This window comes from Streptomyces longispororuber, assembly GCF_024448165.1.
Lineage (GTDB): Bacteria > Actinomycetota > Actinomycetes > Streptomycetales > Streptomycetaceae > Streptomyces > Streptomyces longispororuber_A.
The window spans coordinates 1-54,808 of the sequence record NZ_JAMOLN010000017.1; the positions used below are offsets into that span (position 1 = coordinate 1).

Consider the following 54,808-nt stretch of genomic DNA (forward strand, 5'->3'; position numbering starts at 1 on the left):
ATGCGGGCCAGTCCGTCGACAGCGACCGCGGCGCGACGACGGCGGGGCACGACGGCGCGGCGGTGCAGGACGTGGTAGCCGTCGTCGGCGATGGCGTCGAGGATGCCCGAGTAGAGGACGAAGGCACTGCGGATGCAGGGGCGGGACACCGGGGCCAGCATGTCGATCCCCGGGGCGGCCTGCCGGTAGACGTCCCGGGTCAGTGCTTCGAACGCTCTGAGCGCCTGCGTGATGCGCTGGTCCTGACGGCCGGAGTCGCGGCTCCACCGGAGTCGGTCGCGGTCCACTCCGTGGGCGGCGAGCAGGTCGGCGGGGAGGTAGACGCGTCCGCGGTCGAGGTCTTCGCCGACGTCGCGCAGGAAGTTGGTGAGCTGGAAGGCCACGCCGAGGTCCGCCGCGTGCGGTTCCGCCTCGGGGCGCGGCACGGTGGTGCCCAGGACCGGGAGCATCTGCAGTCCGATCACGGCCGCCGAACCGTGCATGTAGCCCCTGAGGTCGGCGTAGGTGGGGTAGTCGGTGACCGTGAGGTCGTCGCGCATCGCCTTCATGAAGTCGTGGAAGTGGCGGGGGTCGATCGCGTAGCGCTGCGCCGTGTCGGCCAGGGCCTGCACGACGGGTTCGCTGCTGCGGCCCGTGCGCAGGCCGCTGTGCAGGCAGGCCGCCAACTCCTCCAGCGCCGCGGCGCGTTCGTGCGGGGAGCTCCGGTCGTCGAGGGAGTCGACGATGTCGTCGGCCCAGCGGGCGAAGCCGTACAGCGCGTGCACGGCGGGCCTACGGTGGGCGGGCAGCAGCCGGGTGGCCAGGAAGTAGGTCTTGCCGTGGCGGGCGTTGAGCCGGCGGCAGTGGGTGTAGGCGCGGCGCAGGGTCGGGTCGCCGATGCCTGCGGCGTCCAGTTCTCGGGCGGTCACGAGGGCGTTCCTCCAAGGGTCTTGAGCCTGCGGCGGGCCCGGGAGGGCGGGGGAGCGAGGGAGCCGGTGATGCGGGCGGCGGCGAGCTTGCCGGAGAGCAGCACGGTGGGTACGCCGACGCCGGGGGTGGTTCCGCAGCCGGCGAGTACCGCGTTGGCGGTGCCGCGTACGAGGTTGCGGGGGCGGAACGGTCCGGTCTGGGCGAAGGTGTGCGCGGCGGAGAACGGGGTGCCTGCGGCGTGTTCCTGGGCATGCCAGTCGGCGGGGGTGACGAGGCAGTGTTCGTCCAGCGAGTCGCTGATGCCGTCCAGGCCGCGCCGTTCCAGTTCGGCGAGGAGTTCGCCGCGGTAGCGGGGCGCCAGGTCGCCCCACTGGGCCGCACTGGGGCCGATGTCGGTGTTGGGGCAGGGCGCCAGGATGTAGTGCAGGTGCCGTCCTGGGGGTGCCAGGGTCGGGTCCGTGGCGGTGGGCCGGGTGATGAGCAGGGACGGGTCGCTCATCAGGCGTCCCTGGTGCGTGAGCTCGTCGAACGTCTCGTGCCAGGCCGAGCCGAACGAGATGGTGTGGTGGGCCAGTTGGGGCCATGTGCGGTCCGTGCCCGCGTGCAGGATCACCGCCGACGGGGCGTGCCGGATGGACGCCGGGCGGCGCGGGGCGCGGCCGAGCAGACGGTAGGTGACGGGCAGGTCGGGGGTGAGGACGACGGCGTCGCAGGGGATGCGTTCGTCGCTGGTGACCACGGCGGTGATGCGGTCGCCGCGGCGTTCGAGGCGTTGCACGGTGCGGCCGAAGCGCAGGTCGGCACCGGCTGCTCGTGCGGCGTCGGCCATGGCCTGGGGGAGGGCGTGCATGCCGCCCCGGGGGAAGTACACCCCGGCGACGGTGTCCATGTAGGCGATGACGGCGTACGCGGCCAGGGCGCGGGCCGGTGCCACCCCGGCGTACAGGGCCTGGAAGGAGAAGACGCGGCGCAGCCGTTCGTCCTTGATGAACCGGCCGATCTGGGCGTCCATCCGGCCGAAGCCGCCGAGCGCGGCCAGGCGTGCCAGGTCAGGGGTGAGCAGTTGCAGCGGTGAGTCGAAGTTGGCGTCGATGAAGTGCTTCATCTGCGCCTGGTAGAGACGCTGCAGCCAGTGCCGCAGCCGCTCGTAGCCGGCGGCGGCCTGCGGGCCGGCGAACTCCTCGACGGCCTGCCGCATGGCCTGCGCGTCCGTGTGGACGTCGAGGGTGCTGCCGTCGGCGAACGAGGCCCGGTAGGCGGGGTGCAGGGCGATGAGCTCGACCCGGTCGGCAAGGCGTTCGCCGACCGCGGCGAAGGCGTCGTCTGCGAGCTCGGGCATGGTCATCACGGTGGGGCCGGTGTCGATCCGGTAGCCGCCTCGGGTGAGACGCCCCGCACGGCCTCCCGGCCGGTCGTCGCGTTCCACGAGGGTGACGGAGCGTCCGGCGCCCAGCAGATGGAGGGCGGCGGCGAGGCCGGACAGTCCCGCGCCCACGACGACCACGTGGTCGGTCCTTCCGCCGACGGTCTTCACTTTGCCGCTCCCTGGACGGCGATGGGCCGGTTCCCGGCAGACGCGCCGAGAGGCAGGGGCGGGGCTGCTCCGGCCACCTGTTGCAGGAGCAGGCGCAGCCGGGCGTGGGCGACGGGGTCGAGCGGGGCCGTGCTGAGATGGCGCATGCTCTGCGCGACGAGGCGGCGGACCTTCGCCTGGACGGTCTGCCGGGCGCCGGTGCGTTCGAGGACGTGCCGGACCTCGTCCAGGTCGGTGTCGTCGAGGTCCGGCCGGCCCAGGCAACGGCCCAGGACCTGCAGAGCGTGGCGGTCGCCGTCTCGTTCGGCCTGGGCGTGGGCCAGAGCGACCAGGTAGGTGGGCTTCCCGGCGCGCAGATCGCCCGCGGCCGGCTTGCCGCTGCGCTCGGCGGACCCGAAGACGTCGTCGAGGTCGTCGCGCAGCTGGAAGGCCAGGCCCGCGGCGCGACCGGCCGAGCACAGTGCCCGCAGGGTGGCCTCGTCCGCGTCGCCGAGGATCGCGCCCAGCTGCAGCGGGCGCTCCACGGTGTACAGGGCGGTCTTGAGACACGCGGCGCGGATCGCGTGGCTCAGGGAGCGCGTCTGCGTGTGTTCGCCCTGCACGTCCAGGTACTGCCCGGCGACCATCTCCATGCGCATCTGCGACCAGGTCTCGCGGATCCGCGTCAGCTGGTGGCCCGGCAGGTCGAGGGCGGCCGCCTCGTCGTCGGCCCAGGCCAGTGCGAGATCGCCGGCGAGGATGGCGGCGGATTCACCGAATCGGGTGCGGTGTCCGTGCGCGGAATCGGCGTACTGCGATGCGAGGGAGACGTGCATGGCCGGGCGGCCGCGCCGACTGGCCGCCTCGTCCATGAGGTCGTCGTGCACGAGGGCGCAGGTCTGGATCAGTTCCAGCGCCGCGCCCAGGCGCAGGGCCGCGTCGATGTGCCGCTCGTCCGGCAGACCGCACGCGCGCAGCCCCCACCAGAGGAACTGCGGGCGGATCCGCCGCCCGCCGCGCACCGTGAAGTCCGCGACGCGTTGGGCGATGTCGGCACCGAAGGCCGCGTCGACGGCACTGGCCTGCGCGGCACGCCCGGCGAGCAGAGGGGCCAGGCGACGCTGCACTGCCAGCGCCACGTCGGCGTCGATCTGCCGCACTCGCGCGGACAGCGGCGGACGACTCTGCCCGGCCCGGACGGCGTCGCCGGCTCGGTCCGCCCGGTCGGGACCGCGGTCCGCCCCGTGTGGTGGCGCAGCCGTCGCGGTGACGCCAGCTGCCTGGTGGGCGGGCATGTCGGCTCCTTGGATGGGATGGTGACGGGGATGCTTTGTAGGCGTTTCCCTGCCTCCCACGTGATCGGATGCGCTGGATTGCAGCAACCGGAGCACCTTTTCGGATCTCTTCCTGCTGCTCGCGGGAACCTGATTCATCAGCCGGATCGCGCATCCGTGCCGGATGCGGCGGCAGAAGAGCAGCGGAGTACAGAGGCAACCCTGGGGTGGTGTCCATGCGGTGCGACGTTGTGATCATTGGTGCGGGAGCCGCCGGTCTGTCACTGGCGGAGCGCCTGTGCACCGCGCCGGCGGGGCACGGCCTGTCCATCCGCCTCATAGACGCCCCCGCAGGCCCGTTGCGGCCCAAGGACCGCACGTGGTGCTTCTGGGAGCAGGGAGCGGGCCGCTACGACGACGCGGTCACCGCCTCCTGGAACCGGATGCGGGTGCGTGGTCCCGGCGGGCATCTGGTGGACGCGAGCACCGGTGCGCTGCGGTACAAGATGATCCGCTCTCCTGACTTCGAGGACGTGATCGAGCGGCGTCTCGCCAAGCACGACGCGTTGGTCCGTACGGAGGGGACCGTCGAGAGCATCGAGGGCGGCCCGCGCGTCGTGGTCCGTACCCCCGACGGCCGTCACGAGAGCTGGAGCGCGCGCTGGGTGTTCGACTCACGGCCGCTGGGCAGTCTGCCGCGGGCCCGCACGACCCTGCTCCAGCACTTCAGGGGCTGGTTCGTCCGCACCGACCAGGCGGTCTTCGACCCGTACTCCGTCGAGCTGATGGACTTCCGCACCCCGCAGCCGGAGAACGGGCTGGCCTTCACCTACGTACTGCCGACGAGCGCCCGCACAGCCCTGGTGGAGTACACGCAGTTCTCCGCGTCCGTGCTGCCCGCCGACAGCTACGACCGCGCCCTTCGGGCCTATCTGCACGACGTTCTCGCGGTGCGGGACTTCCGCATCGACGCGCGCGAGGAGGGCGTCATCCCCATGACCGACGCCCGCTTCGCCCGGCAGAGCGGTCAGGGCGTGTTCCGGATCGGCGCGGCCGGAGGTGCCACTCGCCCGTCCACGGGATACACCTTCGCCGCCATCCAGCGTCAGACCGCGGCGATCTGCGACGCTCTGCTGAAAGGACGTACTCCGGTGCCGCCGGCCCCTCACTCGCGGCGGTCGATGGCCATGGACGCCGTCGTGCTGCACGGCCTGGCACGGGGCCGCATCGACGGCGCCGCCTTCTTCACCCAGCTGTTCTCACGCGTCCCCGCGCCGCGCCTGCTGCGCTTCCTCGACGGCGACACCACGCTCTGCGAAGACCTCTCGATCGGGCTGAACAGCCCCATCCTGTCCCTGCTGCGCAGCGCGGCGGAGCTCCCTGCCCTCCCGCTGCAACCCCACCCCGCATCCTGATCCGACCAGGCACCCGGCGAGGAGATCCATGCCCACCCTGCGCGACGCGACCCTCGCGTCAGCCTTCGACCACGCCGCGCGCAGCTACGACGCCCTGGTCACAGCCAATCCCGGCTATCACGCACACCTGCGGCGCTCGGCGCGCCGACTGGGCCTTGCCTCGAACGGGCAAGGGCTGCGCGTCCTGGACCTCGGCTGCGGAACGGGCGCCTCGACCGCCGCGCTGCTGTCCGTGCTGCCCCGGGCGGAGATCACCGCCGTGGACGCATCGGCGGGCATGCTGGCCCAGGCGGCCGGCAAGCACTGGCCCACGGGCGTCACCTTCGCCCACACCTCGGCCGAAGAACTGGCCACGGCCGGGATCAACGGCCCCTTCGACGCGGTGTTCGCCGCCTACCTGTTCCGCAACACCGCCGACCCCGACCGGATCCTCACGTCCGTACGCGGCATGCTGAAACCCGGCGGCCGGCTGGCGGTTCACGAGTACACCCTCAGCGGCAGACGACGCCATCGCGCCCTGTGGTCAGCGGTCTGCGCCGGACTGCTGCCGGTCACCACCGCACTGGGGGACGGTGCCCTGTACCGGCATCTGTGGCGCAGCGTCGTCGAGTTCGACACCGCCGACCACTTCGCCCGCCGCCTGTCGTCCACAGGATTCGACCGGGTGAGGATCCTTCCGTTGCCCGGCTGGCAGACCGGCATCACCCACACCATCGTCGGCCAGGTGCCGCAGGAACGGACACACTGATGAACCGCCGACTGAACCGCCGACGCAGCACGCCACCAGGAGCCCTCGACCGGCTGGCGACGCTCATTCCCGCCACACCCGGAGCGTCCGAGGCCACCGGGACGCCACCGTCCACGGCGGTCGTCGGAGGCGGCATCGCCGGGCTCGCGGCCGCCGTGGCCCTCGCCGAACGCGGCGTGAAAGTCTCCCTGTTCGAGCGCGAGGCCACCCTCGGCGGACGGGTGGCGGGGTGGAGCACCCAGCTCGCCGACGGCTCGTCCGTCACGATGAGCCGCGGTTTCCACGCCTTCTTCCGCCAGTACTACAACCTGCGCTCGCTGCTGCGCCGCACCGATCCCCGCCTCGAACGGCTGACCCCGCTGCCCGACTACCCGTTGTGGCACGCGAACGGCATGCGGGACAGCTTCCGCCACGTCCCCAGGACGCCACCGTGGAGCGCCCTCGGCTTCGCCGTACGAAGCCCCACCTTCTCCCTCGGCGATCTGCCCCGGATGAACGCCCGAGCGGCCCTTGCTCTGCTGGACGTGCGGGTACCCGAGGTGTACGACCGGCTGGACTCCTTCAGCGCGCACGACTTCCTGGACGCGATCCGCTTCCCGGAAGCGGCCCACCACTTGGCGTTCGAGGTGTTCTCCCGCAGCTTCTTCGCCGATCCGCGGCGCCTGTCCGCCGCCGAGATGGTCCTGATGTTCCACATCTACTTCCTGGGCTCCGCCGAGGGCCTCCTGTTCGACGTGCCCAACGACCCCTTCCCGACCGCCTTGTGGGACCCGCTCGCCCTCTACCTCGAAAAACTGAGCGCCGACATCCACGTGTCCCAGCCGGTCGACCACATCACCTCCTCGCCCGACGGCGGCTTCACCCTCACCGCCGGAACGGACTCCGAGCACTACGACGCGTGTGTCCTCGCCCTGGACACCACCGGCCTTCAACAACTCCTCGCAGGCAGCCCCGGCCTGGCCGCCCCGTCCTGGTACGACCGCATCGCCCGCCTGAAGACCGCACCCCCTTTCCTGGTGTCCCGCCTGTGGCTGGACCGGCCGGTCGGCGCCGGTCGGGCCGGCTTCCTCGGTACGAGCGGCTACGGCGGCCTGGACAACGTCAGCGTCCTGGAGCGCTGGGAGCACGAGGCGCACAACTGGTCGCGGCGCACCGGCGGTTCGGTCGTCGAACTGCACGCCTACGCCGTCGCGGACAAGGCCGACCCCACCATCGAGCAGGACGGTCTCATCGACCAGTTGCATCGGGTGTATCCGGAGATCAGGACGGCCCGCATCATCGACGCGCGCCACGAGTGGCGCCAGGACTGCCCCCTGTTCTCCGTGTCGGGCTACCAGGACCGCCCCACCGTGCGCACCAGCAACCCCCGCCTGATGATCGCCGGTGATCTGGTCCGCACCGGACTTCCGGTCGCGCTGATGGAACGGGCGGCCACCAGCGGCACCCTCGCGGCCAACGCACTGCTGGAGCAGTGGCGGTTGCGGGGGCACGAGCTGTGGACCGTTCCCGTGCGCGGACGCGGCCCGGTGGAGCGGCAGTTGGCACGGTGGACGAGGACGCCATAGGACCGCCAGATCTTCCCTCGGTAGGCTGCACGGCGTGATCGATTCATACGCGAGTGCCGATGATGTTGCCGTCGCGATAGCCGGGGCGCGGGCCGGTGCGGACGTGGTCCGCACCATGTACGGCCAGCGCCTCCATCGCATCGACAAGGGTGCCGGGGACTTTGCCACCGCCGCCGACGTGGATGCCGAGAAGGCGATCCTCGGCATCATCCGTGCCGCGCGGCCCGATGACGCGGTGCTCGGCGAGGAAGGCGGGCAGCACGGCGATGCCGACGCTGTGCGCCAGTGGCTGGTGGATCCTCTGTGCGGCACGCTGAACTACGCCGCCGGCAGCATGCTGGTGGCCGTCAACGTGGCGCTGCGCGACGGGGCGGCGGCGGTGGCCGACCCGTTCAGCGGCGAGGTGTTCTTCACCGACGGGGAGACGTCCTGGGGGCGGCGCGAGGAGGCCGACGACGTACTGCTGACGCCCACGCCCGCCACCGGTTTGGTGGACGTGAATCTGGATCCGCCGTTCGCCGGTGCGCCGGGATTCCGGACCGTGGATCTGCTGGCCCACCCTGAGTTCGGCGAACGGTTCCGGCCGCGCGTCGTATCCACGACGCTTGCGCTTGCCTGGGTCGCGGCCGGCAAGCGTGCGGCGTACGTCACCCATGGCGGTGACCTTTCCCAGAGCGTGCACTTCGCGGCCGGCATCGCTTTGTGCCGGGCTGCCGGATGCACCGTCACCGGGATCGACGGTGCCCCGATCGGTGAGACGGGCCGCGGGCTGGTGGCCGCCGCAGACGACGAGACCCACGGGCTGCTGATGTCGATGATCCGCAGCCGAAGCTAGTGCAGCGACCGCAGCCACCACGCCCCAGCAGTCGGAGCGGACGTCACCGTGCATCCAGCCGTCCGGACGACTGTCCCGGCGTACCTCTACGGCCAGGGCACTAGCGGGACAGACGGAGTGTCCCTGGGGCGAGCAGGTTGATGGCCTCGCGCAGCCCTTGCGGTTGCGCCGCTCCCTCGACCGTGACGCCCCGCCAACCGGGCCCCGCGAGAAGCAGAGCGGCCTGCTGGCGAGCGCCGGCGGCCCCCCAGGCCATCCGCGTGAGATGAACCGCGAGCGGCGTGTTCGCCAGGGACCGTGTCTGCGACCAGAGCATCACGGAGACCGGGCCCGTACGGCGCACGGCCGCAATGAGTGCCTCGGAGGGCAGGGCGGCGCCCAGCATGCGCACGGGCTGCCCGCACTGCAGCAGGGCCGCGTGGACCGCCTCGATGGGCAAGGTGTGCTGCTCGCCCGGGACGCACGCCAACAGCACGGGCGGGCCGCCGCGGCGGGTCTTGGTGGTGTCCAGCAGAAGCCGTGCGCTGCGCAAAGCGGTGGAGACGTGCCAGGACAGGAAGTGCTCGACCTCGACGTAGCGGTCTCCGGCGGACTCCCACTTGCGGCCGACCGCGTGCAGGGTCGGCATCATGAGCTCCTCCCACGCCGCGATCACTCCGTGTTCCTGGATGAAGGAGTTCAATTGCTCCTCCAGGACGTCGGACTGCAGGCGCAGCGCGGCCCTGGCGAGGCCGCGCCACTGGGGACGTGCGGCGTTGGTCGGCGGGCCGGCAGGAGCGGGGCCGACCGTCTGTCCGTCGGCGGGCCGGAGTGCTCCGGAAGGTGAGGCGGGCACGGCGGTGCCCGGCCCCGTGTGCTGGTTGGCGGCAGCGGCGCGCGCCTTGGCCGCGCGCGCTGCTTCCGAGGGAGGGACTCCCGAGGCCGTCAGCCGGCACATGTCCTCGACCAGTGCGACGTCGTGGGGAGACCAGCGCCGGTGGCGGCCTTGCTCATGCCGCGCCGGACCCAGGCCGTATCGCTGGCACCAGGAGCGGAGCGTTGTCGGTGAGAGGCCGAGGCGGCGGGCCAGCACCCCCGAAGTGATACCGGCGTCCAACGGATCGGAGCTCACCAGCAGCGGTTCAGGAACTCCGTCGGCATGCATGCCTCAAGAATACCGATGCGGAAGCGATGCGGGGCAAGTGAGCGAGTCGCCGTGGCCACGATCGATACGCATCCGCATCCGATACGCCAAGGCGGGCGGAACGCCCGGTGACGGGGCCCTACCCGTTTCGCTTCGCCCCGCAAGCCAGGCCGTCAGAGGTGACCGATGCCAGGCCAGTCCCAGATCCGCCATCCATCGTCCGCAGACCTCGCGCTCATCGCCCTCGGAGACGGCGCACCGCATGCCACCAAGCGGCACCTGAGCCGCTGCGCGACCTGCTCGACGACCCTCCAGGAGTTCTTCCGAGTCCTGGAAGCCGGCCGGGCCGGCCCGGCCCGGCCGGCGCCGCCTCCCGCCGACGTCTGGGAGGAGATCCGCAGACGCCTGTAGGGGGAGACGCCCGGCTCTGACACTGCACCCATCGCTGCACCCATTGCTGCACCAATCGACGCAGTTTCGATGCAGTTCGTTTCCGAGGGTTGTAGTCGCCATATTGAAGATCACCTCATCGGCGACGAAAGGGCACGGCCCATGCGCGCGCAGAGCAACATCCGGACGCAGGACAACGACCGCCTGTGGGTGCCCCTCGAAGAGTCACTGGCCGACGAGCAGATCGCCGAAGGAGTACAGCACGGCGACGAGGCCTGCCTGGAGGCCGCGTACCGCCGCTGGGGCAATCTCGTCCACACCTTGGCGTATCGGTCACTGGGTGACACTCGCGAGGCCGAGGACGTCACGCAGCAGGTGTTCTTGGCCGTCTGGCGCGGCCGCACGGGATACCACCGGGAACGGGGCGCCTTCGCCGGATGGATCGTCGGCATCACCCGCCGCAAAGTCGCCGATGCCCTCACCGCACGAACCCGCCGGGCAGACCTGGTGTCGGCCGCAGAGCGCACACTGAGCGTGCGACCGCACTCCACGGACGACATGGCGCGCAAGGTCCTGGACCAGGTGGTGGTCTGGCACGAGCTTGAGCAGTTGCCCACAGCTCAACGGCGGGTTCTGGAGCTGGCCTTCTACGGCGACCTCACCCACACGCAGATCGCCGCGGTGACCGGATGGCCCCTGGGCACTGTGAAGAGCCATTCCCGGCGAGGGCTGAACCGACTGCGCCTGCGACTTGGCGAAGCAGGCACGGACTGAAGGTCGGTGGCTCCTGGCACCGGCCGGGCACATCACTGCCCGCTTTCCATCCCTCTGGCGATTTCCGGAGTGGACGCTGTGGCGGCGGGAGTGTGCGGCAGCGCCCGGCGTGCCCGTTCTTCCTTCTCGGCTTCTTGCGGGTGCCGCCGCTGCCAGTAGGGGTTGTCGTGAGGCAGTCGGCTCGATACCCGGCCGTACATGCCGAAGGTAAGAATCACCAGGCCCATGGCGAAGCTGAAGATCACGTTGGACATACCGAAATCGAGCACATTTGCACCCTTGTCAAGGATGAAGATGTGGACGAATCCACTCAGCAGGAACAGCGCGCCAACGACCATGTTCAGCGTCGAGGCGAAGTTCCCTCCGATGATTCCACCGCCGATCAGGGCGAGCCCGACGATGACGGAAATCAGGCTCAGGGTGCCGTTCGTGCTCATGCCTGCGATGTTGCTGCCGTCCGTGTTGAACGGGCTCAGCGCGTCAGCGAATCCAAGGCAGCCGAATACCAAGAGAACGATGCCGCAGAAAGCCGCGCCCCAGCGGTACACGGCAGCCAGTCTGTGGTCGAGCGGAAGTTCGTCTTTGAGTTCCATGATGAGGGCGCCCTTCTGTTCGCTCGTCTTGCCTCTTGAGTCGTACTTCAGCGCGAGAGGCCCGGACGGTTGCATAGGCGAACAGAGACGCTTGAGCCGGCAGAGCCTTTCCCGCTTCTGGCGCAGTGGGGTTGCCGAGTGGGCGATCTTGCTCAGCGCGATGAGTACCAGGAGGCAGCCCACCGGGCAGGCGTATTACGCCGTGATCGCGGGGCCTGGATGTTGACCGGGCCAGCGGTGATCATGTCTGCTCCTGGATGTTCGGCGGGTGCTCTGCCGCAACCGCGGCATCGGCGGCGGGAGCACCTGCGTGGATGAGGTCACTTGCCGAAAGCAGGACTCATGCAGGCTTCCATCGCGATCGGGCAGTTCCCCATCACCTGGGATATCCAGCACAATCTAGCCACGATCAGTTCTCTCCTCGCGGACGCCCGGCCCGACGAGATCGTCGTACTTCCCGAAGGGGCCCTGTCCGGATACGGCACCGACCTCGCAGCCCTCGAACATCTCCAGCCCTCGGCCCTGGCGCACGCCCTGGACAGCCTCGCAGAGCTGGCTCAGCGCAGAGCCGTCCATCTGTTCTGCGGCACCCTGCTCCTTGAGCACGGCGTCTGGAGCAATGCTGCTCTCTACTTCGCCCCGGACGGCACCCGCTGGACCTACCGGAAGGTCAACCTGGCGATGAACGAGCGCGGCCGACTCGTTGCCGGCTCCGAGCTCCCGACGCTCCCGATCCACCTGGCAGGCGGACCCATCACGCTCGGCGTTCAGATCTGCCGGGAGATCCGCTTCCCCGAACAATGGCAGCATCTGGCCGACCGCGGGGCCCAGGCATTCATCTACCTCACCCATGCGGCCAACCCCTCCGAGCCTGCCGGAGTCTGGCGCAGTCACCTCATCAGCCGCGCTGCCGAGAACCAACGGTACGTTCTGGCAGCCAACGTGGCGGACCCGCGCCAGCACTGCCCCAGCATGGTCATCTCACCAAGAGGAGAGATCCTCGCGGAGGCGACCGCCGGCCAGACCGCAGTCATCAGAACCACCATTGACCTGACCGAGTCCGCCAACTGGTACCTCAGTCAGCGACGGCGGGACCTGCTGAAGTTGAGCTACTCCGCACCATGAGTCCGATAGCAACCGGGCGCCGGCCGTCGGCGGTTGATGAAGCGGCACCGTTGGCGCCGGCAGCAGCACACTTGACGAGCGCCGCACCCCACGACTACGGGTCGGAAAGGCCAGTCACGACTCCCGTCGCGTGCGCTGTGCCCGGCGTGAGGGACCGCCCGAGTCCTGAGCCGGCTCAGAGGGGCGAGACTCGGGCGGTCGCCGGTGCGCGGTCGGTCAGCGGTCGTCGCTGAGCGCGCGGCGGCGAAGGTGGATGAGGACACCGCCGATCACGGCCAGGGAACCGGATCCGGCCAGGAGGACCGCTCGGTCTGTGCCGGAGGAGTCCGTGGCGGAGTGAGCCGTGGCGTGCCCAGCGGTGTGTGCGGTGGAGTGTGCAGGGGAGTGCGCGGTGGTGTGCGCGCTCGTGTGTGCCTGTCCGGCGTCGTTCGCCGTCACGGCGCGGGCGGACCCGCCGTTGCCGGTCAGTCCGGTGACCTCGCCGTTGCCTCCGTCGAAGACGAGGTCGGAGCAGGAGAAGAAGTTCTCCTGGCTGTCCGAGCGGATCCACTGGATGAACATGATGTGCCGTCCTGTACGGTCCGGCAGTTGCAGGTCCCAGTAGTAGTGGCCGGCTTCGGTACCCGGTCCGCCCTCGTGCGGCGGGTTCTGGACGGTCTGTACCTTCTCCAGGTCGGCCCAGCCCAGCGGTTGCTCCGGGTCGAAGCCGTCCTTGGTGACGTACACCTCGAACCGGCCGGGATGGTGGGCCCAGTTGCTGTAGTCGACCTCGATGGTGGTGCTCGCGGTGAGGTGGGTGACCGGCCAGTCGGTCCGGGCGGCGTTGTACGGCGAGAAGTCGTACGGGCTGCGGTCGCCCGCGCTGCACAGCGTGCCGTCGTCGACGTATCCCTCTCCGCGGCCGCCGGCGTTCGAGTCGAGCACCGCGAACCAGTTGTACAGCGGTGTGGTGCCCGCCTCCTGGACAGCCGCCCTGCAGGCGGGGTTGGCCGGCATCTGGGTGGAGGAGTTGGCGAGCAGGTCCTTGTAGCACAGGTAGGTGCGCGATCCGGGCACCATGGCCACGCCGTGCGCGGCGGCGGTGCCGGGGACGGCCAGCACGGCTGCCGCGGCGATACCGGTGGCGGCGGCCAGTGAGGCCAGTCTCGCGGCGAGCGCCGATGGGCGTCCGCGGTGGTGGAGGCGCGGTCTGGCGGACGGGCGGGGAACGGTCATGGGAACGTCTCCTTCTGGGAGTCTCCGATGAGCGGCTCGCTCTGTCGTCGCCACCGAGCGGGAAAAGGTTGCCTCGCTTGTGCGAATGGCCGGATTCAGATCCAGATCCGCGAGGGCTCGGTTCGATGGAAGCCAGGTGCAGGACGCGGTCCCGGTTTCAGTGCTGTGGAACCGGGACCGCGGGCTGCCGCTCCGCTATCTGAGGCCGAAGGCGTCAGTGACCGTCTGCGTGACGGTGTCGCCGGCGTCGTTGGCGCGGTGGGTGACGTTCGCCTTCTTCCACGTGGTGCCGGCGTCCCACGGAGTAGGAGAGTTCGGCTGACGTGGGGCGGTTCCCGGTCGCGAGGGTGAACTGCAGGTCCTTGCCACCGGACAGCTTGCCGTAGCCGTCGGTGGGGATGTCGTAGCGAGGGGCGGGCAGATCGGGGTCGGTGCTCGCGTCGGCCTTGGAGGCCCAGGTGGGCTGGTTCTCCCGCCTGGCCTCGGTCTCCAGGCGGTAGTTCGCCGATTCGGCCACGGTGGGCAGTCCGACGATCTCGAACGCGGGCCCGCCGCCGACGAGTTCGTCGTTGCGGTACCACTTGGTGTTCACGACGTCGGCGCCGTTGTCGGGTCCTGCGAAGTGGGAACCGGAGCTGTCCCCCCAGGTGCGCGCGTTGATGCGGAGCACGGTGGGGCTGAGCCGGATGACAACGCCGTCGCCCTGCGCGTCTTGATGGCCCAGGACGGTGCTGTCGCCCGGTCCCTTCGCCAAGGGTTCAAGGCCGCGCTACACGACGCCGGCATCCAACTCCCCGAAGAATCCGGTACGGAGATAGGGAAGGACGGGCCGACAGACACCGCGTCGACGAGCTCGTGGGTGATCTACCCGAACTTCCTCCCTCGTGGCCGCACCTGTTGCGTCGAGCGGGCGACCACCAGGGAGCGGTGAAAGTCGGGAGCGGCGGACGGCATCTGCCTCGACGGACGCGTGAGCCAGAGGATCGTGGCGCAGATCGCGGGTACGGCGCCCGCCATCAACAGCGCTGTGCGGGGCCCGAATGTCTGGTTGATGGCGCCGAGCAGGGGGCCGCCGAGGGCACCGCTGCCGACGAATACGAGGACGTACACGCCCATGAGCCGCCCGCGGAACGCTTCGGGTGCACCGATCTGCACAGCTGTGTTGGTGGCGGTGTTGAGCAGGGTCGTCGTGGCACCCATCGGAGCCAGGAAGACAGCCAGGGCCCATGGACCGGTGGCGAGCGATGCCCCCATGTAGAGCACGGCGAGTGCCCCGCCGATGCCGAACAGGGCGCGTTGCGTGGTGCGCGGCCGATACGCGGCTATGAGCGCGCCCACAAGTGCTCCAGCTGCTGTGGCCGCACTGAGCAGCCCGTATCCGCCGGCATCGGCGTGCAGGACGGACTTCGCGTAGGAGGCGAGCGTCACCGGAAGGCTGATGGTGAACAGCCCGAACGCACCCACCAGGAGAATGGGCCACAGCAGGGTGCGGTTCTCGGTGAGGTGACGGAGCGCTTCCCGCAGGCGGCGGTCGGACGTCGGGGGCATGCTCGACCGGTGCAGTTCGTGGGGGCGGATCAGGAGGAGTGAGCCCAGTGGTGCGAGGTAGGTGAGTGCGTTGATGGCGAAGGCGTAGCCCGTGCCGACGTTCGCCATGAGGGCGCCGCTGAGCGCGGGTCCGATGAGGGCGCCGAACTGCCAGGCGGAGGCGTTGAGCCCGATGGCGTTGCGCAGGTTGTGTGGTCCGACGAGCTCGTTGACGAAGGCTTGCCGGGCCGGTTCGTCGATGGCGGTCGCGGTACCGAGCGTGCAGGCGATGACGTAGACGTGCCATACGGTCACCTGACCGCTGAGGGTGAGGGCGGCGAGGGCGGCAGCGGTGAGGCCCATCGTCGACTGGGTGATGAGCAGCACGCGGCGTTTGGGCCAGCGGTCCGCGATCCAGCCTCCGGTGAGACCGAACAGGAGCGTGGGCAGGAACTGCAGCGCCGTGGTGATGCCCACGGCGGTGGCACTGTCGGTGAGGGTCAGTACGAGCCAGTCCTGTGCGATCCGCTGCACCCAGGTACCGGTGTTGACGAGGAGCCGGCCTGCGAAGAATAGGCGGTAGTTCCGCTCCCGCAGCGAGCTGAACAGATGGACGCGGCGCGGGGGGTGAGATCGAGGTGTCATGGAGGGGGCGGAGGGCAGCGGGTCGTCGGGACCGGACTGGCGGTTCACGGGTCAGTCACCTCATGAAGTCGGTGTGCCTCCATCGTTACGGCCCGGGAGTCATTCCGAAATGGAATCCAAGCTATTACAGTGATTACGTTCCTCAATGGATGGGACGGACGGGACGGGTCGCATGTACAGCGTTGAGCATCTGCGCACCTTCCTCGCGGTGGCGCAACTTCTGAGTTTCACCCGGGCCGCGACACAGCTGGGCCTTGCGCAGCCCACTGTCAGCCAGCACGTCCGCAAGCTCGAAGACGCCGCAGGACGACCCCTGTTGGTACGCGACACGCGCAGCGTCGCGCTGACCGACGACGGCGAGGCGATGGCGGACTTCGCCCGGACGATCATCTCCGCCCACGAGCGAGCGGTCGACTACTTCACCGGTTCCGGGCTCAGCGGACGACTGCGCTTCGGCGTCACGGACGACATCGCCCTCACTCAAGTCCCCACCGTCCTGCGCGACTTCCGCAAGCTTCACCCAGGCATCGACCTGGCGCTGACGGTTGCCCAGGGACCGGCGTTGCAGCGCCGCATCGAGTCGGGGCACCTCGACATCGCGCTCGTCAAGGCCGAGCCGGGGGAGGGGCGGGGGCGCCTGGTCCGCCGTGACCGGCTCATCTGGGCGTCCGTCCCCGGCATCGAGGTGACACCGGACCGACCCGTCCCGCTGATCGTCTACCAGGCCCCGAGCCTCAGCCGTGCACTCGCCGCCCGTGCACTCGACGCCGTCGGCCGACGCTATCGGGTCACGTGCACCGTGCAGGGGGTCAATGGCGTCCTCGCGGCGGTGCGCGCCGGACTCGGCATCGCCATCTTCACGCACAGCCTGGCCCCGGGCGACCTCGCCGAACTCCCGCCCAGTGCCGGTCTTCCGGAACTCGGAGAGATCGACCAGGTTCTCCTCACGAACCCCCGTGCACGGACCGAACCGGTCGAGGCCTTGGCGAACGCGATTCTGTCCAGGGCGAATCCGATGCGGGGGATGGGGCCCTGACAATCGGGCCCTGACAGGTGTCGTTGTCTCCCGGACCGGCGTGGCCCGGTCCGTTGGCGCCGCCTGCGGAGGGGGCTCGCGTTACGCCTTGTCACCGTTGAGAGGCGCCGTGTCGAGAACGGCGTCCAGCATGCGCCGCGAGCTCTCCAGTTGGCTGATCGTCTCGGTGATGCGGGCGTGTTCGCGTTGCAACTCCCCTATGAAGGTCGGGCAGCCGGGTGGCACCGTCAGTTCGTCTTTGTCGCGCACACAGTGCACGACCCTGCCGATGACCGCGGTGGAGAGTCCCGCGGCGAGCAGTGTTCGGATGTGGCGCACCATGGCTACGTCTGCGTCTGCGTACTCGCGGTAACCGTTGTCCGACCGTACCGGCCGGAGCAGACCCTGTTCCTCGTAGTAGCGCAACAGCCGCCTGCTCACCCCGGTTTCGTGGGCGAGGTCGCCGATTCGCATCCTGGGCATGCTCCTTGACCTTCACATTGATGTGACGCCCTACCGTCGCCAGTATCGCCGATCGAGAAGAGGAGGGCCGGATCATGCCGGGTGCAGTGATCATTGGTGCGGGACCGGGGATCGGGCAGGCGGTCGCTCGTCGGTTCGCCAGGGAGGGGATGGCCATCACGCTGATCGCCAGGCGCCGAGAAGCGCTGCGCAACGTTGCGGACGGGCTTGCTCCCCATGACGTCCCGGTCCTGACGTTGCAGGCCGACAGCATTGACCGGGCCGAGTTGGACGCGGCCCTGGACCAGGCCGTCGGCGAGCACGGCGTACCGGAGGTGGTCGTGTACAACGCCGTGCTCGTGCGCCCGGACGGACTGGGCGAGTTGTCGGTGCGCGACCATATGGAAGCCTGGGCGGTCAACGTCGTCGGCGCACTGAATGCCGCGGCGCGCCTCGCTCCGGCCATGGCGGTACGGGGGAGCGGGACGTTCCTCGTGACGGGTGGCATGCCCGAGCCCAAGCCGGAGTACGTGAGCCTCTCCCTCGGCAAAGCGGGTGTGCGGACCCTGATCGCGCTGCTCGACCAGCAGTACGGTTCGCGCGGAGTCCACGCGGCGAGCGTCACCGTGGACGGCTCGGTCGCCCCCGGCACCGACTTCGACCCGGACGACATCGCCGAGCACTACTGGCGCCTGCACACGCAACCGCGCCACCGGTGGGCCCGTGAGGCGCTGCACGCCGGCCGTTCCTGACAGCGCGCTGCTGACAAGAACCGGCGAGCCGATGACCGAGTCGGACGCGTGGAGCGTTCGGCCCGGTCACCCTTCGTCGCTCGGTTCGCGCGAGGCCGCGCCGGAGACATCGTGTGAAGTGCCCGACTCCGAGGTGTTGCGGTCAGGGTTGGAGCGGCAGGGTCGAGCAGTTGGATGTGGCCGGCTTGCCCGCCAGGCGGTCCGTCAGCCAGGAGATGGCGTCCCCCTGGTCGGTGAGCAGCGGCACGAGATGGTTCGTGAGGATCTTGTCGCCGAGGTTCGGCAGGACGAGGGGCTTGTAGGTGATCTTGGCGCCCTTCGCGCACCAGTCCTTGGCCAGTTGGCGGGCCTGCCCGTGCGGCACGATGTCGTCCTGCACACCGGTGGCCACGCGAACCGGGCTCGTCGGTGTGAGTGTGCCGATGCGCTGCCTGTCCAGGGCGGCCTGCGCGCGGGGTTCGGCGGCGATGACGTCGGCGATCGAGGCGCCACTTGTCGTCCACTTGGTGCTCTTGGCGAAGCCGTAGCCGAAGAGGGCGTCGCCGACGCACATGGTGGAGGCGTCCTTGAGCGCGGCCTTGCCGGTGTCGTTGACGTTTGCCTCGACCACTGCCCGGAGATCGGGGTCGGCCTGGGCGAATCCGTTGATCGACCAGGCCAGGGCGCCGGCGAGGGCGCTGCCGTCGATGCCCTTCATGGTCGCGGTGAGATCCGCCGGTGGTGCTCCGGCGTAGGTACCCGCGAGGGGGACGTCCGGGGCGTAGCCGGGCTGGAGTTCGGCGGCGGACGCGCTCGCCCCGCCGCCCTGGCTGTAGCCGTAGAGCCCGGTGGGGGAGGAGGCGGTGACCGAGGCTCCGGGCACCGAGCGTGCGGCGCGGGCGGCGTCCAGCAGGGCGTGGCCCTCGTCCAGCCGGTTCACGTAGGTGTGGAGCCGGTCGGTGGCGCCGAGGCCGACGTAGTCGGTGAGGACGACTGCGGCTCCGGTGGCCAGGATCCGATAGATGGCCAGGGCTTCGTAGCCGACGGACACCGTGTCCCCGTTGAGGGTGAGCGGGTGCTCCAGGGCGAACGAGGCGGCGCACTGATCGCCCTGGCCCATGGTGCCGGGCGCCACGGCGACCAGCGGGCGCGGTCCGGACTTCGTCCACTCGGCGGTGGGTTCGATGTACGCGCCGGTCACGGCGACGGGCCGGCCGGCCGAGTCGGTCGACTTGTACATCAGCCGGGTCGCGGTGCCGGGCATGGCGCGTCCGTCGAGGCCGGGGATGCTCAGGCCGAGCGGCATGTCCTCGGTCCGGAGCAGGGTGCCATTGGCCTCGGGCAGTTCGGTCGGCGGGTTGTAGAACTCGGGAATGGTGACTCCGCGGGAGACGACGGAGTGCGTGTCGTCGGCGACAGCGGGCGTGACCGTCAGACCGAGGCAGACTGCGCCTGCGATCGCTCCGGCGAGCGGCGCCGAGGTGGCGACGGCAGTGGAACGGGAACGAGTTCTCTTGCGGCTCACGGTGGACTCTCCTGTCGTTCGTCTCGGGTGGCTGGACGTGGTGACGGCGTTCCGGACGGTGGGTCAGATGACGGTGTCGACGTCCTGTGCGGTGATGCTGTCGAGGGCTCGCTCGGCAACGGCGGCGATGGTCATGGAGGGGTTGCAGGCGCCGGTGGTGCCCGGTATCAGTGCGCCGTCCAGGACGTAGAGGCCCTTCTGGCCCCGTACGCGACCGTCGAGGTCGCACACGGTTCCCATCGGGGCGCCACCCAAGGGGTGCCAGGTGCTGTTGACCAGGGAGTTGGTGTCGATGAGGGCGCCGAGGCCGCGGGACACCTCGGTGATGCGGCGGTGGATCGTGCGGAAGCTGCCGCTGTCGCCGTTGCGGGGCCAGTGCAGGGACACGGAGTCGGTGGCCGAGTCGTAGCGCAGGTGGCCCCGGTCGGGGCTGACCCCGAAGCCGACGAGCATGGTCGTCCTGGTGTCGATGCCCAGCGGTGGCAGGGAAGCCTGGATGATCGTGTTGGCGGTGTGCGGATCGTCCCAGGCCTTGCTGCCGTAGACGACGGGGCCGCCCTGTTCCTTGCCGAAGTCCTCCTGGAGATTGGTCCAGGCGTAGATGCGGTCACCATTGGTGCCCCAGCCCTCGCCGACTCCGTCGGGCAGGTCGGGGATGGTGCCGGTGGCGTCCGCGCGGACGAGCAGTCTGCTGGTGTTGACGCTGCCGGCCGCCATGATCAAGGCCCGGCTGGTGAGGATCTTGTGTTCCAGGACGTTGCCGGAGTCGTCGGTGCGATCGACGGACACCTCCCAGCGGCCGTCGGCGGCCCGTGCCACGGAGGTGACGTTGCGGTGGGTCAGTACGGTGACCTTGCCGGTGGCCTCGGCCTGTTGGAGGTAGGTGACGTCGACGGAGTGTTTTCCGCCGTTGTTCACGCCGAGGGCGCAGTCCCCGTTGGTGTAGGAGGGTTTCATCTCGCCGCGGAGTTCGGCCTGCGCGTAGGACCAGTCGATCGGCATCGGGATCTTCTCGACGGAGAAGCCGGCCCTGCGGGTCCTCGTGGCGAAGGCGCGTGCCGCGTAGTAGGTGGACGCGCCGATCAACCGGTCCGGTGCGGTGGCCACTTGGAGCATGCGGGCGACTCGCGGGTAGTGGATTCGGTCCATGCGCCGGTAGTCGAGTGCTTCGGGCAGCCAGGTGTTGAACACCGCTTCGGAGGGCTGGAGGGTCATGCCCTGGTACACGAGTGAGCCGCCGCCGACGCCGGCCGCACAGACGCTGAGGATGTTCTCGCCGAGCACGGGTTCGAGCAGCCCTGCGTAGGGGGCGAAGTTCAGTGGTGTGCCGAGGAGTTGGGCGAGCGGGCGGGCGGCTTCGGGCAGCGTGCCGTACCAGAGGGCTCGCTTGTCGAGGCCGGACACGCGGGGGAAGGTCTCGGCGTTCGGGCCCGTCGGCCAGCGGCGGCCGCGCTCCAGCACGGTGACCGGTACGCCGGCCTGGGCGAGGCGCAGCGCGGATACACCGCCGCCGAAGCCGGATCCGATGACGACGACCCGGTGTTCTTCCCTGGTCAGGCTGATGCGCGGCGGAGTCGCTGAAGCGGTCGCGGTGGGGAGGGCCGCGCCGGCGGCGAGTCCGGCGGCGCCGCTCAGCACGGCGCGTCGGCTGGGAGTGGGCATGCGTGGCTCCATCGAGTGGGGGAGAACGGGGAGTTCGGGCCGTGTGTACGGGAGGGCAGGTTCTGCCACCGCAGCGCCGCGACCTTCGTGCATGTCCATGCCAAATATGGGTGAGTGCGAGTGGTTACTCGCCGGTCACCTACCGAAGAGTAGGAGCGCGTGTCACTGAGTGACAAGATGTCTGCGCGTGCTATTTCGTTGCCCCGGTGGGAGTGGGGCGCTCGCGTCCTCACGGTGAGGGCGTGAGCACGGCCTCACGTTGAGGGGTGAACGCGGCGCATCCGTGCAGTCCTCCGCCCGGGCTCGCGGACCCAGCTCGGCCCGGGCCCGTCGGGCACCCCCGATATGCTGCGGTGCACCGGATGCAGAGGGTGGTGGGGTGGGGTGCGAGACGCGCCGTCAGAGGTGCAGGGACAAGTGGATCCGACGGGTGACCGGCCGTCCTTCGTCGAGCGCCGGAAGGCGGTTCTCCGCTTCGAGATCGCCCGTGAAGCAGTCCGCTTGTTCTCCGCGCAGGGCGTTGCCGCCACCACCGGTGAGCAGATCGCCCAAGGTGTGGGCGTGTCCGCTCGTACGCTGTGGCGCTACTTTCCCACCAAGGAGAGCTGCGTCCTTCCTCTGTTGGCGGTGGGGCTGGACTTCGTGGTGGACCGGTTGCGCCACTGGCCGCCGGACCAGAGCCTGCTGGACTTCTTCACCGAGACCTGCCGGATCGGTGACCTGCCGCCCGAGACGGGCGTCATACTCGACCTCATCCGCATGACCTCCAAGGACCCGGCGCTGCGGACCGTCTGGCTCCAGGCGCACGACGACGCCCTGCCGGTCCTGGCCCGAGCGCTCGCGCGGCGCTCAGGAAGCGATGCGGAATCCTTGCGCGTCGCTGTGCACGCCGCGACCCTCAACGGCGCGCTGCGCGCGGCGGCGGAGGACTTCGCCCGACGGTACGAGGGCCGGAACGCGGCCTCCGGTGCGGAGATCGGCGCGTGCCTCGACGCGGCGTTGCGTGCGGCGATGGAAGGGCTGCCGTACTGAACGCTGCTTTGGCGACAGCCTGGTGGGCCTGCGGCGGCAGAAGCGGCGGCCGCCCGGCCGACCGGCCGACCGGCGACCTGGACCACCAGGGCCTGCTCGACCTCCTCGACGCACTGCTCGTGACCGGGCACCGTCGCGGCCCGTGACCGGCGCAGCGCGGATCCTTGTACTACGGCATCCGAGTGCACCTCGTTCGAGGCGCGTCACACGCCCCGAGGCGGATTGTCGTACGGTCATGACGATCGATCTTCGTGCATCGCAGCCCATGCCGTCGCATCCCCGCCGCCGGGACAAGAGATGCCTCTTGCCGCCGCCGGCCGAGCGGCTCCGAGTGCGGCGGGCCTGGCAACTCACCGAGGCGCAGGTGGCCCAGGCATTCGGTGTCACCGCGGCGACCGTGCGCTCGTGGGAGACGGGCCGAACCTCACCGGCCGGTGCCCGCCGGGCCGCCTACGCCGCCTTCCTCGCCGGACTGTCCCAGGGGCTCGCATCCGACGTGACCACGGAGCGGGCCGTCCCGCACGCCGATGGCCCCTTCCCGCGCGGATGCCGCACCGCACCAGCCCCCCAACCGCCGTCCGTCGCGGAGCAACTGCCCGCACCCCGGCGCCGTGACCGGGTGCCGGCGGTCGGCCCGAGGCCGATGCCGCACGCGGACGGACCTGTGCTGGGACTGCCTGTCGGTCCACGGCCGGACCCTGTCTCGCCGGCCCGGCTGCGCAGGTTCCGACTGATGGCGGCCGGGGTCGGCGTCTGGATCGCGGTGGGGTACCTGCTGGCGACCGTGCCTGTCGTCCACCTGTGAGTTCTGCGGCTGTGGGACCGGCGGTGGTCCCACAGTCCGGGCTGCGTCTGGCGGGCCGGCGCCGATCCGCCGGCCGGTCGGCCCGGATGAAGCGGTATGCGCGGAGGTGAGAGGATCTGCCGCGTGACAGTGCATACCCATGACGTGGAAAAGGCAGTCGACGTGCTGCGTTCCGGAGGGCTCGTGGCCCTCCCGACCGAGACCGTGTACGGCCTGGGCGCCGATGCCGAGAACCCAGCGGCCGTGGCGCGTATCTTCCAGGTCAAGGGGCGTCCGCCGTCCCACCCGCTGATCGTGCACATCGGTGGCGCCGAGCAGCTGGACCAGTGGGTGGAAGAGGTCTCCCCGACGGCACGACTGCTGGCCGAGCGTTTCTGGCCGGGCCCGCTCACGCTCGTACTGCGCCGTGGCCACCGGGTTCCCCTCGAAGCGACCGGAGGTCTCGACACGGTGGCGGTGCGCGTGCCCGACCACCCTGTCGCCCTCGCCCTGCTGTCCGCGTTCGGCGGCGGTGTCACAGCCCCGTCCGCCAACCGCTTCGGCCAGATCAGCCCCACCGCGGCCGACCACGTCCAGGCGGAACTGGGCGACACCGTCGATTTCGTGCTGGACGGCGGTCCGTGCGCGGTCGGTGTGGAGTCGACGATCGTCGACGTGAGCGGCGGGACGCCGACCATTCTGCGGCCCGGCGGAGTGACCCGCGAGGACCTCGAAGCAGCGCTGGGCCGCTCTCTGGAGGTCCCCGAGACGAGTTCGACCAGGGTGCCGGGCCAGCACCCGTCTCACTACGCGCCGCGCGCCAGGGTGGTCCTGGTCGAGCCGGCCAAGCTCGTCATCGAGGCGGAGACCGCACGGGAGGCGGGACACAAGGTGGGCGTCCTGCTGCCCGCCTCGCTGGCCGGAACACCGGTCGAGGCGCACGCGGTGGTGGCGGTCCCCGATTCGCCGACGGCTTACGCGCGCGCGTTGTTCGGGTTTCTGCGCGACCTGGATCAGGAGAAGTGCGACGTCATCGTCGCGTCCTTGCCGGCCGAGGAAGGGCTCGGTCTCGCGATCGCCAACCGACTGCGCCGCGCCGCCGGGCCGCGCGGTTCCCTGTGACAGCAGGAGAGCCTCCTGCGGCACCGCTCAGCTCCGCGGTGAACTGCGCGCCGGCCAGCAGGGCCACGTTGGACAGCCACAGCCAGATGAGGAAGACCACGACACCCGCCAGGGAGCCGTAGAGCCTGCTGTAGGTGCTGAACACCGAGGTGTAGGCGGCGAATCCGGCGGAAACGCACAGCCACAGAAGGGCGGCGAGGGCGCCTCCCGGGACGCTGTGCGCTCGGACGCGGGCCTGGGGCGGGCCTGTGTGGAAGACGATGACGACAAGAAGTGCGACCGTGCTCACGAGCAGCGGCCAGCGCAGCAGGATCCAGGCCCAGGTCGCCATTGCGTCCAGCCCGAGGTAGTGACCCAGGGCTTCGGACGCCGGACCCGTCAACAGGAGCACCAGGGCACTGATGACGAGCAGGCCGAGCAGCGCGAGGGCCGTGAGCAGAATGCGATGTGCCCGATGCCAGGTCGAGCGTCGGTCCGTGACGCGGTACATGCGGTGGAGCGTGCGGCGGAAGACCGCCAGGTAGCTGGATGCGGACCACAAGGCGCTGACGGCGCCGCCGCACAGCAGGGTCCAGGCGGCCGTGCCGTTGCGCAGGGGCCGGGACAGCAGGTCGTGGAGTTGGCTGCTGGACTGACCAGGGGCGTACGCGGTGACGTGGGCGATGAAGTCCTCGGCCGTGCCCGGGCTGAACAGACTGAACGCCACGGCGATGACGAGCAGGGACGGCAGCACGGACAGGATCGCGTAGTAGGTGAGGGCAGCCGCGCAGTCGGAGAGGTCGTCGCGCCACATCGACAGCGGCGTGCGGCGCAGAGCGGCCCTCCAGCCGGGAACGCGTAGGCCACCACGCAGGGCTGTGTCGACCTGGACGCGGCCGGAACCCGCCGGGGCCCGCTGCGGGTCAGCGGACATGGGGCCGGCGGTGGCGGCGGGCCGTGAAGCGGACCCGCAGTCGAAAGCGGTAAGGAGCCAGTGCTTCCGCGGTATCGGAGGCGATCGTGACGAGCGAGGGAAGTACGGCGGAGGGCGCGGAGTCCGGACGCAGGCGTACGCGAAGCACCGCCTCCAGGCGCCCCGTCCTCGGCCTGCCCCGCAGACGGATCCCGCACTGGGCGACACCGTCGAGATCCATGACGAGACCGGCCAGGGCGTCCTCCATGGCACGGGTGCGCAGAAGACCTTGGGACGGAGGCAGGGGCATGCGCCGCCGCCGTTGGCCACGCAGCTGCAGTGCACCCCAGACGGCGAGCAGGAGCGCGGAGACGACCGCGGTCGCCATGACGGTGGGCGTCCACCATCCCTGGCCGCGCATCGAGGCGAGACGTGCGGAGCTGACGAGAGGGGTGTGGGGGAGAAGGGCGGACCATCCCTCGGGAACGGCGGTCCGCCAGGCCGTCCGCCCCAGGGCGAGCCAGGCCCCCGCCGCCGTGGCCGCCAGGCCGCACAGGCCCAGCGCGACGCGATTCAGGACCGTCCGGCTACTGGGCATCAGGGGCACCGGCCTTCCGTTCCTGGGGTACGCCTGCCGTTCCGGATCCCTGCCTGACGCCGTCGCCGCCCCGGCCCTCGGCGGAGGCCCAGGTGCTGTCGGGGCGGACCCTCACGCGCAGCCTCGGCGGGCGCCGCAGGCCGCAGCTGTCGAGGGCTCGGCGTGCCGCCGCCGCCACGGCACTCCTCCCGGTCTCCCGCTCTCCGAAGGCCAGTTGGGCGCGCACCATCAGACGACGCCGACCTGCCCTGACCGTCGCGGTACTGATTCCCGGGACGTCCTCCACGGCATCACGGACCAGCAGGGCGACCGCCTTGCGGTCCACGGCCGCCCGCACCTGGGCGGTGGAGGTGACCACGGTGAGCAGGCCGCGTCGTCCGGGGCTGACCGCGAGGGCGACCATCAGGATCCCGAGGGCGGCCAGCGTGCCGGCGCCGATGCCGACGACGGTGTCGTCCGGACCGTGCCGCCCCAGCCGGCTGACCACTTCGGTGCGCCAGGAAGCGGCCGACCGGTGCGCCAGGTGCACCAGGACCATGTCGTACGCCAGAGCGCCACAGGCCGTGGCGGCTGCCAGGGCGAGGAGCGCCATCGGCAGTCTGCGCGGGGACCACCAGCGCATCGGTGTCCGCGGACCGGGTTCCCGGGCGGGAACGGCGTCGTCGGCAGCCGCCGGCGTCGTCGTGGTCCGCGAGGTCTGCACGGGGAGGAGTCCGTCGACCTGAACCCGTGTCGGGCCCACGTGAAGTCCCGTCAGTTCGTGCGTGCGACGGGTGACATGGTCCTGAACCCGCTGGACCGTCTGGGGCAGCGGTGCCGGGAAGGGCAGGGCCAGCTTGACCGCGACGTCCGCCCTTCGGCCGCGGACGGTCGCGGAACTCTCCGCGCTTGCGGCGAGGACCGGCTCGGCCTCGCCGGCCGCACGACGGGCGATCTTGCGCACGGCCCTGTCCGAGAGGGTCGTCGTGCCGCGCTCGGCGGCCGCGGTCATCGTCGGCCCCGCTCGAAGCCGTCGCGCAGGTCCTGCACCCGGCCTCCCGAGTCGAGCCAGTGTCCGGCCGCGGAGCCGACCCCGCCGAGGGCGGCCACGAGCAGGAACGCCCCGAAGCCACCGAAGAATCCCGCGAAGGCCAAGGCCATGCCGGCAAGCATTCCGATGAACGCCTTGCTCACTGCCACCCTTACTCATCCCCTCTTGACCAGGGGCACGACCGCCCTGGTCCCTGACTGTCGGCAGACCTGGACGGCCTTCGCCCCTGCGGCCCGTGCGTACGTCCGACCTCTACTCCACGCGGTTCTCCGCGGCCGGTGCGTCGGCGTCGTCCTCGGGCAGGTGGACGTCATTGATCGTGACGTTCACCTCCACCACCTCCAGGCCCGTGATGCGTTCCACGGCGGAAATCACGTTCTCCCGTACGCCGCGGGCCAGGTCCGCGACCGGCACCCCGTACTCGACCACCAGATCGATGTCGATGGCCGTCTGCCGCTCGCCGACCTCGACCTTGACTCCACGGCCGACGTTCGGCCTGCCGCCCGGCACCCGGTCGCGCACGGCGCCGATGGTGCGCGACAGGCCACCGCCCATGTCGTGGACCCCCGGAATCTCCCGGGCGGCGATACCGGCCACCTTCACCACGACGACGTCGGCGATGGAGGTCTTGCCGCGCTCGGAGGCAGGCTGGTCGGCACCCGCCGCGCCGGCGGATACCGCTGTCGTCCGGGCCGGACCGCCGGCCCGTTCGGTCGGGATGCTCGTGGCCGTCGGAACACTCTGTGTCTGCGTACCCATGACGAGTCCTTCTTCCTGGAGTGGTCGGTTGCCCTTATCTCCCTAGACCCGCTCCGGATGCGTCTGTGACGCGTGAGCGTGAAGAATTCTCCGACCGCGTCGGCGCCTCGTTGGAGTGAACGGTCACGCCGTGGCGGCCACGCCCCCGGCCCTGTGCTCCGAAGGGGGCGGGCAGACCTGCCGGGCGCTGATTCCCCCGAAGTGCGTCACAGACATCTGCCTGAGTGTGTCCAACTGTCAGAACGCGACGAGAGGAGCCACCCAGTGGCGGGGGTCCGCAGACACACCGAGCCGCCGGACACCCGGAGCACCGGCGACGAAGGGTTGCTGGCCATCCGGGCCGCGGAGGGCGACGAGGACGCCTTCGCCGTGCTCGTGCAGCGGCACGCACCGTCCTTGATCCGGCTGGCCACCCGCCTGCTGGGCTCGCGAACGGAGGCCGAGGACGCCGTGCAGGACGCGTTCATCAGCGCGTGGCGGCGGCTGCCCGAGTTTCAGGGCACGTCCTCGTTCGGTACCTGGACGTATCGCATCGTCACCAACCGCTGTCTGAACATCCTGCGCGCGCGCAAGCCGGTCGCACCGCTGGAGACGGCGGGGCAGGTACCCGCACCCGAGCACGCGGTCTCACCGGCCCGGATCACCGAGGCCCGGGACGCCGTACGGGAGCTGCGCGAAGCCCTCGATCTGCTGTCGGCCGAACAACGCGCGTGCTGGGTGTTGCGCGAACTGGACGGCAGACCGTACGACTTCATCGCGGACGCGGTCGGAATCAGCCAGGAGGCTGTCCGCGCCCGTGTCTTCCGTGCACGACGATGCCTGACGCAAGCACTGGGGGCCTGGCGATGACCGCTCACACCGACCCGCCCAACACACCCACCGACGCCACCGAGGACGAGCGACTGCCGTGCGGTCGCCTGCTGTCGGAAGTCTGGACCGCGTGGGAGGACCAGGCGGACGACCCGCACCTGCACGAATGCCCGCACTGCGGCGCCGCCGTACACGACCTCGACCAGTTGCAGTCGGCGATGAGCGGCCTGCGCGAGGAGTCCTGGGACGGCGCGGCCCCGGACGCGGCCTCACTGACCCGCCGGGTCATGGATGTCGTCCGGCTGGAACTGCGTCCCGGCCGTCCGCTGCCCCTCGGTGAACCGGATGAGGACCTGTGGGTCATGGAGGCGGTCGCCGCACGGAAACTGCGCGCGGCCGCCGAGACAGTGCCTGGGGTGCGGGCTGGATCCTGCCGCCTTCGGCCCTCGCCTGAGCAGGGCGAAGGCGGGGTCGAGGTCCGCATGGAGATCCATGCGCCGTCCGGCGTCGCCCTGGCCGCCCTCGCCGACGACGTACGCGCGCAGGTCGGCCACGCGGCGGACCGCGACCTGGGCATGCCGGTCGCCTCCGTGGACATCCGTGTCACCGACCTCATCGACAGCTCCGCCGACGGCCAGGAAGGTCGCGACTGATGACCAGGACCTCCACTCCCGCCACCCTCGTCGAGGAGATCGCCCGCGCCGTGACGGACGTGCCGGGGGTGGCCTTCCTCAAGCCGGATCTGGCCGGGCGACTGCGTTCCGCCCTGGCCACGCCGGAGCGGACCAGCCATACGGCGGCTCCGCCCGGGGTGCGACTCGTGCGTCCGCAGCACCCCGACGGAACGTGGCACATCGACATCAAGCTCGTCGCGTACAGCCGGACCCGCGCGGTGGACGTGGCGCGCGCCGCTCGCCGGGCGGTCACGACCTGCGTGGCGTCCGCCGCGTCGGAGAACGCGACGGTCCGTGTCACGGTCACTGTTACGGGAATGATCTGACCGGCCGTGCACACGGCAGTTCAGGCCTGGCAGGTCCGTCCTGCCAGTTCCGGCCTGGCCGGAAGGACTGGCGGTGGCCGTAGCCAGGACCATCACCCGCCCTTGCGCTCCGCCTACGTGAGGCGCGCCCCGTCCCAGCGTGTGGCGTCGCGCTTCGACGCGAGCAATTCCTCGGTGATGGTCGCCAGTTCGCCTGGCCGTTGTGGGCGGTGCTCGCGGAGACGCTCACGGTCGCCTATGGGGCGTGAGCCACGTCCCGTAGGCGTCGGAGCGCGTGCACAGTTCCCTTGCGCTGGACGTATTCGTCCAACCCGCCCACGCGCGGAGTGACGCCGGGCGGATCCGGAGTCGAGGCAATGGCCGCGGCAGGGTGCTGCGGAGAAGGGCAGCGGCAGAAGGATGCCTCAGGGGGCGGAAGGCTCGATCTCCCCCGCGAAGACGATGATCTGGTCGATGAGGCTTCGTCGCAGATGGACGACGTCCGTGCCCGCCAGGCGGGGCCCTCCACCAGGCGTGGTGAAGACCCACTGGTACCGGGCCCATTCGTCAGGCATGTCCACAGCCGAGCAGCGCACCATCGTGCCGGTTCCCGCCGGGTGGCGCCGGATGTCCAGCACGAACCGCTCGACTGCGGCGATTCCCTCGCTGCGACCCAACGGTCCCCAGAAGACCACGTCTGACGTGAGGGCCTGGGAGAGTAGGGAAGTCACGTAGGTGTCGTCCGAGGCGTTGAACGCGGAGATGAACGTGTCGATCGCGGAGCGTGCGGCGTCTTCCTGCATACCCCAGTAATACCAGCCGTTTCGTGTGCGCCGGTCCCACCAGCCGTCTCCCAACATGACTGGAACGCCTATGAGGTTGGGAGAAGGCTGAGACCGCGTTCGAGATCTGACGTGCCTTGTTGCGGGTGTTGTGGAGCCTGTCGGTGTACGGCAGGTGTGCGGCCGGCGGGTCAGTTCGGGATGGCGCCTTCGACGAGGGCGACGGTGGCTCGCGGGTCGTCGGTCTCGACGACGAGGCGGCGGAACGGGGCGCCGTCGGTGAGTTCGACGACGACGGCGTTGGCCGGCTTGCGGACAGCCCAGAAGATCATGTCGCCGTGACGGCGGAATCGTCCCGCTGTGATGACGCCGGGCATGTGGGTGCCACCGACCTTGGCTCCTTTGTGCTCATGCGCGATGCCGGGGTCGTGGGTGGCGCCGCGGACCTGGGTGAGCGGCACTTCCACCCGGCTCTTGAGGGCCCACAGCCGGTCGAGACCGGTCAACTGCACCGTCAGCATGCCCCGTGTGCGATCGACATCAACGTTTGCCATGTCACTCCTCCTGTGAAGTGGTCGGGCGGGCACGCAGGCGCAGGCGGTTACCGAGGACGGTGGCGGCCTCGTGCGGCGGGTCGGCGGCTCGGGCGCTGCGCAGGGCGTCCTCCAGGGCGGTGAACGCCTCTGCCACCAGGTCCGCGACGTCGGGGTCCTTCGGTGCGCGTTCCACTGCGGCAAGGAGAAGGAATCCGGCGGCCGGACCGTTGTCGAACGCGGCGACGGCCGCCGAGCGCGCCTGTTCGGCATCGGGGAGAGAACCGATCGCGGCCGTACTGGGCAGGATCTCGTGGTCCAGGTGGGCGCGGAGTGCCCTCAGGTACAGGCTCCGCTTGGAACCGAAGACGTTGTAGAGGCTGCCTCGGTGCATGCCCGTGGCGACGGTCAGGTCGTCAATGGAGGTTCCCTCGTACCCGCTGGCAGCAAAGAGAGCGGCTGCGGCGCTCACCGCCTGGTCCGTGTCGAATGATCGAGGTCTTCCCATGTCCTGACCGTACATAGTTTAGGAACGAGTAGTCAAGAACGACCGTTCTTAAACTGTGAGTGGTTGCTCATGCGCAACTCGAGTGAACCCTCACCCTTGCCTTGAGGTTCTGAACAGGCCCAGCCGGGCGTCGCCGGCACGAGGAATCGAAGGTCAGCGGCGCCCGTGTCGGATGCTCTTGCCTGCCTGATCCGTGAGGATCGCGCTCGCGATCACCTCGAAGAGGTGATCGGCGCGCGGTGCGAACGAGGGCTGGTCGCCGAGCCATGCGAGGGCTGCGATCAGGGCGAACAGCTCTGTGCCGTCGATATCGGTTCGCGCCGCGCCCTCGGTCTGGGCGCGAGTGAGGAGCCGCGTGCCTGCCGCGCGCATGGTGACGCAGGAGGCGTGGAGTGCGGATTCGGGGTCCTCGATGGCGGCAGCCATCAGCTCGGTGACGCCCCGGTACTCACGTGCGACCGCGACGCATTCGCGCAGCCACGTGACAAGAGCGCCCTCGGGCGAGCTCGCTCCTTCCAGCTCGGTCGCCTGTTCGGCCAGGTCGTCGAAGCTCGAGCGGAGCAAAGCGTCGAGCAGCGCCTCTCGCGTCGGGAAGTGGCGGTACAGCGTGGGGAGGCCGACCTCGGCCCTGCGGGCGATGTCGCGCAGGGATGCGTCGGCGCCCTGCTCTGTGACGGCGACGCGTGCGACGGCGAGTAGGTGGTCGTGATTCTTCCGGGCGTCGGCTCTCATATGCCTTCCTTTGACAAGCGTAGCAGTGCTACGTATATTCGTAGCGCTGCTACGGAAAGCCTATCCCATCAGCGGGAACGAGGAAGAGACGATGTCGGCCAACACGATGAAGGCCATCCGGCTGCATGAGTTCGGTGGTCCTGAGGTGCTGCGGTACGAAGACGTGCCGGTTCCGGAGCTGAAGCCGGGCCACGTGCTTGTCCGGGTTCACGCGGTCGGCCTCAATCCCCCCGACTGGTACCTGCGTGACGGGATGCCCGGCATACCTCCGGAGCTGAGGCCGCCTGTCAGCTTCCCTGTCATTCCGGGGTCGGACGTGTCCGGCGTCGTCGTGGGCGTCGCCGCGGACGTGGACCGCTTCTCCGTCGGCGATGAAGTCTTCGGCATGCTCCGCTTCCCCAGCTTCGACGGCCGCGCATACGCCGAGTACGTGGCCGCGCCCGCCTCCGACCTCGCCCGCAAGCCGGCCGGCGTCGATCACGTGCACGCCGCGGGGGTGGCCATGTCAGGACTCACCGCGTGGCAGCACCTGGTCGAGCTCGGGCACGACCACCCGAACCCGCTTCAAGAGGCGCAGCACCGCCCGGTGCCGCTCGACGCGGGGATGACGGTGCTGGTGAACGGCGCCGCCGGCGGCGTGGGGCACCTGGGGCTGCAGATCGCCAAGTGGAAGGGCGCACGTGTCATCGCGGTCGCCTCGGGCGCGCACGAGCAGTTCCTGCGCGACCTCGGCGCGGACGAGTTCGTCGACTACACCAGGACTCGTCCCGAGGAAGCCGTTCGTGACGTCGACCTGGTCTTCGACACCGTCGGCGGCCCCGGCAGCAGCCGCTTCCTGCGCACGCTCAAGCGCGGTGGCGCGTTGTGCTACGTGTTCGTCGCCGCCTACGACTCCGCGGAGGTCGCGCGGCTGGGTGTCACGACCTCGGGCACTCAGGTGCGGTCGAACGGCCCTCAGCTCGAAGAGTTCGGAGACCTGCTCGGCAAGGGTGTGCTCCGGGTCGCCATCGACAGCACGTTCCCGCTCGCGGACGCCCGAAAGGCACACGAACGCGCTGCTCGCGGACACATCGAAGGCAAGATCGTCCTCACGGCGGTGTGAAGGCGAGCCGTTCGACGAGCCGTTCGCAGACTGCGCGACGAGAACGAATCGCTCACGCCGACAGGAGGACTTCCGATGACAACACTCAAGGACGCCATCGACGACCTGTTCAACAACCGGCGACTGGCGGCGGACGAGGCGGTCGACCGGCACTTCGCTCCTGCCTTCCGGCAGCGCGTGAACGGAACGTGGGACGACCGCTCGGGGTTCCTCGCGCGCGTCGTCCAGCTCCGGGAATCCGTCGAGCACGTCACGGTCACCGTTCTGGACGAGCTCACCGACGGCAACAGCTACGCGGAGCGGCACATCGTCGAGCTGGTTCAACGTGACGGGGAACGGGCCGGTCAAGAGGTGTACGTGTTCGCGGAGCGAGACCCCGACGGCCGCTTCGTCCGGATCGAGGAGACCGCTCTGGCCCTCGACAGCGGTCGGCCCGGGGTCGGCCAAGGCCCCGCTCACGCCCAGTAGGGGTGTTCATCAGCCCACACCGGCAGGTACGCAGGCCCTGCACACCTGGTGTCACCTCACACCAGACGCTACCCACTGCACACATGTCCCATCGACCATGGAGCCCTCCATGCCCACAGCTCTCATAACCGGCGGCACGAGCGGCATCGGCAAAGCCGCAAGGTGAAGTACTGGCCCTTGAGGGCGGCGAGGGTTCGTGACCAGCGAGGAGGTGGCCGAGCCAGTTGCCTTCCTCGCATCGGACGCCGCGGGCTACGTCACCGGCCAGGAGGTCGCGGTCGCCGGCGGGCTCGGACTCAGTCTCGGTATCTGAACGTGCTGGCGCGCAGCGGCGTGGCCGCCATGCCGACCTTCCGGCATGGCGGCCACGCCGGGGGGTGGAACAGGTTCAGCCGGTGAGTACTCGGTGGGTCAGCGCGCGGACCGATTCCGAGATCTCCGGAGTCAGGAACTTCACCAGGTCCTGGGACGGCGCTGCGTCGGGGCCGAGGACCACACCGGTGGTGTCGTCGAAGGCCGGATCGGTCGCCGCGGTGACGATCGAGCCGGCGACATCGGCGGGGGACCTCATGCCGTCCCGGATCTGGTCCCAGAATCCGCGGATGGCGGGCGGGAGGATCTCTGGGGTCATCTCCGCGCTGTTCGGCGTCTTCACCGCCCCTGGGCCGACGGGGTCCACGGCGAACACGGACACTCCACTGGAGCTCAACTCCTCGGCCAGGTCCAGAGTGTGGGCGAGGTGTGCGAGTTTGGCCCGGCCAGTCACCGCCATGCCGTAGTAGCCGCCGCCGGTCTGCTCGACGTCCTCATAGGTCGGAAGCCCGTCGATCACCGCCGCCGTGATCGACGAGGAAGTGACGTTGACGATCCGGCTCGGCGCACCCGCTCGCAGGGCGTCGAGCAGAGCCGTGGTCAGGACGAGGGGAGACAGGTGGTTGAGCGCGAAGCCGGCCTCGATCCCGTCGACGGTCTCCCGGCGCGTCGACCACATACCGCCCACATTGTTGACCAACAGGTGTAACGGGCCTTCATCCGCGAGCCGCGCACCCACCGACCGGACCTCGTCCAGCGACGAGAGGTCGGCCTGGATGAAGCGAGCGGCACCCCCGATCCTGACCACCGCATCCTGCCCACGCCCGGGGTCCCGGCCGATGACGGTGACCTCGAACCCCTGTCCCTGTAGCTGCACGGCCACATGAAGCCCGATTCCCCCGGTCCCACCCGTGACGACTGCCTTGCGTGCCATTCCCGTTCCCCATTCCTTCATGGACTCATAAACGGAGCTCTCCACGGCCGGGATGCCGGCCGTACCCGCGGACCGTGGAGATCTTCTAAGCGGCCGGCTGCAGAAGGGAGTTGGCCCGCCCTGCCTCCCCAGCCGCCCTAATCGCGACGTCGGGACAGTGCCTGTTCGTCAGGTGTCTCTCGGCGCGGGTCGTCCACCGGTCCGTCCACCGGTCCGTCGTGTGCTGTGCCGGCGGAATCGGGGTGTGAGAGTGCGGCGAGCAGCTGCAGCTTCTCGTCGCTGTCGCTGTCCTTGTCGGGGTAGTAGACGACGAGGATGACATCGTCGAGGGCGAGCTTGTCGCGGTGGAGGCGGAGTTCACCGACGACAGGGTGATGGATCGTCGTCGTGCCGCCATCGAGACTTCGGACGTCGTGGCGGGCCCACAGAGTACGGAACCGCTGACTGGACAGCGCGAGTTCGCCGACCAGCTCGACGAACCGGGGGTTCTGCGTGTCGTCTCCGATGGTGGTGCGCAGGGCGGCGACGAACTCTGCGGTGGCTTTCGTCCAGTCCTGGTGGAAGGACCGTTCCTCGGGATCGAGGAGGAGGGACCGGAGCCGGTTCTGGCCAGGTCGCAGGCGGGGGGAGAGGGCGACGGCCATGGGGTTGGAGGCCAGGACGTCGAACGCGCGCCCTTCGACGAACGCGGGGATCTGGAGGTGGGCGAGCAACTCGTGCACCCGTGCCGGTACGTGTTCGGGGCGCTTGCGGCGCGGCGTCCTGGGGCGTGCCGCCGCGAGGCCGAGGAGATACGTCTGTTCGACGTCGTCGAGGTGCAGGACGCGCGCGAGTGATTCGAGGACCTGTGGTGAGGGGTTCTTGTCGCGGCCCCGTTCCAGGCGCAGGTAGTAGTCGGGACTGATCCCGGCGAGCAGTGCGACTTCCTCGCGGCGCAGGCCGGGGACGCGCCGGTTGCCGCCGGGCGGGAGCCCTGCCTGGGCCGGGGAGACCAGCTCGCGTCGGGCGCGAAGATAGCTGCCGAGCCGGTTACCGGATTCCTCATCCTTCATACCGACACCGTAAGGCGGTAAGCGTGTCTCAGAGGGGGCCCTGTCAGGACCAGGGAAGACGAGGGACCTGCCGCATCCGGGCGGATGCCGTCAAGACTGCGACAGCACTGTTTCCACAGAGACAGCGAGCACCACTGTCTGCGCCGCGGGCCTCAGCGCCGTCGGCGCCCTGGACTGAACTGAAGGGAAAGATCTCGTGGATCTCTCCGACCGCACCGTCTTCATTGCCGGCGGGACCTCCGGTATCGGGCGAGAACTGGCCCGGCGGTTCGCTGCGGCAGGCAGCACCGTGGCCGTTGGCGGCCGCAGCCCGGAAGCACTTGCGGAGCTCGCCGAGGAGGGCTTCGGCACGATCAGCGTCGACGTCACCAGCGGTGCCTCCGTCGCAGCTGCCCGTGACGCCGTGCTCGCCCGATACCCCGAGCTCGACACCGTGGTGACGATGTCAGGCGTCATGCTCCTGGAGGACCTGCGCGACCCTGCGCACTTCGACGATGCGGCAACGACGATCGGCACCAACCTGCTCGGCACCATCCGGGTCATCGACGCCTTCACCCCGCACCTGATCCGGCAGGGTGCCGGCACGTTCATCACCGTCACCTCCGGTATCGCTTTCCTGCCGTTCCCGCCCATGCCCAGCTATGCCGCTTCGAAGGCCGCGGTGCACGCCTACTCCGAGGCGCTGCGCGCGCAGCTCGACGGCACGGGTGTCGACGTTGTCGAACTCGTTCCCCCTGCCGTGGCCACGGCAGGACAGGACAAGGTGAACCCGCACGCGCTGCCGCTCGACGACTTCGTCACCGAGATCATGGACCTGCTCTCGCAGAACCCCACCCCTCACGAAATCCTCGTGAAGCAGGTCCTCGTGCACCGTTGGGCTGAGCGTGACGGCACCTACGACGACCTCGTCGCCCAGCGCTCCCAGGCCCTGACGATGCTCCCGAGCCGTCAAGCCTGACGGGCTTCCGCCCGATTGGCGGCCCCATGGCACAGGCGGTGCTCTGGTCGTGGGCGATCCGGTTCTGGCCCGCAATCACGTGGCGGACCGGATGCCCATCTCCAGGAGCTTCGTTCTGCTAGTGGCCGATCTTGTCCAACTCGGCGAGGTCGTCTTCGGAGAGGGAGAGCCCCGCCCCGGCGATGTTCTCGCGCAGGTGTGCCACCGACGAGGTGCCGGGGATGAGCAGGATGTTCGGGGATCGCCGCAGCAGCCAGGCCAGGGCGACCGACATCGGCGTGGCATCAAGCCGGTCGGCCACGGCGGAAAGCGCCGTGGACTGCAGCGGGGAGAAGCCGCCGAGCGGGAAGAAGGGCACGTAGGCGATGCCCTGATCGGCGAGATCGTCGATCAGCTCGTCGTCCTGGCGGTGGGCGAGGTTGTACATGTTCTGCACGCACACGATCGGCGCGATCGCTTGAGCCTCGGCAACCTGCTCCACCGTCGCGTTGCTTACTCCGAGGTGCCGGATCAAGCCCTGCCGCTGGAGTTCGACGAGGGTCTCGAAGGGCTCGGCGAGCGAGCCGGGCCGGGGACCCTGCGCGTCACCGAGCCGGAGACTGACCACGTCGAGCGCATCGAGGCCGAGATCCTCGAGGTTCTCGTGGACGGCGCGGCGCAGCTCGTCGGGCTCCCGGGCCGGAGGCCAGCCGCCCTGCTGATCGCGGACCGCGCCGACCTTGGTCACGATGTGCAGCGATGCGGAATAGGGGTGCAGCGCTTCACGGATCAGCCGGTTGGTGACGCGTGGTCCGTAGGCGCCCGCGGTGTCGATGTGGGTGATCCCGTGGGCGGCGGCTTCGCGCAGGACGGCGAGAGCGCCGTCGCGGTCTGCAGGCGGTCCCATGACGCCGGGGCCTGCGAGCTGCATGGCGCCGTAGCCGAAGCGGGTGACGGTCAGGTCGCCCAGGGGCCATGTGCCGCCGGCCGGTGATGCGGAGGGTGTGCTCGTGGTTTCGCTCATGTCGTCGATGCTCGCTCGCGGACACGTGCTTCTTCCAATACCGATACGGCGCCCTGTCATACCTGGTGGGTATCACCGGGCTACCTTGTGGTCATGGACACCTTGGAGACCCGCGAGCTGAGGTACTTCATGGCCGTCGCGGAGGAACTGCACTTCGGTCGTGCCGCCGAGCGCCTCGGCATGGCCCAGCCACCGCTGTCCCGGGCGATTCAGCAGCTGGAGAGACGGCTCGGCGTCTCCCTGTTGGAACGCAACCGCCGCGGCGTCTCTCTGACCGACGCCGGGGAGGTGCTGTTGCACGAGGGCCGCGCGGCCCTCGACGCGACCACCGCTGCCGCTCGCCGCACCCAGCGCGCCGGTGGCGCCCAGATGTCGGGCGGCCCCCGAAAGCGTCTGGTACTGGCGGTGAAGGCCGGCGCGTCTCACGAACTCCTGCACAAGCTCCTCGATGCCTACGCGGCCGAGCCCGACGCCGTTGACATCGAGGTGCTGCCGAGCGGCACGTGTGATCAAGAAGGGATGCTGCGCGATGGCCGTGCTGACGTGGCGCTCATGCACGCGCCGTTCAACTCCCTCGCCGGCTTCGACAGCGAGGAACTGATGACGGAGGGGCAGATCGCTGTCCTGCCGGCCGGGCATCGCCTCGCTGCGCAGCGGGCTTTGTCCCTGACCGACATCAGCGACATCCCCGATCTTCCGCTCGCCCGCTGGTCCCGCCGGGGCACGTACCCTCCCGGCCCGGGCCCCGAGATCCACGACCAGACGCAGTTGGCCCAGCTGATCGCCCTCGGACGCACCGTGGCCGTCTTCCCGGACTCGGCCCGCGCCTGGCTGTGGGCCGAGCACACCGCCGTCCCCCTGACCGACGCACCCCCCGTCGTCACCCACATCGCCTGGCCCGCGCACAGCCGCTCCCTCGCTCTCGCCGGACTGATCCGCACGGCAACACGGCTATGACCTGCCGCCACCTTTCATCCCGGCGCGCTTGACCACCGTCCCCACCGGCGCCACCAGGTGACGCCGCTGTCTGCGGCTGACCGCATGAACGCTGTCGGACCCCAACTCGTCCTGGATAGCGGGATACTGGGTCTGTCTGACGATTAAGAGGCTTGAGAGGCTGGGGGAGCGGATCAGTGGAATTCAGGCGGAGGGCAAGTCGTCCGGGTCCGGTCGGGAAACGGGGTGCGCGACACGCTGTTGTTGTGGGTGGGAGCCTTGCGGGGCTGCTCGCCGCGTACGTCCTGGCCGAGCATGCCGACCGGGTGACGGTCGTCGAGCGGGACCGGTTCCAGGACGGTGCGGGACATCGGTCAGGCGTGCCGCAGGCCCGGCATCCACATGTCCTGCTGGAGGGCGGGCAGTTGGCGCTGGAGTCGCTGCTGCCGGGCTTCCTGGCGGAGCTGCGGGCGGCGCGGGCGCCGCGCGTGGGCATGCCCTCGGACATGGTGCAGTGGCAGGACGGGCGTTGGTTCCGACGGCTGCCGACGATGTCGCACATCTTTACCGGTTCCCGCGCGCAGTTGGAGGAGCTGGTGCGGCGGCGCGTCCTCGCCCATCCGGTGATCGACGTGGTGGAGGGCACCGACGTCGTCGGGTTCCTCGGTGACGCCTCGCGCTTACGGGGCGTGCTGCTGCGGGACCGCTCCGGCGCCTCTCGCGGCAAGGAACGGGCCCTTGAGGCGGACCTGGTCGTGGATGCGTCCGGCAGGGGCACGAAGGCCCGCCAGTGGCTGGAGGCGATCGGGGCCGAAGCCGCGCACGAGGAGACCATCGACACGGGGCTCGCGTACTCCTCCCGTGTCTACCGCGGCAAGGGTGGTGTCCTCGATGGTGACACCCGGGGTTACTACGTCTATCCCAGCCCTGCTCAGACCCACGCAGGTGGTGCGCTGCCGTTGGAGGACGGCACCCATCTGGTCATCGTCTCGGGCCTGCGCGACGACGAACCGCCGACGGACGACGAGCAGTTCGTGGCGTACGTCAAGAAGAGGCTGCCGCATCCGCTGTTGCATCGGTGGATGGACGAGGCTGAACCCGTTTCGTCGGCGTTCGGCTATCGGCGGACGGCGAACATTCGCCGCCGTTACGACCTGCCCGGCCGCCGACCGGCTGGATTCCTCGCCACCGGCGACGCCCTGTGCACGTTCAACCCGGTCTACGGGCAAGGGATGGCCGTCGCCGCGATGAGTGCGGTCGCCCTGCGCGACGCCCTGGCCGATCCACGGCGGACTCCCACCACGCGGCGCGTGCAGGAAGCGCTTCTCGAAGCCTCCCAGCAGGCATGGGACATCTCCGCCGGGGCGGACCGCTTCATGCCGGGAGCGGTGGGTACGGCCGCGGCCGCCGGGCCGGCGGACCGCGCCGCCAACTGGTACCTGCAGCGCGTCATGGAGCGCTACCTCGCCGATCCTCTGGTGGGATCCGCCTTCCGCGCCGTGCTGGACCTCTGCGCGCCCGTCACCAGCCTGTTCGCGCCATCTGTAGTCCGGGCCGTGCTCTTCGGGCCTCTCACGCCGACGCCCACCGAACCGCCGACGACACCGGAGGAACCCGCAGTCTGAGCCGGGCGATCCCCGAGCCGACGCCCGAAGCGGGTGGCCGCGCCGCGACCTTCACCATGCTCCAGTGTTGAACTCGCGCTGTTCGGCGCAGGGTTGGTCGGCTTGGATGCTGTCGCTGATCCGCTCGACGAGGTCGAGGGCGTGGGCCAGGGCGCGGCGGTCGTCCTCGTCCAGCGTCTTCTCCATCGCGTCGGCGAGTACACCGACTCGCTGACGACGGTCCGTGTCGAGGGCCTTCTTTCCTGCCTTCGTCAGGGTGAGAACCTTCCGGCGGGCGTCGCCCGGGTCCGGCCGTGCGGCCAGGAAGCCTGCCTCGGTCAGTTCCCTGACGGTCGTGGCGGTCGTCTGGTGACGTACTCCGCGGGCCGCCGCCAGGTCGGCCGTGGTCATCGGCCCCCGTGTGTCGAGGAGGCCGAGCACCGCAGCTGGGACGGACGCGAGCCGGTCGACGGTACGGGTGCTGCGGACCAGGGTGCCGACAACTTGCCGGAGTTGGGCGGCCAATTGGTGGGGGAGGGGGGCTGGTGGCTTTGAGGGCGCATCCTTCACGCCTGCCAGCTTAGCAAGGTCGTACAGGGAGCACTGTATTACAGGGTTCCCTGTAGTGCAGGGTGCACTGTATATATTGTGCAGTGAACCCTGCATATCAAGGGCCTGCACATCAGAGGCCGAGCCGCTGGGGCCCGTGCAGCCACCCACCGATGGGAGTACGACAGTGCAGCTGATCAAGCACGCCCACGCATGTGTGTCGTTGGTCAAGGACGGTGGACGGATCGCCATCGACCCCGGGACGTTCACCCCCGACGCGAAAGAGGTGGTGGCGGCCGCTGACGCCGTGCTGATCACGCACGACCACTTCGACCACTTCGACGAAGAGCTGATCGCCCGGGCCCTGGACGCCCGCCCCGGCCTGCAGGTCTATGGGCCGGCCTCAGTGGTGGAACGGTGGGCGGCCCGGCGCCGCCAGGTCACCGCGGTCACGGCGAGCGACTGCTTCGAAGTCGCTGGTTTCGACATAATGGTCTCCGGCGAACTGCATGCCCCGATCCACCGTGACATCCCTCGCGTCGCCAACGTCGGCTATCTCGTCGACGCCCGCCTCTACCACCCCGGCGACGCATACGACGTACCCCCCGCACCTGTCGACACGCTGCTGCTGCCCACCAGCGGACCATGGACCCAACTCGGCCAAGCGGCCGACTACGTTCGCGAGGTCGCGCCCAGCCGACTCGTCCAGATCCACGAGATCATGCTCAGCCGCACCGGACAGGAGTCCATGGCTCGGTTCCTGAGCCCCGCGGCGCTGACCGACGTGCCCCTGACCATCCTCCCGGAGGGCGACACCATCACTGTATGAGCCGTGCGGAGCGGACCAGCCGCGCCCCCGCTGTGTCCCCAGATGCGCGGCCGAACGCTGCCGATCCTGATCTTGCACGCGTTCGGCCGCCGACAGTTGCGTGCGGTCAGACGGCCGGGTTCAGCAAGCGACCGGTGGGGGGTGGGGGGCCGAGCATGTCTATTCCTGGATCTGCTTCGGATCGATCGGAATCTCGCGTGCCGTGTTCTCCGCGCGCTCCTCGGAGGTCAACTGCCGTGCCACCGTCCCGCAGCAGCGGTCGTACTGGTTCTGCCAGTCCGTCATGAACGCGTCGTAGCTGGACTGGCCGGTCAGCTTCAGGTCCGACTCGTCGTTGTGCCAGATTCCGTTGCTCGTCCAGTTCGAGGAGCCGACGAACACGATTCTGGAGTCGGTCGCACCCGCGTAACCGCCGCTGACCATCATGTACTTGTTGTGCGTGTAGTGCAGAGCATTGCCGTTCGCGTCGGTGCCGCGGGTGGTGTCGTGCACGTCGATGTTCGGCCGGTCCTTGAGGTAGTTCTGCACGCTGGCATCAACCTGGCCGGCGGTGAAGAGTATGTGTATCTTGACGCCGGTTTGTGCCAGGCTCACCAGCTTCTTCGGCAGTTCCAGGTAGTTCCGGTCGCCCGGCTCCCCGTGAGAGGTCCACTGGAACATGGCGATGTTGACCGTGGCCGGCGCCTTGATGTTGTTCAGGAAGTCGACCCAGGTGTCGCTTCTGCTCCGCGCCTTGGGCCACTGGTAGGAAGGCGGGGACAGCGTCGTCCTGGCGTCCGTGCCGCTGGTGGTGTTGTAGTAGTCCGGCACCAGCGGGCCCGGGCCGTTGAGTGCTCCCTTGGACATGGCTGTGAAGTAGCGGAGATAGGAGTTGTACAGGTCGACGTTGCCCTTGACGGTGAAGCCACTGTTCCACGCGGTCCTGGCCTGGGCGGAGGTGGGGTTGGCGCTGCTGACGGTCACCGTCCTGTTCGCGTCGCTCCCGCCGCTGAGCATGTAGTACTTCGCGTGCAGGGCAGAGCCGGAGTAGTGGGTCAGGCAGCCGCCCGGACACATCGCGGCGAAGCTGGAGGCCTGCGGGTCGTTGCCCAACTCGGTGACCATCGACTGCCAGATCGCATTGTCGCTGTGAGAGTCCATCAGCGCCTTGACGATGACGCCGCGCTGGTGCGCGGCTATCAGGGCATTGGCGAAATCCGGGCCCGGCTGCGTGTTGCCTATCGAGTACATGGCGACGCGTATGGTCTGCCCGCAGCCGGCGCTGTTGATCGATTCGATGATCGGACCCATGACGTTCATCTGGGCGTCGGGGTCCTCCGGGTCGTTGAAGGTCGGGCCCGGTCTCGAGGTGAACGTCCGAGACTCACAACTGAGCGGATTCTTGGCCTTCTTGACCGCCGCGTGCGCCGTTGTCGGCGACAGCGCGGTGACGGCCAGCGCGGTGATCAACGTGAGCGTTCGCTTCATGGACGGGCCTTTCGCTGGGCTGGTGACGATGACGAGTCGGGGTGGTGCTGTGCTGGTCGACCAATGACTGATCGCCGAGAAGGGTCTGGCAGCCTGCGTCGCGGCACAGGTCTGTCCGGCAGTTCGGTGTGACGGACTCGCACGTCACCCGGCCTGGTGAACTGCTCATGGATTGCGATCAGTTGCTTGCGCTCGCCGCGAACATCGGGCAACCGCCGCTGTTGATGTCGCTCGCGGTGAGGGCGGCACCCCAGCGGTCGTACGAGGAGGCCGCGGGGTCGGCGATGGCGGTGCCACCGGGCAGGTCGCACGTGTCCTTCTGCCCGGACGCAGTGGCGTTGCCGACGGCGGACGTGACGTGTCCGCAGCCCTCCCCGTGGAAATCCGCCTTGTGGTGCGTGACGGAGGCGGCCGCGCCGACCGTGCGCGCCGACGCGGCGAGGAAGCCGCGGGCCAGGGGCGCCGCCGCGGCGCTCGCTGTGGCGGCGCGGCGGCGTATCGGAGGCGGGGCGGGAAGACGTCCGTGCTTGGCCATGCGTTGAGCTCCTGCTGGGGACAGGGACATCCGGCGGACATCCCGCGTCAATGCGGTGCCGTTCCGTAGGCGTTTGCCTGAATTCATTCCAGGCGTGACCCACCGTTCGGCAAACAGGAGACTCGCAAAGGCGCCCAAGGGTTGCACGAGAAAGCAGGGAAGCAGGGAAGCGGGCGAGGGAAGTCGTAAGCGGGGACAGGCCACTGGAACGGTGCCCTGAAGGGATCGCCGTCGGCGCCAGCCGCGCCAACTACTCGGCCTGCTCGGCCACGCACTGCCGCCACGGCGTGAACATCCGAGTCGTCCTCCTGCTGCACACATCTTGGTCATTGCCTGGTCCATCACTGTTCATGACGGAACGCGCAACTCCACCCATGGACTCCAGGTCTAACGCCGTGACCACACAAGAACCACCAAAACCAGGCATACCAAAGGACTCTTCACGCATGCGTGTCTACAGCACTCTCGCCGCCACTGCCGTCCTCGCCCTCGGCGCCGTGGGTTTAGCGGCACCGGCCGTCCAAGCGGCCGCCGCGGTTCCCGCCACCGTCGTCCACGACGGCGGCGAGCTCTGGTACAAGGCCGCACCCGGCCAGCTGAACAGTCTGACCGTCGACGAAGAGATCGAGGAGCGTGGTGAGTTCGAGGCGTACTACGTCCTCACCTTCCACGACCGCTACGACATCGATGTCGACGCGAGCGCGGCGGACACGGACGAGTGCACGTACCCCGTGCAGAGCGACCGCACCGTCGTGCGTTGCGCCGTCCTGATCCCGCAGAACTCGGATGATTCCGACAGCTATGACATCGACCTCGGTGACCAGGACGACACGGCTGCGCTTGAGCCGGACAGTCGTGCGTGGGCCGGGGTACATGGCGGCGAGGGCGATGACGTGATCACGGCGTCCGCATCGGCAATGCTGTACGGCGATGGCGGAGACGACGAACTGGACGGCGGGGGCGGCCCGTTCGGCTTCGGCTCCTACGGCGGTCCGGGCGACGACACGCTCACTCACTGTGGCCAGGACTGCTTCGGTGAGGACGGGAACGATTCCTTGACCGGCACCGCCGAAGGAAACAACCTGCATGGTGACGGCGGCGACGACATCTTGCACGGCCGGGGCGGCGCCGACACCCTCTACGGCGGTGCGGGCAGGGACAAACTCTATGGCGAAGCCGGCGACGACGTCCTGTGGGGCGGCGCGGGCGCAGACCTTCTCTCGGGCGGTGCCGGCAAGAACGAGCTGCACCAGGACTGACGGGGAGCCCCGCGGTTGACGGTTCGCCAAGCGCGGGGACGCGTCGAAGGCCGAGCGAGCCGTTCGGATGTGAGGATCCGTCAGGCGCGAGCGGCCATGTCGCACCGTGTTCTGAGGTATCCCTGCGGATCCGATGGTGCCGGGACAAAAGCTGTCGGGGGCGCCGCCCCGCCTGATCGAGCGGTGTCTCGGCGTCTCGGCGCCTTCGGCGGCGCGGCTCAATGGTGCGATCTGTATTCCGTCGCGGACAACTCCTCCGGCGTCGTGCTGCCAGGGATCCATCCGACGCACCGTGACGTCGTGGGTGTCCCAGAGAGCCGAGAACTCCTCGCTACGGCGGAGCAGTACCGCGACCATCTTCGTGACCTCCACGTCCCGGCCGCGCCCGGCGGCCGGGGCCTGGAGGTCGGCCACGAACACCCGGGAGTGGTGCGGGTGGTCCTCGGGAGGGCAGATCTCGCGCGCCCGCGGATCGGTGAACCAGCGGTATACGAAGCTCGCCGTCGGGCCGCGGTGTGTCGGGGACTTGCCGAGCAGGGTGAGAGCCAGGGAGTTCTCCACCAGGGTTTCGTGCAGGTCGGTGGTGACGCCCACTCATGGGTCCTTCCCGGTGACCCTGGTTCCTCGCTGCTCGCTGTCAGGCTCGGCGGGCGTAGGACGTGAGGCGATCGGCGAGCGCGATGACGAGGTCGCGGAGTTCATCGGGGCGCTCGATGACGAACGGGCGGTCGAGCGAGGCGAGTACCCGCGGCAACCAGTCGAGCTGCTGCGCCCGTAGCTCGACGCGCAGCCAGTGCTCGGCTGCCGGGTCCCGGCCGTCTGAGGGCTCGTGCTCCTCCAGGCGCGCGACACTGGCGGGAAGGTGGGCGCGGATCTGCTCCACTGTCCCGTGGATCCGCAAGGTCACCTCATGCTGGTACTCGGCCGTGGCGAACCCTGACAACACGCGCTGTGCCGGCGCGGGATCCACGGGCGCCTCGAACGAGCCGGGCAGCGTCCGCGCGTCTGCGATGCGATCGAGCCGGAAGGTCCGGTCCTCGCCGATCCGGGCGTCCTTCCCCGTGACGTACCACCGGCCCCCATGGGCGACGATCCCGTACGCGTGCAGCGTGCGTTCGCTGCACCGTCCGTCACGGTCGGTGTAGCGGATCGAGACCGGTCGGCGGTGGCGCACCGCATCGGCGAGGGTGAGCAGGAGCCCGGAGTCCGCGTGGTCCAACTCGCCGGGCTGATCTGTGAAGGCGAGAGTCTCCAGAAGCGAGTCGAGCCGGCGGGCGATGTGCTGGGGCAGCACCCGCCGGATCTTCGCCGACGCCGTCTCGTTCGCCGTGAGCTCCGCCGCCGTCAGCCCTGCCCGGCGACCGGCGACCAGGCCGAGCAGCACGGCCAGCGCCTCGTCGTCGCTCAGCATGAGCGGAGGCAAGCGGTACCCGGGGGCGAGCCGGTACCCGCCGTAACGGCCGCGCACCGATTCCACGGGCACGTCCAGGTCGATCAGCTGGCCCACGTACCGCCGCACGGTGCGCCCTTCGACGCCGAGCCGGTCGGCGAGTTCGGCCACCGTGCGGGTGCCGCCCGACTGAAGCAGTTCCAGGAGTGTCAGCACGCGGCCAGTGGGTCGGGACATGTGGACAAACCTAACGCGGATACAGGACCGATTCTGTCCTCTATTTCTCCTAGCCTGCGACGTGCACGCCTTCAGCACGACCAAGGAGATTCCCATGGACTTCGTCTCGATCCGCATCATCACCAGCGACGTAGCGCGCCTTGTCGACTTCTACGAGCGAGCCACTGGAGCGCGGGCGACGTGGGCCACCGAGGACTTCGCCGAGCTCAAGACCGCGGGGGCCACCCTCGCGATCGCCGGCACCCGTACGGTCCCGCTGTTCGCTCCGGGCTCTGCCCGCGCGGCGGACAACCACAGCGTGATCACCGAGTTCCTCGTCGACGACGTGGACCGCGTGCACCAGAACCTGACGGGCTTCGTCACGGACTTCGTCAACGAGCCCACCACGATGCCCTGGGGCAACCGGTCTCTGCTGTTCCGTGACCCCGACGGCAATCTCGTCAACTTCTTCACCCCCGTCACCCCGGCGGCCATCGAAAAGTTCGCACGCTGATGCCACGCAGAGCCGCATGGTCTGCGACCGCATGGTCGCGGAGCCCGTGCCTTCTGGCCGAGGCAGCCGTGTGATGCCCTGGCGTCGACCCGGCCGGCACGCAACCACAGTCCCGGCTCCCGTGCTCCGTCGCCACGTGCACGGCGTTTCCCGCGACGGTTTCCAGCGGATCGGTTCCGGCGTCCTCCTGGTCCGCGTAGCCGCCGATCTGCAGATGCCCGCTTCTGTCCGCGACACCGCTCCGGAGAGCGCCCAGGTCGCCGTCGTGCGGGACCCCGGGAAGTGCGTGGTAGGGCAGGTCAGGTTCGGTTCTGACTCTCAACTCTCCCTGCGGGAAGCATTCGACGTACCACCGGTGTGCCGGCCGGGACGTGGACGGCCTGGCCGCGGTTCTCGCAGTCGTACGTCTCCCAAGGCGAGGCGAAGAGCAGCAAGAGTCCTTCGGGCGGCAGGGGGAGGTCCGTCGAGCCCTTCGGCAACGCGGCGAGGTCGACGGATCCGACGTAAGGGTGCTCGGGGTCCGGGACCTCGGCGGGCAGCAGCGGGAGCCGGCAGCTGTCCGAGCCGTGCCGTCCCTCGCGTTTGTGTCGGGGTGATCCAGGGCTGAACTGACGCGTCAGGCCCCGAAGTTGAGGATGTTTCCAGCCATCTGGAGAGGGGTTGAGCTCTCGGCCGGAATCTTGCATTCCAATGGGATTGAGGCAGAGGACCTGGGAAAACGTCATCGCCCCATGTGATCGGTGCTCGTGAACGAGCCCGTTTTACCTGCCCGAAACCTTTCCGTCGGGGGTGGATTCCAGACAACATCATTTCGGACTCCTGACATGTACGCGCCCGTGGTGTCACCCTCTCTCCACCGCAGCTGCGGTCACCGCTTTGATCCCCCCAAGGCCGGGCGGGCCGATCGTCTGCCCTGTCTGGATTCCCCACACCGAGGAGTTCGAGTGAGCCACATCTACGCGCGTCGCCACGGCAGAGTTCTGGCGATCGCCACCGCCGTCGCCGCCACAGGAGCCCTGCTCGCCACAGGAGCAACCACCAGCGCCACAGCCGCGAGCAGGGCTTCGCAGGCCGCCCCGACCGTGCTGTCCGCCGCGGCCCGCGCGTCCTTGGTCCACGAGGCGCAGGCGGACGCCGCGCAGACCGCCCGGGAGATAGGCCTCGGCGCCAAGGAGGAGCTGGTCGTCAAGGACGTCGTCAAGGACGTCGACGGCACCGTCCACACGCGCTACGAGCGCACCTATGCGGGCCTTCCCGTGCTGGGCGGCGACCTTGTCGTCCACACCGCCAAGTCGGGTGAGGCGCAGGGGGTCACCAAGGCGAACAAGGCCACGATCAAGGTGGCGTCCCTCACGCCGGAGGTCGCCGGCGGGCAGGCCGAGAAGCAGGCCGTCTCCGCCGCCAAGGCGCTCGGTTCGGACAAGTCCGAGGCGGACGGCGCACGCAAGGTGATCTGGGCCGGCTCGGGCACGCCCGTCCTCGCCTACGAGACGGTCGTCGGTGGCTTCCAGGACGACGGCACCCCGAACCAGCTGCACGTCATCACCGACGCGACGACGGGCGAGAAGCTCTTCGAGTACCAGGGCATCGAGAACGCCACGGGCACCGGCAAGACCCTCTACTCCGGCAGCGTCAGCCTCGGTGTCACCCTGTCCGGCTCGACGTACCAGCTCTACGACACCACGCGCGGCGGCCACAAGACGTACAACCTGGCCCGCAAGACCTCCGGCACCGGCACCCTGGTCACCAACTCGACCAGCACCTTCGGAACCGGCACCGCGTCCAGCTCCTCGTCCGACCAGACCGCGGCCGCCGATGCCGCCTACGGCGCCCAGGAGACCTGGGACTTCTACAAGAGCACCTTCGCTCGCAACGGCATCAAGAACAACGGGACGGCGGCCTACTCCCGCGTCCACTACGGCAACGCGTACGTGAACGCGTTCTGGGACGACAGCTGCTTCTGCATGACCTACGGCGACGGCAGCGGCAACACCGACCCGCTGACCTCCCTCGACGTGGCGGGCCACGAGATGAGCCACGGCGTCACCTCCAACACCGCCGGCCTGAACTACTCGGGTGAGTCGGGCGGCCTGAACGAGGCCACCTCCGACATCTTCGGCACGGGAGTCGAGTTCTACGCGAACAACGCCTCCGACGCCGGTGACTACCTCATCGGCGAGAAGATCGACATCAACGGCGACGGCACGCCGCTGCGCTACATGGACAAGCCCAGCAAGGACGGCGCCTCCGCCGACTCCTGGTCCTCCACCGTCGGCAACAAGGACGTGCACTACTCGTCCGGTGTCGCGAACCACTTCTTCTACCTGCTCTCCGAGGGCAGCGGCTCGAAGACGATCAACGGCGTGACCTACAACTCGCCGACGTCCAACGGCTCCACGGTCACCGGCATCGGCCGCGCCAAGGCGCTGCAGATCTGGTACAAGGCGCTGACGACGTACTTCACGTCCACCACGAACTACAAGTCGGCCCGCACCGGCACCCTGAGCGCGGCATCCGCCCTCTACGGATCCGGAAGCACCGAGTACGCCGCGGTCGCGGCGGCCTGGGCCGCGGTCAACGTCAGCTGAACCCATGAGAGTTGACTAGACGGCGGTGTCCGGCGCGACGGCGCCGGGCACCGCTGCCGTGCCGGCGCCCGCCGAACGGACCTGCTCCGGACCGGCAGGCGTTGGGCGGCGCCCTGTTTGTGCTGCGCACGTCGTCACGGGCTCCGGGGCTTCCTGCAGCCCCGTCGCTTCGCCGCCGAGTACCGCCGCGTGTACGGCCGTCCCCCGCGACGGGCCGTCCACCAGAAGCCTTGACTCTTGGTCTCGGGGCTCACGGCGCTGATCGTGCACGGTGAGGGCTAAGGCCACGGTGCTTGTCAGGCCGGAGGCGGGGGAGCGGTGAGGCAGTAGGCGACCACCTCGTCGCGCGGTGTGGTGAGGCCTGCGGCGAACTCCTTCTCTTACGCGGGGTCGCCGATCGCCGCCCGGATCGTACGCTCCAACGCGGCGCGTGCCGCCACCAGTTGGGGTTCACCCGCTTGTGGGCGCCGCGAACCGTGCGCCGTCCGCGAGTGACGCCCCGGCCGGCGCCGCGGCCCGCAGCGCGAGCCGGGACTTGCCGACGCCCCCACCCCAGTGAGCGTCACCAGCCGCTCTCCGGCCAACAGCGCCGCCAGAGCGGCGAGTTCACGAGTGCGGCCCACGAAGCTCGTGGTCTCGACCGGAAGTTCTGTCTCGCGAGCCATGGCACCCCCTCCTTGCTCGCCAGCAGTCTTGTCTCCGCCGAGGCCCGCAGGGACCGGATAACGGCAGGTTGACGCCGTTCGGTCACGCACGGGCATCAGGCGGCGCGCATCGGACAACACCTGCGGCGGCGAGCATTCCGACCGTGTGCGCGGTCACCAGCAGCCCTGCAGAGCATTTCGCCGTACCGGTCAGAGTGAATGCGAACGCATCGTGGGCCGCAAGCGGCACAGGCCTAGTGGGTTTCGATCTCGCCACTGCGCGTCGGCACGGCGTCGAGCGCGGCGAGGGTGGCGGGGTCGAAGCGGACGGCGCCCGCGGCCACGTTGGCAGCCAGGTGCCCGGCGTCGGCGGTGCCGGGGATCAGGAGGACGTTGGGCGCGTGGTGGAGGAGCCAGGCCAGGCCGGCCTGGGCGGGGGTGACGCCCGCGGAGGTGGCGGCGGCGATCACGGCGGGCTCGTCGGTCACCTTCGGCATGCCGGGGAAGGCGCTGCCGAGGGGGAAGTACGGTACCCAGGCGATGTCCTCGGCGACACAGATGTCCAGCATCTTCTCGTCGTCGCGGGCGACGAGGCTGTACGCGTTCTGGACACAGGCCAGTCCGGCCGGGACGGCCCGGCGCAGGTCGTCGGCGTCGACATGGCTGATGCCGATCGCTGCGATCTTGCCCTCGTCGCGCAGGGCGGTCATGACGGCGAGCTGGTCGTCGAGGTCCACGACCTGGTCGCCCTCGGCGATGAGGCCGGGTGCGCGGGCGGCGCGGCGCAGGTTGACCAGGGGGAGCTGTTCGAGGCCGAGGCTCGCCAGGTTGTCGTCGACGGCGGTGCGCAGCTCTTCGGGGCGCTGGGCGAGGCGCAGCGGGTGTGGGCCGCCCGAGTTGTCGGGGGTGGCGCCGACCTTGGTGACGACGAGGACGTCGTCCTCGGGCCGGATCGCCTCGCGGATCAGGGTGTTGGAGTAGCCGTCGCCGTAGAAGTAGGCGGTGTCGATGTGGTCGATGCCTAGTTCGACGGCGCGGCGCAGGATGCCGGCGGCGGCGGCGCGGTCCTCACCGAGGCGCGGCAGCTGCATGGCGCCGAAGCCGATGCGGGAGACGGCGCGGCCGCCGAGGCGGCCCGCTCCACCTGCGCGCAGGGCGCCGGTGGCGGTCCGGTCGGCGGAGCCGGTGGAAGCGGCGGGGGTGGAAGAGGTCATGGCGATCCCGTCTCATGCGAGAATGGGGCGAAACGGAGGAGCCTCCGTGTTGTGACCCGACCGTAGCACAAACGGAGGTGCCTCCGCTTTGCCCCCGCCCGAACGGCAGCCCGCCGACTCCACCCGCCCCGACCGGCCCATGCGCGCCGACGTGCGCCGCAATCGCGAGAAGCTGCTGGCCGCGGCCCTGGCGGCGTTCACCTCCGCCGACACCTCGGTGCCGCTGGAGACCGTCGCCCGCCAGGCAGGTGTCGGCATCGGCACCCTGTACCGGCACTTCCCGACCCGCGAGGCCCTCGTCGAGGCCGTCTACGCGGCAGAGCTCGACGCCGTCACCGACAGCGCCGAGACCTTGCTGCGGGATCTGCCCCCGGAGCGGGCCCTGCGCGCCTGGATGGACCGCTACGCGGAACTCGTCTCGGCCAAGCGCGGCATGATCGGCGGCTCCACGACGGGCTGGGCGCCCGGCCGGGGCGCGACCGTGTCGACGCGGGACCGCCTCACCGCGGCGATCGCGACCCTCCTGGACGCGGGCGCCCGGGCCGGCACCCTGCGGGCGGACGTCGACCCCGACGACGTCATCACCCTGCTCCTCGGCGTGTTCCTGTCCACCACGTCCGGCGACCGGGCCGGCCGCACCCGGCACCTGCTCGACCTCGTCGCCGACGGTCTGCGCCCGCATCCGGACAACGGTTCCTGACCGGGCGCCTCCGTCCGACCGTCCGCCTCAGTGCGTGCAAGGACCAGTAGGCCCGGGGTGAGTGCAGTCAGCGGAGGCTGATGCCGGACCGGCGGCGGTGTTCGAGCTAGGGGTGGCGACGAGCGCACTTGAGGCACCCATCTCGCGCAGTGCCGCCGCGGCAGCGAGGCAGATCGCCGTCCCGTGGCCATGACCACGACGGTCGGCGTGGACACCCATCGGCTCCAGCAGGCCGGACTTGCCGGGCCCGGCCGACCAGACCGTCACCGCGGCCACCGCGTTGTCCTGGTCGTCGTAGCCGATCAGACAGCGAGCGTCGGGGCGAGCAGCACGTCGTACGCCTCGAACGCGGCGCCCACCTCGGTCCCCTTCGGGTGCAGCGACGAGGGTCTGCCGCTGGGTGTGCAGTTCGCCGCCGAGCTCGGTGGAGAGGGCCTTCTGCTCGCTCTGGCCGGCCAGTTGGAGCAGGCCGCGCCCTGGCCGCGCACGGCTCCGGAACCGGTCTGAGAACGGGGAGGGCCGCCGGTCCACCGGCGGCCCTCCCCGTCGTCGCGGCCTCAGGCCTTCGGCGTGCGCACCGTCGGCCAGTCGAGCCCGCGCAGCGAGGCGTCGAGGCCGCCGTCGCAGTACATCAACGTGCCCACGCAGTAGGCCGACGCACCGGACAGCAGGAAGAGCACCAGGTCCGCCACCTCCTCGGGGCGGCCCGCTCGCCCTGCGGGGATCGACGCGAGGAATGCCTCGATGCCGGCGGCGATCTTCGGGTCCTCGCGGCCCGACCGGGTCATCGGAGTGTCGATGAAACCGGGCGCGATGGCATTGAGCCGGATGCCGTCGGCGATGTAGTCGGCGGCCCTGGTGCGCGTGTAGTGGGCGATGGCGGCCTTCGTCGCCGGGTAGGTGAGCACGCCGCCTTCGTCGCCCAGCGAATCGGCGAGTTCCCGTGCCGCGTCCTCGTCACCGTCGAGGATGGCCGTGGCCAGCTTGGGACTCCAGCCCGGCTGTGTGGTCGTGGAGTTGGACGAGGCGAGCACGACGGAGGCGTTGCCCGCCGCGGCCAGCAGTGGGCGCAGGCCTTCCAGCAGCCGTACGGCGCCGTAGTAGTTGACGGAGACCAGCAGGCTGGGCCGGCGCCCCGCACCGCCGGACAGTCCGGCGAAGGGAACGAAGCCGTCGAGCCGCCCTTCGGACAGTCGCTGGATCTCCTGCACGGCTGTGTCCCGGCCTTCGGCGCTGCCCAGGTCCGCATCGATGTCGGCGCCGCGCAGGTCGACGCCGATGACCCGGTGTCCCTGCTCTCGGAGGCGGGCCGAGATCGTGGCGCCCATGCCGGAGGCTGCGCCGGTGACTGCGAAGGTTCCCATGTCGTTCTCTCTCCTTGGAATATGAGGCGCCGCGCGGAGGCCGGCTGCCTGTGTGCTGGCGGGTGCGTGCCGAACGGGCGGACGCCGTCCTCAGCGGAGCTTGATCGCACCGCCGTCGGCCATGAGGGTCTGGCCGGTCATGTACTGGGCGTCGTCACTGGCGAGGAAGGCGACGACGGGTGCCACGTCGCGACCGGGATCACCGAAGCGGCCCAGGGGAACCTTGGCCGCGGACTGTGCGTACTGCTCGGGCCGTGCCTCCGCCCAGGCCGAGACCCCGGCCGTCAGGGCCATGGGGCAGACCACGTTCACGCGTATGTCGTGCGGCGCCCACTCGTTGGCGGTGACGCGGCTCAGCCCGCGGATCGCTTCTTTCGCCGCTGCGTAGGAGGCCTGGTTGGGCTGCCCGTCGAGACCGGCGCCGGAACCGAAGTTGATGACGGAGCCGCCGCCCGCCCGCTTCAGCTCCGGGAGGGCGGCGAGCATGAAGTTGCGGGTCGCGTACAGGCCGGTGTCCATGGCCAGGTTCCAGTCGTCGTCGGTCTGCTCCTCGAAGGGCTTCTGACGGGAGACGCTGGCGTTGTTGACCAGCACGTCGAGCTTTCCGAAACGCTCGACCGCGGCGGCGACCGCGGCGTCGGCTATCCGCCGGTCGGAGACGTCGCCGTGCAGAAAGAGCACGGCCTCGCCGAGCTCGTCCGCGAGGAGGTTCCCGGCCTCCTGCTGGAGGTCGACGACGACGACCCGTGCGCCCCGCTCGACGAACAGCCTGGTGACGGCGCCGCCGATGCCGCAGGCCCTCCGGTGACGATGGCCGACTTGCCTTCAAGGCCGGGATTTCCCATGACGTACTTCCCTGTGCGTTCGCCCGCCGGGACAGGCACCGGAACCTAACTAGAATGAATTCTAGCTCCATGGGCAGGGCGATACCAGGGACGAAGGTCCTGGTGAGGGGAGCCGGGTCAGGGACGCCCGGTCTGTCGCACGTTCGAACGGGTGCCGAGAAGCACCTGGCAGGCCAGCCGGATCTCCGCCTCCGCGTCCGCCTGTGTCGTATGCCCGTTCAGTGCCGAGACGATGACCCCGTGCCAGCACTTCATGAGGAGGCGGACGAGCTGCTCGTCGCGCTTGACGGGGTGCTCCAGGCCGATCAGATCCATGATGGTGGCCCGCACCTTCGCGTCGATGCGGGCGGTCTCGCCGATCGTGGCCGCGTGGGCCGCGTAGTTGCTCTGCATGATGGCGCTGGCCAGCAGAGGGGTGCGGAGCAGGTGCCGGGTCGAGCGCAGAAGTGTTTCGGCAACCGCCTCGGTGGGGTCGGCGGCCGCCTCGATCTGCGGGAACGGCTCATCCATCCGGTCGACCTGCGCGCCCATGACCGCGGTGAAGAGGTGGGTCTTCGACGGGAAGTAGCGGTACAGCGTGGCCAGCGCGACCCCGGCCTCCTTCGCCACGTCCTGCATCTGTACGCCGTCCAGGCCGTGCTGGGCCCCCAGGTCGGCGGCGGCCCGCAGAATGCGGTCCCAGCGGGCCCGCTGCCCCGGTGACTGGGGTTGCGCGGCG

General features: G+C 69.8%; 59 protein-coding genes and 3 pseudogenes (1 of these 62 cut by a window edge). 27 read left to right on the forward strand and 35 right to left on the reverse strand.

All coding sequences use genetic code 11. The features are described 5' to 3' along the window. The 3 genes from M4J07_RS07175 to M4J07_RS07185 form a co-directional block, all read right to left on the reverse strand. Positions 1-908 (reverse strand): phytoene/squalene synthase family protein (locus M4J07_RS07175; protein WP_255968558.1); only part of this gene is annotated, 908 nt, incomplete at its 3' end. Then, positions 905-2,443, reverse strand: coding sequence for a phytoene desaturase family protein (gene crtI, locus M4J07_RS07180; protein ID WP_255968560.1), 1,539 nt, complete (start codon positions 2,441-2,443; stop codon positions 905-907). The genes M4J07_RS07175 and crtI, both read right to left, overlap by 4 nt. Continuing rightward, on the reverse strand, positions 2,440-3,717 hold the full coding sequence (locus M4J07_RS07185) for a polyprenyl synthetase family protein (protein WP_255968563.1): 1,278 nt from the start codon (positions 3,715-3,717) through the stop codon (positions 2,440-2,442). The genes crtI and M4J07_RS07185 overlap by 4 nt, the downstream gene beginning before the upstream one ends. Before the next feature lie 215 nt (positions 3,718-3,932). Between M4J07_RS07185 and M4J07_RS07190 the strand changes: the two genes are divergently transcribed. The 4 genes from M4J07_RS07190 to M4J07_RS07205 are packed head-to-tail and all read left to right on the forward strand — an operon-like array spanning position 3,933 to position 8,259. Beyond that, a complete protein-coding gene (locus tag M4J07_RS07190; protein WP_255968565.1) occupies positions 3,933-5,111 on the forward strand; it encodes a lycopene cyclase family protein in 1,179 nt (392 codons plus the stop codon). A 28-nt stretch (positions 5,112-5,139) separates the two neighbouring features. Further along, complete coding sequence (locus tag M4J07_RS07195) at positions 5,140-5,859, forward strand: class I SAM-dependent methyltransferase (protein ID WP_255968567.1); 720 nt, start codon at positions 5,140-5,142, stop codon at positions 5,857-5,859. Then, a complete protein-coding gene (locus tag M4J07_RS07200) occupies positions 5,859-7,424 on the forward strand; it encodes an FAD-dependent oxidoreductase (protein WP_255968569.1) in 1,566 nt (521 codons plus the stop codon). The genes M4J07_RS07195 and M4J07_RS07200 overlap by 1 nt, the downstream gene beginning before the upstream one ends. Positions 7,425-7,458: 34 nt before the next feature. After that, on the forward strand, positions 7,459-8,259 hold the full coding sequence (locus M4J07_RS07205; protein WP_255968571.1) for an inositol monophosphatase family protein: 801 nt from the start codon (positions 7,459-7,461) through the stop codon (positions 8,257-8,259). Positions 8,260-8,359: 100 nt separating this feature from the next. Here the strand turns inward: M4J07_RS07205 and M4J07_RS07210 are convergent, their stop codons facing one another. Both M4J07_RS07210 and M4J07_RS48215 read right to left on the reverse strand, forming a co-directional pair. Then, entirely contained in the window at positions 8,360-9,094 is a 735-nt protein-coding gene (locus M4J07_RS07210; protein WP_308284737.1) for a cobalamin B12-binding domain-containing protein, read from the reverse strand. A gap of 57 nt (positions 9,095-9,151) precedes the next feature. Then, positions 9,152-9,403: pseudogene (locus M4J07_RS48215) on the reverse strand (MerR family transcriptional regulator); the annotation flags it as partial. 165 nt (positions 9,404-9,568) lie between these two features. Here M4J07_RS48215 and M4J07_RS07215 point away from each other — a divergent pair. Continuing rightward, positions 9,569-9,793, forward strand: coding sequence for a hypothetical protein (locus M4J07_RS07215; RefSeq protein WP_255968576.1), 225 nt, complete (start codon positions 9,569-9,571; stop codon positions 9,791-9,793). Positions 9,794-9,934: 141 nt separating this feature from the next. Further along, complete coding sequence (locus M4J07_RS07220) at positions 9,935-10,546, forward strand: sigma-70 family RNA polymerase sigma factor (protein ID WP_255968700.1); 612 nt, start codon at positions 9,935-9,937, stop codon at positions 10,544-10,546. Positions 10,547-10,578: 32 nt separating this feature from the next. Here M4J07_RS07220 and M4J07_RS07225 read toward each other — a convergent pair whose 3' ends face one another. Then, entirely contained in the window at positions 10,579-11,139 is a 561-nt protein-coding gene (locus M4J07_RS07225; RefSeq protein WP_255968702.1) for a DUF4383 domain-containing protein, read from the reverse strand. 342 nt (positions 11,140-11,481) lie between these two features. Here M4J07_RS07225 and M4J07_RS07230 point away from each other — a divergent pair, with 342 nt between their 5' ends. Beyond that, complete coding sequence (locus M4J07_RS07230; protein WP_255968578.1) at positions 11,482-12,264, forward strand: carbon-nitrogen hydrolase family protein; 783 nt, start codon at positions 11,482-11,484, stop codon at positions 12,262-12,264. A 216-nt stretch (positions 12,265-12,480) separates the two neighbouring features. Here the strand turns inward: M4J07_RS07230 and M4J07_RS07235 are convergent, their stop codons facing one another. The 3 genes from M4J07_RS07235 to M4J07_RS07245 form a co-directional block, all read right to left on the reverse strand. Continuing rightward, positions 12,481-13,479: a lytic polysaccharide monooxygenase auxiliary activity family 9 protein gene (locus M4J07_RS07235; protein ID WP_255968581.1), complete on the reverse strand. Its 999-nt coding sequence runs from the start codon at positions 13,477-13,479 to the stop codon at positions 12,481-12,483. Between the two features lie 214 nt (positions 13,480-13,693). Next, positions 13,694-14,233, reverse strand: a complete 540-nt coding sequence (locus tag M4J07_RS07240; RefSeq protein ID WP_255968583.1) for a hypothetical protein — start codon at positions 14,231-14,233, stop codon at positions 13,694-13,696. A 110-nt stretch (positions 14,234-14,343) separates the two neighbouring features. Beyond that, positions 14,344-15,699 (reverse strand): MFS transporter, encoded by a 1,356-nt coding sequence (locus tag M4J07_RS07245; protein WP_255968585.1) that lies wholly within the window; start codon positions 15,697-15,699, stop codon positions 14,344-14,346. Positions 15,700-15,823: 124 nt separating this feature from the next. On the opposite strand from M4J07_RS07245, the gene M4J07_RS07250 reads away from it, so the two are divergent. Then, positions 15,824-16,687 carry a LysR family transcriptional regulator gene (locus tag M4J07_RS07250; RefSeq protein ID WP_255968587.1) on the forward strand — a complete coding sequence of 288 codons (864 nt, stop codon included), beginning with the start codon at positions 15,824-15,826 and terminating at the stop codon, positions 16,685-16,687. An 81-nt stretch (positions 16,688-16,768) separates the two neighbouring features. Here the strand turns inward: M4J07_RS07250 and M4J07_RS07255 are convergent, their stop codons facing one another. After that, positions 16,769-17,140 carry a MerR family transcriptional regulator gene (locus M4J07_RS07255; RefSeq protein ID WP_255968589.1) on the reverse strand — a complete coding sequence of 124 codons (372 nt, stop codon included), beginning with the start codon at positions 17,138-17,140 and terminating at the stop codon, positions 16,769-16,771. A gap of 83 nt (positions 17,141-17,223) precedes the next feature. On the opposite strand from M4J07_RS07255, the gene M4J07_RS07260 reads away from it, so the two are divergent. Then, positions 17,224-17,880, forward strand: coding sequence for an SDR family NAD(P)-dependent oxidoreductase (locus tag M4J07_RS07260; protein WP_255968591.1), 657 nt, complete (start codon positions 17,224-17,226; stop codon positions 17,878-17,880). 142 nt (positions 17,881-18,022) lie between these two features. Here the strand turns inward: M4J07_RS07260 and M4J07_RS07265 are convergent, their stop codons facing one another. After that, positions 18,023-19,384: a lipase family protein gene (locus M4J07_RS07265; RefSeq protein WP_255968593.1), complete on the reverse strand. Its 1,362-nt coding sequence runs from the start codon at positions 19,382-19,384 to the stop codon at positions 18,023-18,025. 63 nt (positions 19,385-19,447) lie between these two features. Next, a complete protein-coding gene (locus tag M4J07_RS07270) occupies positions 19,448-21,046 on the reverse strand; it encodes a GMC oxidoreductase (RefSeq protein WP_255968595.1) in 1,599 nt (532 codons plus the stop codon). A 384-nt stretch (positions 21,047-21,430) separates the two neighbouring features. Between M4J07_RS07270 and M4J07_RS07275 the strand changes: the two genes are divergently transcribed. The 4 genes from M4J07_RS07275 to M4J07_RS07290 all read left to right on the forward strand — a co-directional run bounded on the left by M4J07_RS07275 (position 21,431) and on the right by M4J07_RS07290 (position 23,984). Then, a complete protein-coding gene (locus tag M4J07_RS07275; RefSeq protein WP_255968597.1) occupies positions 21,431-22,078 on the forward strand; it encodes a TetR family transcriptional regulator in 648 nt (215 codons plus the stop codon). 8 nt (positions 22,079-22,086) lie between these two features. Then, complete coding sequence (locus M4J07_RS07280) at positions 22,087-22,224, forward strand: hypothetical protein (protein WP_255968599.1); 138 nt, start codon at positions 22,087-22,089, stop codon at positions 22,222-22,224. A gap of 158 nt (positions 22,225-22,382) precedes the next feature. Further along, a complete protein-coding gene (locus M4J07_RS47845) occupies positions 22,383-22,883 on the forward strand; it encodes a helix-turn-helix domain-containing protein (RefSeq protein ID WP_305127400.1) in 501 nt (166 codons plus the stop codon). A 96-nt stretch (positions 22,884-22,979) separates the two neighbouring features. Next, entirely contained in the window at positions 22,980-23,984 is a 1,005-nt protein-coding gene (locus M4J07_RS07290; RefSeq protein ID WP_255968601.1) for an L-threonylcarbamoyladenylate synthase, read from the forward strand. Here the strand turns inward: M4J07_RS07290 and M4J07_RS07295 are convergent. From M4J07_RS07295 to M4J07_RS07315, 5 genes are all read right to left on the reverse strand, one after another. Continuing rightward, complete coding sequence (locus M4J07_RS07295; protein ID WP_374215006.1) at positions 23,893-24,897, reverse strand: YihY/virulence factor BrkB family protein; 1,005 nt, start codon at positions 24,895-24,897, stop codon at positions 23,893-23,895. The two genes, M4J07_RS07290 and M4J07_RS07295, sit on opposite strands and share 92 nt — an antisense overlap. Next, entirely contained in the window at positions 24,887-25,474 is a 588-nt protein-coding gene (locus tag M4J07_RS07300) for a hypothetical protein (protein ID WP_255968603.1), read from the reverse strand. Before M4J07_RS07300 ends, M4J07_RS07295 begins: the two co-directional genes overlap by 11 nt. Beyond that, a complete protein-coding gene (locus M4J07_RS07305; protein WP_255968605.1) occupies positions 25,464-26,465 on the reverse strand; it encodes a DUF6286 domain-containing protein in 1,002 nt (333 codons plus the stop codon). Before M4J07_RS07305 ends, M4J07_RS07300 begins: the two co-directional genes overlap by 11 nt. After that, entirely contained in the window at positions 26,462-26,614 is a 153-nt protein-coding gene (locus M4J07_RS07310) for a hypothetical protein (RefSeq protein WP_255968716.1), read from the reverse strand. Before M4J07_RS07310 ends, M4J07_RS07305 begins: the two co-directional genes overlap by 4 nt. Positions 26,615-26,756: 142 nt before the next feature. Continuing rightward, positions 26,757-27,263: an Asp23/Gls24 family envelope stress response protein gene (locus tag M4J07_RS07315; protein WP_255968607.1), complete on the reverse strand. Its 507-nt coding sequence runs from the start codon at positions 27,261-27,263 to the stop codon at positions 26,757-26,759. Positions 27,264-27,527: 264 nt separating this feature from the next. Between M4J07_RS07315 and M4J07_RS07320 the strand changes: the two genes are divergently transcribed. The 3 genes from M4J07_RS07320 to M4J07_RS07330 are packed head-to-tail and all read left to right on the forward strand — an operon-like array spanning position 27,528 to position 29,073. Then, complete coding sequence (locus M4J07_RS07320) at positions 27,528-28,112, forward strand: RNA polymerase sigma factor (RefSeq protein WP_255968609.1); 585 nt, start codon at positions 27,528-27,530, stop codon at positions 28,110-28,112. After that, positions 28,109-28,726 (forward strand): Asp23/Gls24 family envelope stress response protein, encoded by a 618-nt coding sequence (locus M4J07_RS07325; RefSeq protein WP_255968611.1) that lies wholly within the window; start codon positions 28,109-28,111, stop codon positions 28,724-28,726. The genes M4J07_RS07320 and M4J07_RS07325 overlap by 4 nt, the downstream gene beginning before the upstream one ends. After that, positions 28,726-29,073 (forward strand): hypothetical protein, encoded by a 348-nt coding sequence (locus M4J07_RS07330; RefSeq protein WP_255968613.1) that lies wholly within the window; start codon positions 28,726-28,728, stop codon positions 29,071-29,073. Before M4J07_RS07325 ends, M4J07_RS07330 begins: the two co-directional genes overlap by 1 nt. Before the next feature lie 404 nt (positions 29,074-29,477). Here the strand turns inward: M4J07_RS07330 and M4J07_RS07335 are convergent, their stop codons facing one another. From M4J07_RS07335 to M4J07_RS07350, 4 genes are all read right to left on the reverse strand, one after another. Next, entirely contained in the window at positions 29,478-29,855 is a 378-nt protein-coding gene (locus M4J07_RS07335) for a nuclear transport factor 2 family protein (RefSeq protein WP_255968706.1), read from the reverse strand. Positions 29,856-30,025: 170 nt separating this feature from the next. Next, the gene (locus M4J07_RS07340; RefSeq protein WP_255968615.1) at positions 30,026-30,388 is read right to left on the reverse strand and encodes a hypothetical protein; all 363 of its coding nucleotides are present in this window, start codon (positions 30,386-30,388) and stop codon (positions 30,026-30,028) included. 1 nt (position 30,389) lies between these two features. After that, the gene (locus M4J07_RS07345) at positions 30,390-30,875 is read right to left on the reverse strand and encodes a TetR/AcrR family transcriptional regulator (protein WP_255968617.1); all 486 of its coding nucleotides are present in this window, start codon (positions 30,873-30,875) and stop codon (positions 30,390-30,392) included. Between the two features lie 153 nt (positions 30,876-31,028). Beyond that, positions 31,029-31,607, reverse strand: coding sequence for a TetR/AcrR family transcriptional regulator (locus tag M4J07_RS07350; RefSeq protein WP_255968619.1), 579 nt, complete (start codon positions 31,605-31,607; stop codon positions 31,029-31,031). A 91-nt stretch (positions 31,608-31,698) separates the two neighbouring features. On the opposite strand from M4J07_RS07350, the gene M4J07_RS07355 reads away from it, so the two are divergent. From M4J07_RS07355 to M4J07_RS07365, 3 genes are all read left to right on the forward strand, one after another. Then, complete coding sequence (locus M4J07_RS07355) at positions 31,699-32,709, forward strand: NADP-dependent oxidoreductase (RefSeq protein WP_255968708.1); 1,011 nt, start codon at positions 31,699-31,701, stop codon at positions 32,707-32,709. 75 nt (positions 32,710-32,784) lie between these two features. After that, complete coding sequence (locus M4J07_RS07360; RefSeq protein WP_255968621.1) at positions 32,785-33,177, forward strand: nuclear transport factor 2 family protein; 393 nt, start codon at positions 32,785-32,787, stop codon at positions 33,175-33,177. 196 nt (positions 33,178-33,373) lie between these two features. Then, complete coding sequence (locus M4J07_RS07365) at positions 33,374-33,490, forward strand: SDR family oxidoreductase (protein ID WP_255968624.1); 117 nt, start codon at positions 33,374-33,376, stop codon at positions 33,488-33,490. A 75-nt stretch (positions 33,491-33,565) separates the two neighbouring features. On the opposite strand, the gene M4J07_RS07370 is transcribed toward M4J07_RS07365, so the two are convergent. Beyond that, positions 33,566-34,444 carry an SDR family NAD(P)-dependent oxidoreductase gene (locus tag M4J07_RS07370; protein WP_308284735.1) on the reverse strand — a complete coding sequence of 293 codons (879 nt, stop codon included), beginning with the start codon at positions 34,442-34,444 and terminating at the stop codon, positions 33,566-33,568. 116 nt (positions 34,445-34,560) lie between these two features. Next, positions 34,561-35,475: a helix-turn-helix domain-containing protein gene (locus M4J07_RS07375; RefSeq protein WP_255968628.1), complete on the reverse strand. Its 915-nt coding sequence runs from the start codon at positions 35,473-35,475 to the stop codon at positions 34,561-34,563. Positions 35,476-35,671: 196 nt separating this feature from the next. Here M4J07_RS07375 and M4J07_RS07380 point away from each other — a divergent pair, with 196 nt between their 5' ends. Further along, positions 35,672-36,433, forward strand: a complete 762-nt coding sequence (locus M4J07_RS07380; RefSeq protein WP_255968630.1) for an SDR family oxidoreductase — start codon at positions 35,672-35,674, stop codon at positions 36,431-36,433. A gap of 118 nt (positions 36,434-36,551) precedes the next feature. Here the strand turns inward: M4J07_RS07380 and M4J07_RS07385 are convergent, their stop codons facing one another. Then, positions 36,552-37,436 (reverse strand): aldo/keto reductase family oxidoreductase, encoded by an 885-nt coding sequence (locus tag M4J07_RS07385; RefSeq protein WP_255968632.1) that lies wholly within the window; start codon positions 37,434-37,436, stop codon positions 36,552-36,554. Between the two features lie 93 nt (positions 37,437-37,529). Here M4J07_RS07385 and M4J07_RS07390 point away from each other — a divergent pair, with 93 nt between their 5' ends. After that, entirely contained in the window at positions 37,530-38,393 is an 864-nt protein-coding gene (locus M4J07_RS07390) for a LysR family transcriptional regulator (RefSeq protein WP_255968634.1), read from the forward strand. A gap of 245 nt (positions 38,394-38,638) precedes the next feature. Beyond that, on the forward strand, positions 38,639-39,997 hold the full coding sequence (locus tag M4J07_RS07395) for an FAD-dependent oxidoreductase (RefSeq protein ID WP_255968636.1): 1,359 nt from the start codon (positions 38,639-38,641) through the stop codon (positions 39,995-39,997). A gap of 51 nt (positions 39,998-40,048) precedes the next feature. Here M4J07_RS07395 and M4J07_RS07400 read toward each other — a convergent pair whose 3' ends face one another. Then, positions 40,049-40,777, reverse strand: a complete 729-nt coding sequence (locus tag M4J07_RS07400; protein ID WP_308284736.1) for a MarR family winged helix-turn-helix transcriptional regulator — start codon at positions 40,775-40,777, stop codon at positions 40,049-40,051. Between M4J07_RS07400 and M4J07_RS07405 the strand changes: the two genes are divergently transcribed. Further along, complete coding sequence (locus M4J07_RS07405) at positions 40,713-41,354, forward strand: MBL fold metallo-hydrolase (RefSeq protein WP_255968640.1); 642 nt, start codon at positions 40,713-40,715, stop codon at positions 41,352-41,354. The two genes, M4J07_RS07400 and M4J07_RS07405, sit on opposite strands and share 65 nt — an antisense overlap. A gap of 159 nt (positions 41,355-41,513) precedes the next feature. On the opposite strand, the gene M4J07_RS07410 is transcribed toward M4J07_RS07405, so the two are convergent. Continuing rightward, complete coding sequence (locus tag M4J07_RS07410) at positions 41,514-42,803, reverse strand: phospholipase D-like domain-containing protein (RefSeq protein ID WP_255968642.1); 1,290 nt, start codon at positions 42,801-42,803, stop codon at positions 41,514-41,516. A gap of 196 nt (positions 42,804-42,999) precedes the next feature. Beyond that, positions 43,000-43,356 carry a hypothetical protein gene (locus M4J07_RS07415; RefSeq protein WP_255968644.1) on the reverse strand — a complete coding sequence of 119 codons (357 nt, stop codon included), beginning with the start codon at positions 43,354-43,356 and terminating at the stop codon, positions 43,000-43,002. 446 nt (positions 43,357-43,802) lie between these two features. On the opposite strand from M4J07_RS07415, the gene M4J07_RS47850 reads away from it, so the two are divergent. Beyond that, the gene (locus M4J07_RS47850; RefSeq protein ID WP_305127401.1) at positions 43,803-44,615 is read left to right on the forward strand and encodes a calcium-binding protein; all 813 of its coding nucleotides are present in this window, start codon (positions 43,803-43,805) and stop codon (positions 44,613-44,615) included. Positions 44,616-44,891: 276 nt separating this feature from the next. On the opposite strand, the pseudogene M4J07_RS07425 reads toward M4J07_RS47850, so the two are convergent. Next, positions 44,892-45,203, reverse strand: a pseudogene (locus M4J07_RS07425) (MmyB family transcriptional regulator); the annotation flags it as partial. Between the two features lie 49 nt (positions 45,204-45,252). Next, positions 45,253-46,242: a helix-turn-helix transcriptional regulator gene (locus tag M4J07_RS07430; RefSeq protein WP_255968646.1), complete on the reverse strand. Its 990-nt coding sequence runs from the start codon at positions 46,240-46,242 to the stop codon at positions 45,253-45,255. 94 nt (positions 46,243-46,336) lie between these two features. Here M4J07_RS07430 and M4J07_RS07435 point away from each other — a divergent pair, with 94 nt between their 5' ends. Both M4J07_RS07435 and M4J07_RS07440 read left to right on the forward strand, forming a co-directional pair. Next, positions 46,337-46,735, forward strand: coding sequence for a VOC family protein (locus tag M4J07_RS07435; RefSeq protein WP_255968647.1), 399 nt, complete (start codon positions 46,337-46,339; stop codon positions 46,733-46,735). A 944-nt stretch (positions 46,736-47,679) separates the two neighbouring features. Next, the gene (locus M4J07_RS07440; protein ID WP_255968648.1) at positions 47,680-49,323 is read left to right on the forward strand and encodes a M4 family metallopeptidase; all 1,644 of its coding nucleotides are present in this window, start codon (positions 47,680-47,682) and stop codon (positions 49,321-49,323) included. 380 nt (positions 49,324-49,703) lie between these two features. Here M4J07_RS07440 and M4J07_RS07445 read toward each other — a convergent pair whose 3' ends face one another. After that, complete coding sequence (locus M4J07_RS07445; RefSeq protein WP_255968718.1) at positions 49,704-49,988, reverse strand: hypothetical protein; 285 nt, start codon at positions 49,986-49,988, stop codon at positions 49,704-49,706. A 233-nt stretch (positions 49,989-50,221) separates the two neighbouring features. Next, positions 50,222-51,181 carry an aldo/keto reductase gene (locus M4J07_RS07450; protein ID WP_255968650.1) on the reverse strand — a complete coding sequence of 320 codons (960 nt, stop codon included), beginning with the start codon at positions 51,179-51,181 and terminating at the stop codon, positions 50,222-50,224. A gap of 88 nt (positions 51,182-51,269) precedes the next feature. Between M4J07_RS07450 and M4J07_RS07455 the strand changes: the two genes are divergently transcribed. Next, positions 51,270-51,881 carry a TetR/AcrR family transcriptional regulator gene (locus M4J07_RS07455; RefSeq protein WP_374215007.1) on the forward strand — a complete coding sequence of 204 codons (612 nt, stop codon included), beginning with the start codon at positions 51,270-51,272 and terminating at the stop codon, positions 51,879-51,881. A 27-nt stretch (positions 51,882-51,908) separates the two neighbouring features. On the opposite strand, the pseudogene M4J07_RS07460 reads toward M4J07_RS07455, so the two are convergent. From M4J07_RS07460 to M4J07_RS07480, 4 genes and pseudogenes are all read right to left on the reverse strand, one after another. Continuing rightward, positions 51,909-52,199: pseudogene (locus M4J07_RS07460) on the reverse strand (GNAT family N-acetyltransferase); the annotation flags it as partial. Between the two features lie 239 nt (positions 52,200-52,438). Next, complete coding sequence (locus tag M4J07_RS07470) at positions 52,439-53,245, reverse strand: SDR family oxidoreductase (RefSeq protein ID WP_255968652.1); 807 nt, start codon at positions 53,243-53,245, stop codon at positions 52,439-52,441. Between the two features lie 90 nt (positions 53,246-53,335). Beyond that, complete coding sequence (locus M4J07_RS07475; RefSeq protein WP_308284738.1) at positions 53,336-54,034, reverse strand: SDR family NAD(P)-dependent oxidoreductase; 699 nt, start codon at positions 54,032-54,034, stop codon at positions 53,336-53,338. 173 nt (positions 54,035-54,207) lie between these two features. After that, positions 54,208-54,808 carry the 3' portion of a TetR family transcriptional regulator gene (locus M4J07_RS07480; RefSeq protein ID WP_255968654.1) on the reverse strand. The gene runs 26 nt beyond the window's last position, so only the last 601 of its 627 coding nucleotides appear in the window; its start codon lies beyond the right edge, outside the window — the gene reads right to left on this strand; it ends in the stop codon at positions 54,208-54,210.

Coding starts and splice junctions, on each gene's coding strand:
- M4J07_RS07185 (WP_255968563.1), bottom strand. CDS start 3,717: ATGCCCGCCCACCAGGCAGCTGGCGTCACCGCGACGGCTGCGCCACCA.
- M4J07_RS07190 (WP_255968565.1), top strand. CDS start 3,933: ATGCGGTGCGACGTTGTGATCATTGGTGCGGGAGCCGCCGGTCTGTCA.
- M4J07_RS07195 (WP_255968567.1), top strand. CDS start 5,140: ATGCCCACCCTGCGCGACGCGACCCTCGCGTCAGCCTTCGACCACGCC.
- M4J07_RS07200 (WP_255968569.1), top strand. CDS start 5,859: ATGAACCGCCGACTGAACCGCCGACGCAGCACGCCACCAGGAGCCCTC.
- M4J07_RS07215 (WP_255968576.1), top strand. CDS start 9,569: ATGCCAGGCCAGTCCCAGATCCGCCATCCATCGTCCGCAGACCTCGCG.
- M4J07_RS07220 (WP_255968700.1), top strand. CDS start 9,935: ATGCGCGCGCAGAGCAACATCCGGACGCAGGACAACGACCGCCTGTGG.
- M4J07_RS07225 (WP_255968702.1), bottom strand. CDS start 11,139: ATGGAACTCAAAGACGAACTTCCGCTCGACCACAGACTGGCTGCCGTG.
- M4J07_RS07230 (WP_255968578.1), top strand. CDS start 11,482: ATGCAGGCTTCCATCGCGATCGGGCAGTTCCCCATCACCTGGGATATC.
- M4J07_RS07235 (WP_255968581.1), bottom strand. CDS start 13,479: ATGACCGTTCCCCGCCCGTCCGCCAGACCGCGCCTCCACCACCGCGGA.
- M4J07_RS07250 (WP_255968587.1), top strand. CDS start 15,824: ATGTACAGCGTTGAGCATCTGCGCACCTTCCTCGCGGTGGCGCAACTT.
- M4J07_RS07255 (WP_255968589.1), bottom strand. CDS start 17,140: ATGCGAATCGGCGACCTCGCCCACGAAACCGGGGTGAGCAGGCGGCTG.
- M4J07_RS07260 (WP_255968591.1), top strand. CDS start 17,224: ATGCCGGGTGCAGTGATCATTGGTGCGGGACCGGGGATCGGGCAGGCG.
- M4J07_RS07270 (WP_255968595.1), bottom strand. CDS start 21,046: ATGCCCACTCCCAGCCGACGCGCCGTGCTGAGCGGCGCCGCCGGACTC.
- M4J07_RS07290 (WP_255968601.1), top strand. CDS start 22,980: ATGCGCGGAGGTGAGAGGATCTGCCGCGTGACAGTGCATACCCATGAC.
- M4J07_RS07295 (WP_374215006.1), bottom strand. CDS start 24,897: ATGTCCGCTGACCCGCAGCGGGCCCCGGCGGGTTCCGGCCGCGTCCAG.
- M4J07_RS07300 (WP_255968603.1), bottom strand. CDS start 25,474: ATGCCCAGTAGCCGGACGGTCCTGAATCGCGTCGCGCTGGGCCTGTGC.
- M4J07_RS07305 (WP_255968605.1), bottom strand. CDS start 26,465: ATGACCGCGGCCGCCGAGCGCGGCACGACGACCCTCTCGGACAGGGCC.
- M4J07_RS07310 (WP_255968716.1), bottom strand. CDS start 26,614: ATGGCCTTGGCCTTCGCGGGATTCTTCGGTGGCTTCGGGGCGTTCCTG.
- M4J07_RS07315 (WP_255968607.1), bottom strand. CDS start 27,263: ATGGGTACGCAGACACAGAGTGTTCCGACGGCCACGAGCATCCCGACC.
- M4J07_RS07325 (WP_255968611.1), top strand. CDS start 28,109: ATGACCGCTCACACCGACCCGCCCAACACACCCACCGACGCCACCGAG.
- M4J07_RS07330 (WP_255968613.1), top strand. CDS start 28,726: ATGACCAGGACCTCCACTCCCGCCACCCTCGTCGAGGAGATCGCCCGC.
- M4J07_RS07335 (WP_255968706.1), bottom strand. CDS start 29,855: ATGCAGGAAGACGCCGCACGCTCCGCGATCGACACGTTCATCTCCGCG.
- M4J07_RS07340 (WP_255968615.1), bottom strand. CDS start 30,388: ATGGCAAACGTTGATGTCGATCGCACACGGGGCATGCTGACGGTGCAG.
- M4J07_RS07345 (WP_255968617.1), bottom strand. CDS start 30,875: ATGGGAAGACCTCGATCATTCGACACGGACCAGGCGGTGAGCGCCGCA.
- M4J07_RS07350 (WP_255968619.1), bottom strand. CDS start 31,607: ATGAGAGCCGACGCCCGGAAGAATCACGACCACCTACTCGCCGTCGCA.
- M4J07_RS07355 (WP_255968708.1), top strand. CDS start 31,699: ATGTCGGCCAACACGATGAAGGCCATCCGGCTGCATGAGTTCGGTGGT.
- M4J07_RS07360 (WP_255968621.1), top strand. CDS start 32,785: ATGACAACACTCAAGGACGCCATCGACGACCTGTTCAACAACCGGCGA.
- M4J07_RS07370 (WP_308284735.1), bottom strand. CDS start 34,444: ATGAAGGAATGGGGAACGGGAATGGCACGCAAGGCAGTCGTCACGGGT.
- M4J07_RS07375 (WP_255968628.1), bottom strand. CDS start 35,475: ATGAAGGATGAGGAATCCGGTAACCGGCTCGGCAGCTATCTTCGCGCC.
- M4J07_RS07385 (WP_255968632.1), bottom strand. CDS start 37,436: ATGAGCGAAACCACGAGCACACCCTCCGCATCACCGGCCGGCGGCACA.
- M4J07_RS07390 (WP_255968634.1), top strand. CDS start 37,530: ATGGACACCTTGGAGACCCGCGAGCTGAGGTACTTCATGGCCGTCGCG.
- M4J07_RS07400 (WP_308284736.1), bottom strand. CDS start 40,777: ATGGCGATCCGTCCACCGTCCTTGACCAACGACACACATGCGTGGGCG.
- M4J07_RS07415 (WP_255968644.1), bottom strand. CDS start 43,356: ATGGCCAAGCACGGACGTCTTCCCGCCCCGCCTCCGATACGCCGCCGC.
- M4J07_RS47850 (WP_305127401.1), top strand. CDS start 43,803: ATGCGTGTCTACAGCACTCTCGCCGCCACTGCCGTCCTCGCCCTCGGC.
- M4J07_RS07430 (WP_255968646.1), bottom strand. CDS start 46,242: ATGTCCCGACCCACTGGCCGCGTGCTGACACTCCTGGAACTGCTTCAG.
- M4J07_RS07435 (WP_255968647.1), top strand. CDS start 46,337: ATGGACTTCGTCTCGATCCGCATCATCACCAGCGACGTAGCGCGCCTT.
- M4J07_RS07445 (WP_255968718.1), bottom strand. CDS start 49,988: ATGGCTCGCGAGACAGAACTTCCGGTCGAGACCACGAGCTTCGTGGGC.
- M4J07_RS07450 (WP_255968650.1), bottom strand. CDS start 51,181: ATGACCTCTTCCACCCCCGCCGCTTCCACCGGCTCCGCCGACCGGACC.
- M4J07_RS07470 (WP_255968652.1), bottom strand. CDS start 53,245: ATGGGAACCTTCGCAGTCACCGGCGCAGCCTCCGGCATGGGCGCCACG.